This window comes from Aerosakkonema sp. BLCC-F183 (genome assembly GCF_041929145.1).
Lineage (GTDB): Bacteria > Cyanobacteriota > Cyanobacteriia > Cyanobacteriales > Aerosakkonemataceae > Aerosakkonema.
In genome coordinates this window covers 1-57,671 of sequence record NZ_JBHFNU010000017.1, presented here as the reverse complement: position 1 = coordinate 57,671, position 57,671 = coordinate 1, and the positions used below count along the sequence as shown (strand labels likewise).

Genomic DNA, 57,671 nt, shown 5'->3' with positions numbered 1-57,671 from the left:
TTTAAGATGGCAAATAGAATTTCAATCTGAAATCCGAAATCTGAAATCCGAAATCTGAAATCCCCTAATTGCAGATGTTTTTATTTTTATCAAAGCTACTGCCTATTTTCATCTACCCGTTGGGGCTAGCCTGCGTACTGATAATTGTCGCTTTGGTGATGCTGTGGAAACGGCCAAAATGGGCAGCCGTACCGATGTTTCTGGCACTTTTCGTGTTGCTGTTGGCAAGCAATACCTGGATATCTCGCAGTTTGGTACGATCGCTCGAAGGACAGTATATCCCAACGGTGGAACTGCCGTCAGCACCTGCGATCGTCGTCTTGGGAGGTGGTATTCTGCCGAAAAAGCCGCCCCGACCTTGGGTAGAAGTAGCTCAAGAAGGCGATCGCATCCTCTACGGTGCTAAGTTATATCGAGAAGGTAAAGCACCGATCCTGATTCTCAGCGGCGGTCGCATCGATTGGAAAAACGGCGGGCCACCAGAATCGCAAGATATGGCAGAAATTGCAGAGGCAATGGGCGTTCCCAAGTCAGCTATTTTACAAGATCCCACATCGCTCAACACCCACGAAAATGCCGTGAATGTCCGCAAAATCCTGGCAGCTAAAAATATCGAACGCCGTGTCCTCCTAGTTACCTCTGCTTTCCATATGCCACGCTCTCTCGCCATCTTCAAACGTCAGGGCATCGAAGCTATCCCAGCTCCGACTGACTTTCTCGTCTTAGAAGAAGAACTCAAGGAGGAACGCACTTGGCAAGCAACGCTGCTAAATCTCCTGCCGGACACCACCCGACTGGGAGACACAACTCGCGCTCTGAAAGAATACATTGGGATAGGGATCTATCGCCTCCGAGGTTGGCTCTAGGCGATGAGAGGATTTTGGATTTTAGATTTTAGATTTTGGATTCAACTTCGATCTAAAATCTGCAATCTCAAATTTGCAATCCTTATATCCCGACGCTTTTCCCCTCTTCCCTCTTCCCGACGCCCTTTTTTGACTTTTGACTTTTGACTTTCTAGCCCTCAATCTCTCACACTAATGTCAGAAGAATTAAGACGAATTATCCCACTGTCGCCGGTGGCAGGCGATGAAATCTTTGCTGCCTACCAAGCGACCAGTGAGTTTTACCAAGAAGTTCGGTATCGTGAAGAATTTGAGCGTTACTGTCAGTGGTACTACACGACAGCACAACGACACCGACAAGAGTTACAAAAGATGAAGAGCGAGGTCAACATCCTGGGTTGGTTTCGTTGGGGTCGTCGCTAGGATATGACCTCCACCTCGTTTTCGCGGAAGTGACCTTTAAATTTTTTGTCAAACTTAACTAGGACAGGAAGGTTAGCGCTCACAGGTCTACCTTGCCACTCATGAATAATCGCCATAACTTCTCCTTCCAAACCCTTGACATCAAAGGGTTTACTGCGATGTTCGGGATGATGGTAAACAACGACAGACTCTTTAACGCGCACGCGATCGCCAACTTTCATAAACTCTAGCGTTTCCTTTTGGGGCACCTTCAGGTTGCTTCCAGACAACCTTTTTATCTTTGCACAGAACTGTCCCCAAAACTTATACTAATTTTCCTCCTCATCAGGGAGAGGGAGCTTATGGAATGGGGGAGCGGGGGGGCAGGGGGGCAGGGGGCAGGGGGCAGGGGTGCAGGGGGGCAGGGGGGCAGGGGGGCAGGGGTGCAGGGGGGCAGGAAGAAATTCTTAATGAGTGACTTTTGACTTTTGACTTTTGACTTTTGACTTTTGCCTTTTGACTTTTGACTTTTGACTTTTGACTTTTGCCTTTTTTAGAGAGATTCCTCTTGAGTCGGTGCTTGGGGCTGGGAATTTTGTGAGTTTAGGGTTCGCCAAGCGCCATATGCTGCCAAACCAAAGATGAGCAGTGCAACAACCCCCAATACAGCCACCCAGGTTTGCGGCTGTCGAGTGCCAATAGTAACAGGTTCGTCGTCAGGAGCGGTTGCCGAATCAGCGTACAGAAGCGCTTTGGAAGCCTCTGTCAATTCCCATTCCATAGGGGCTGTATCATCCAGTCCGGAAGTATCTGGTTCTGCCTTTCTGGGGTCGAAGAGTACTGGTGCTTCTGGAGAAAGGAGACAGCAAGTAATTACTACTGATGTATTATCGTGACCGTTCTTTTCGTTAGCCAGATCGATCAAAAATTCCACACCGGCTTCCAGGGAAAGCCTACCTTTAAGAATTGGCTTTGCATAATCCTTCCAGGATTTTTCCACCCAGCTGCGATCGCTCAAACCGTCAGAACACAGCAGCAGCAGACCATCTTCTTCCACAATAAATCGCCGCACTGTGGGGCGGAGAACTTCGGCATCTCGCATACCCAGCGCCTGAGTCAAAGCACCGCCATCGACTCGCTTGAGCGCTTCGCGGTAGAGACTGCGACCCATACGAACTTCGCGGGTAGCCACATCATCATCCACAGTCAGTTGCTGGCAATAATCAGCCGATATCCAGTAGACGCGGCTATCACCAACGCTAGCAATGTAGAGTTCGTGGGCATTTCCCAACTCTTTTCCATCTGCTGTCACAATCTTTTGCGGCAACTGGAGGGCCATCACCAAAGTTGTCCCCATTCGTTGCCGCAACTCCCGTCCTTGAGCGTCATTCTGGCTGGAAATCATGTTATTCACCACCCGGACAATTGCCGTTAGTTGGTCTAGGACTAACTTTGGTGGCACGATTTCCGTTTGTTCGCTCACTTCCATTAGTAGGGCCCGCACTTGCAGTTTGAGGGTTTGCAGTGCCATATCGCTGGCTACCTCACCGCCTTCATGACCGCCAATGCCATCGCAAACTAGAGTTAAGTAAGGAATCAGCCGATCGTTGGGTGGATTGTGGCGATTTTCGATATCTACATTTGTGGGATAGCAGCTGTCTTCATTGCTTTTACGCATGGGCCCCACATCGGTTGCTCCAGCCACTTGCAACCGTAAGGGAAGCTGGGCGGCTTCCTCTAGAAGCAGGCGATTGATTTGAGCGGCAATTTCCTCCAACTCTACTTCGCCGCTACGCATTTGCTGGCCGATTTCTCGCAGTCGATCGGATACTGGATCTGTTGCTGTCCCAATCCAATCGATCCAGCACTCTCCCAGATCCTGTAAAGACGCTGCTTCTTGTAAATGCGATGTATCCGCATACAATTCCAGCAACCATACACGCCAACCTTGCACGCGCACATTTTCTGGCATTAGCAGGCTGGAAACTACTCCGAATTCCGATAATGGCGTCCACAATTCTAGAATTTGCGACAGCCAGTAAACTCGTCGCACTGGATTAACCCGCTCCCAAGCTTCCACAATATGCGGATAAAGATTTCCGTCCTCGTCTATGGGCGCGTTTTCTAGCAGTGTTACCTTAGTTGTGTCTGGGGGTTCTCCCATCACAACCAAACCGTAAACTTCCGGTATGTGCAGGCGCAAAGGGAATAGGCGCAGGTAAGGGAAAATCTCTTCAGGTAATTCCTGGGGAACTTCAGGCGGCAGTTCCGGTTGTGTATCTAACCAAATTTGGGGTGCAACAACCTGATATCTGCCTTGTACTAGCTCTCCGGTTCCTAAAAGCGCTGATGCTGGGTCAGATGCCCAAAGATAGCGATGAAACGGCGGCTCGGAACTGCTCATAATTGAGAAATTTTATAAAAAAAACCTTAAATCAGAGCGGGGAAAGAGAAATTGCAACCACATCAAGGGAAATCTAGCTGTTAAATGTTGTAGTAAACCAATGTAGAACACCCTCTCCATCGTACCTGGCTCTCGTCTAGTAGTTCACCCTACCTTTTGTAAATTTACAGGCCGGAATATGAATATCTTGTTAAGTCTGTCAATGATTCGGTTTCTGGCTCCTATAGCTGCAAATATGGTATTGTCACTGGGGTTCAGCCCCACTTTGTTGTGGTTGGTGGTGGGGGCGGCGCTTTGCTCGGTGGAATTATTTATCCCGACGGCTTTTACGTCTTTCGCGATGGGACTGAGCGCCCTGATGGTAGCTCTGCTTTCGATGGCTGTGCGATCGCCTCAATGGCAGGTACTCATTTGGTTGGGACTTTCTACGGCTTTGATTTTTGTCTCCCGTCGCTTCCTACCTAAGCGTAAAGTACGCTCTCTTCAGGATGCGAGCGAGGCGCAGACAATTACGGAAATTCCGGCGGGAGAGACGGGACGGGTGCTATATGAAGGCAATTCTTGGCGAGCGCGTTGTGGGGATGAACAACAGGCGATCGCTCCTAACCAAAAAGTTTATGTGGTCGGACGGCAAGGCACAACCTTGATTGTTCTGCCAGAAAACCTTTTGAATTCATAAGTTTCCACATATCTAAGATCGGGAGTTTCAAAATGGATGTATTTGGTTTGCTTGTATCGATATGTGTGTTTCTGGGCGTACCGGGACTCACGGGTATCAGAATTATTAAGCAAGGAGAGGAAGCTTTAGTCGAAACATTAGGTAGATATAACGGTAAAAAATTAACGCCCGGTCTCAATTACCTTATCCCCGTTTACGAAAGAATTGCTTACCAACAAACTATCCGGGAAAGAGTTCTCGATATTCCACCTCAACAATGTATTACTCGCGACAACGTGGCCATCACCGTCGATGCGGTCGTCTACTGGCGCATTCTCGACCTGGAGAAAGCTTACTACAAAGTGGAAAATCTCCAGTCGGCGATGGTGAATTTGGTGTTGACTCAAATTCGGTCTGAAATGGGTAAACTGGAACTCGACCAAACTTTTACAGCCCGATCGGAAATTAATGAAATTTTGCTGAGAGATTTGGATGAAGCTACCGATCCTTGGGGAGTGAAGGTAACGCGGGTGGAACTGCGAGATATTATTCCTTCTAGGGCGGTGCAGGAATCGATGGAATTGCAGATGTCTGCGGAACGTAAAAAACGGGCGGCAATTCTCACGTCTGAAGGCGAACGGGAATCTGCGATCAACTCTGCTAGAGGTAAGGCAGAAGCGCAAGTGTTGGATGCGGAAGCTCGTCAAAAAGCTGCTATTTTGGAGGCGGAAGCGCAACAAAAGGCGATCGTTCTGAAAGCGCAAGCAGAACGCCAGCAGCAAGTCCTCAAAGCGCAAGCTACCGCTGAGGCGCTACAAATTGTTGCCAAAACGCTTACCTCTGACCCCCACGCCCACGAAGCGCTTCAGTTTTTACTGGCTCAGAATTATCTGGAGATGGGTCAAAAAATTGGCACCAGCGACAGCAGCAAGGTGATGTTCCTCGACCCCCGCAGTATTCCAGCTACTATCGAAGGAATGCGATCGATTGTGGGAGATATTGGTAAAAACGATTACAAGTAGATTTCCAGGTAAAGTCAAAAGTCAAAAGTCAAAAAGAAGAGGGAAAGGAAGAGCGGGGGGCCAGGGGAGCAGGGGGCAGGGGGGCTTTCGGAGCGGGAAGAAATTCTTGATGAGTGACTTTTGACTTTTGACTTTTGACTTTTGACTTTACCTAGTCCCGACGCCATCATCTTGATGTGCTACTTGACATTGGTTACAAAGTCCAAAAAATTCCAGTGTGTGATAGAAAATTTTAAACTGGTGCGATCGGTGCAGTTGGGTTTCTAGTTCCTGGACGGGACATTTATCCAGGGAAACGGATCTGCCACACTCAAGACAGGTCAAGTGATGTTTGTCTTGGTGTGCCAAACTGTAAAGGGATTCGCCGTTGGGTAACATCCGCACCTGCACCGCACCTTCCCGTTTTAATGATTCTAAGGCACGGTAAACTGTCGCCAAACCCATTCCCTGGTTCTGGTTCCGCAGTTCCATATATATATCCTGAGCTGAAATGCCTTGGTTGAGGTTCTTCAGCAGATTCAAAATTCGTCTTTGACTGCGAGTGTGTTGTGGTTTCATCCTTGATTCTGGTTACGATCGCAACCCGTGCCTTTTTCTACGCTAGCTCAGTTAGGTTCACAACCATAACCCTATGCAACATTAAAATAGGGAGGCTGCACCCTCTAGATCTTTATTGGTGAGAAAACAGTTGTGTTGAAATATCAGGCTCGAATCTATGTTACTCTGCGGCCTTCGGTTTTAGACCCGGCTGGTGTGGCAGTACAGTCTGGACTGAAACACATGGGCTATGACAATGTGGAACAGGTGAGAATTGGTAAGTATGTCGAAGTGACGCTGGATGCTGAGTCGGAAGATGCGGCGCGGCAGCAATTAGATATTATCTGCGATCGCCTCCTGGCAAATCCAGTTATTGAAAATTATTGCTTTGAATTGACTCAGGTGTCCGAAGCTGCGGGGGTAAAGGGATGAAGTTTGGGGTGATAGTTTTTCCGGGTTCAAATTGCGATCGCGATGTTGCTTATGTCACCCGCGATTTGCTCAATCAACCGACGCGGATGGTTTGGCACGAGGAAACTGATATCTCGGATTTAGATGCGATCGTGATTCCGGGCGGTTTCAGCTATGGGGATTATTTGCGTTGCGGTGCGATCGCTCGTTTCTCTCCGGTGATGAAAGCTACAGTAGAACACGCAAGTAAAGGTAAGTTGGTGCTGGGAATTTGCAATGGTTTCCAGGTGCTGACGGAGGCGGGTTTATTGCCAGGGGCGTTGGTGCGAAATCGGGATTTGCATTTTATTTGCGATCGCGTTTCCCTGCGTGTCGAACGGACTAATCTGCCTTGGACGCAACTTTATCAAACTGGGCAGGTAATTACTTTGCCGATCGCTCACGGCGAGGGCAATTACTACGCCGATGCCGATACTTTGGCACAGTTGGAAGATAACCATCAAGTGCTGTTTCGCTACGAAGGCGAAAATCCCAACGGTTCGTTAAATAATATTGCAGGTATTTGCAATATTAAAGGAAATGTGCTGGGAATGATGCCTCACCCAGAGAGAGCGTCAGATCCGATGTTGGGCGGAACAGATGGGATGAAGTTGTTTGAAGGTTTGTTGAAAGTTGCTGTAGGAGCATTAGCTTAGCAGAAACCGGGTTTCTGAACTAAGAAACCCGGTTTCTCTAAGAAACCGGGTTTCTGAATGAGAAACCGGGTTTCTGAATGAGAAACCGAGTTTCTGAATGAGAAAAAGTCAATTGTGAAAAAGTCATAAAATAATAGTCCCTAAAATATAAATCAGTGACGCACAAAAGTGACAATTTAGTTTGTCTGCTGTCAGAAAAGGTAACTAACAAAGATAAGAAATAGCTTGTTAAAGATTGCTAATCGCTTATGATGGTAGAAACCTCCCCGTCACAGAGAATAAAAATATGTATAATCAAAAACTTATTCCAGAGAATGAAACCGAGCGCCTAAAAGCCTTGCAACGTTATGAAATTCTGGATACGCGCCCGGAGGGTACCTTTGACAGAGTGACAGCGATTGTGGCTCGACTTCTGCAAGTCCCTATCGCAGTCGTTAGCTTAGTGGATAACGATCGCATTTGGTTTAAGTCGCGTCATGGTTTAGATGTTCAGCAAATTGACCGTTCCCCAGGGCTGTGCGCGACAGCAATTCTTTCTCCCGACATCTACGTTGTTACAGACGCCAGTAAAGATGTACGATCGGCGACAAACCCCCTTGTAACTAGCGATTTCGGATTGCGCTTCTATGTGGGAGCGCCACTACAAACGCACGACGGCTATAGCTTGGGGACTTTGTGCGCGATCGACAAACAACCGCGCCTTATTTCCCCACAAGAGATGTCAGTCTTGAATGACTTAGCTGGGATAGTCATGGATGAGATCGAGCTGCGTCTGGCGGCGAGGAAAGTAGATGAATTAAACTCAGAACTGGCTAAAGCGAAAGAAAAAGCCGAAGTTGCCAATCAAGCCAAAAGTATCTTTCTGGCAAACATGAGTCACGAATTGCGATCGCCCCTCAACGCCATTCTCGGTTTTTCCCAACTGATGACTCGCTCTCAAAGCTTACCCTCAGAACACATAGAAAATGTCGGCATTATTAACCGCAGCGGGGAACACCTCCTCACCTTGATCAACAACGTCCTCGATTTATCTAAAATTGAAGCAGGGCGCACCAATATCAACGAAAAAAACTTCGACCTATATCGAATGTTGGATGACTTGGAAGATATGTTCCAACTGAAGGCTGATGACAAGCAGTTGGACTTGCTTTTCGAGCGCATTGGCGATGTGCCTCAATATGTGCGAACCGATGAAGTAAAATTGCGCCAAGTATTGATTAATCTGCTAAATAACGCCCTCAAATTTACCCAAGAAGGAGGCGTATCTTTAAAAGTTAAAAGTCAAAAATCAAAATTCAAAACAGAAGGAAAAGAAGCCGATCTGACTCTATTATTTGAAGTAGAAGACACGGGTGCAGGCATTGCCCCTGACGAAATAGATAGCATCTTTGAAGCCTTCGTGCAAAGCAAAACAGGCAAAGAAGCGCAAGAAGGAACTGGTTTGGGATTGCCAATCAGCCGCAAATTTGTACAACTGATGGGCGGTGAAATGAGCGTCAGTTCTCAGGTAGGTCAGGGCACTCTGTTCAAATTTAATATTGAAGTCAGAGTCGTTGACGAGAGCGAAATAGAAAGCAAACAACCGAAACGGCGAGTTATTGCCCTCGAACCCAATCAACCTCGCTATCGGATTTTAATAGTTGATGATAAACAGAGCAATCGTCAATTATTAATTAAGTTGCTTAACCCCTTCGGTTTTGAAATCAAGGAAGCCAGTAACGGCAAAGAAGCTATTGAAATGTGGGATATTTGGGAGCCTCATTTAATCTGGATGGATATGAGAATGCCAGTAATGGACGGTTATGAAGCTACGAAACATATTAAAGGAAGTACCAAAGGTCAAGCGACAGCTGTGATTGCTTTAACTGCTAGCGTTTTAGAAGAAGAACGTGCAGTTGTGCTATCAGCCGGTTGCGATGGCTTTATGCGAAAACCATTCCGCGAGGCAGAAATATTTGATGCTATGCACAAGCATATCGGCGTGCGTTATGTTTATGAAGACTCATCTAAAAGAGATTCATCTCTAACCAAAAATGAAGAGGCAAATATACTGACTGCTGCGGCGATAGCAGCGCTACCTGCGGAATGGGTAGCTAACCTGCAAGAGGCAATTCCTCAAGGCGATTTGGATTTAATTGCTACAATAATATCACAAATTCGTACCCAAAACGCTCCTCTTGCCAATGCCATTGAAAGTTGTATTGACAATTTTCAATATGACAAGGTTTTAACATTAATTATTGATGCTAATAGTTTTCGTAGGTTGGGTTGACGCCAGGAAACCCAACAAAGTGTTGGGTTTCGCTATCGCTCAACCGAACCTACAATTCCTTAATTAGGGAAAACTGACCCTGACCAATGACCAATGACCAATTTTAAAGCCAATATTTTAGCGATCGACGATACACCAGCGAACTTGCGCCTGTTAGTTGGTATCTTGAACGAACAGGGTTACAAAGTTCGAGCCGTACCCAGTGGAAAGTTGGCACTTGCGGGTATTCGCCAATCTATTCCCGATTTGATTTTGCTCGATATTATGATGCCAGAAATGGATGGCTATGAAGTTTGCCAACAGCTAAAATCAGATGAACTAACTCGCGATATTCCGGTAATATTTATCAGCGCTATTAATGACGTGCTAGATAAGGTGAAAGCTTTTATGATTGGCGGAGTAGATTATATCACTAAACCCTTTCAAGTGGAAGAAGTTTTGGCGCGTGTAGAAACGCATTTGGCTTTACGTTCTCTGCAAAAGAGTCTCGAACAGAAAAATGAGCAGTTAGCTAAAACTAATGAGGAATTGGCAATAACATTACAACAATTGAAAGCTACCCAAGAAGAACTGATTCAATCGGAAAAAATGGCAGCTTTGGGACAATTGATTGCAGGTATTGCCCATGAAGTCAATACTCCCTTGGGCGCAATTCGTTCCTCCGCCGGAAATATTTCCAAATTGTTGGATCGAACCCTAGAACAGTTACCGCCGCTGTTTCAATCCCTTTCGCCAGAAGAAGTCCAGGATTTTGTGGCGTTATTGCAGCGATCGCTCCAACAAGAGATCGCATTATCTACCAAAGAGGAACGCCAATACAGAAGAAGCTTACAACGGCAATTGGAAGAATTAGCGCTCGACAACGCCGATATAATAGCCGATCGCCTTGTCATCATGGGCGTTTATCAAGAAATTGAAACATTTATCCCTTTGTTAAAAAAACCAGACAGTTTGCCAATCCTAGAAATCGCTTATAAACTTTCCGAATTAAAAAGAGGTACAGATACCATCAACACCGCTACAGAACGCGCCTCAAAAGTAGTATTTGCTCTGAAAACCTATGCCCGTTACGACAATTCTGCAAAAATGGTTCCTGCTAACCTGAGTGAGGGAATCGAAACTATTTTAACCCTCTATCAGAATCAAATCAAACAGGGTATAGAAGTAATTAGAAATTATGCAGAATTACCGCCTGTACTCTGTTATTCAGACGAACTCAATCAAGTTTGGACAAATCTCATCCACAATGCCCTACAAGCAATGAATTATCGAGGCACTTTAACGATCGATATAAATCAGTTTCAACAGCAAGCTATGATTAGCATTACCGATAGCGGCAAAGGTATACCAGAAGATATAAAATCAAAAATATTCGAGCCATTTTTTACTACCAAACCACCAGGCGAAGGTAGCGGTTTGGGGCTAGATATTGTCAAAAAAATTGTCGAAAAGCATTCTGGTAAAATCGAGGTTGAAAGTCAACCTGGCCGGACTACATTTACTGTTTTTCTTCCTATACAATTAATTGAGGAGTGAGAGAATGTCTAAACCAGTTATTTTGTGCGTTGATGATGAGAGAGTCATATTGCAGAGTCTGAGAACGCAACTAAAAGCTGCTTTTGGGGATGACTGCATATATGAAATGGCTGAAGACCCCGATGAAGCTTTAGAGGTGATTAAAGAACTTACTGAAGAGGGAATCAACATTACTATGATTGTCTCAGACTGGTTAATGCCTGGAATGAGGGGAGATGAGTTTCTTATCCGCGTCCATAAACAATTTCCTAATATTGTTAAAGTGATGCTGACCGGTCAAGCTGATGAGTCAGCAATTGAACGAGCAAAAACAGAAGCAAACCTGCATAGCTGCTTATTGAAACCTTGGTCTGAAGCTGAATTAGTACAAATAGTTAAATCGACTTTAGCCGCTCTCTGACTAAAGAGGTAATTATTTGCCTTAATTAGGATAACTTAGCGAGAAAAGTATTTTTTGGGAGTGGTAATTATCAATTCTCCAACTAGCCTAAAGTTTTGGTTGAGTAACCACTCTTGAGAAAGATGAGAAATCTGCCTACAGAAAGTTATAAAGATTGGGGGTACATCTGTCAAGCTAGAAATTGTAGCCAAAATCCTAAGCTCGATAATGTGGAATGATATTTTTCTAAAAGTTGAGGCTGATGGCTCAGAAGCTACCTTTTATGAGCTTCAAGAGCAGACACCAGACCTTCACGTATTAATAGTGGATGACGATGAGGAATTGCGAGCAATACTATCTTTTGCTTTAGTGCAAGCAGGTTATAAGGTGACAATGGCCAAAGATGGCCCGACAGCACTAAATTTAGTCAAAGAAAAGCAACCGGATATCGTTCTTTTAGACTTGATATTGCCGGGAATGGAGGGGATTGAAATTTGCTGGCGCATCCGACAATTCTCGGATGTACCCATTTTGATCATGACAGTGATTAACCACGATTCGGAAAAAGTTTGGGGGTTAAAAGCCGGTGCAGATGACTATATCATCAAACCGTTCAGCATTCGCGAACTGTTGGCGCGGATAGAAGCGATTCGACGCCGTTATGAGGCTATTCCGCGTGCTTTAGGGGAGCGATCGAATATCAAGTAATCGATCGATATCCTACTTTCGGTAGATGTAATCTCAGATAAATTTCCAAAGAAACTAGGTGGCCATAATACTTGTAGGGGCGATGTTTGACGAGAAACCCGGTTTCTTAAAGAAACCGGGTTTCTGATATCCGAAATTACGACATAATTGCATTGAGATTCAAAACAAAACCAGGTAACACATCTTCACCAGAAAGAGTTGCGGCATTTTCGAGTATTTCTACATCTTGATTTGGGCGATAAATTTCAACTTGTCCTGTTTCCAAATCAATTAACCAACCCAACCTTGCACCGTTATCGATATATTCTTGCATTTTGGCGCGTAGCCTGTTTAAAGAATCATCGAGTGTAAGAAACTCCACCACAAAATCAGGACAAACAGGGGCGAAACTTTCCTTTTCTTCCGGTGTTAAAGCATCCCATTTTTCCCGTTTTAACCAAGAAGCATTAGGCGAACGAATTGCACCGTTTGGAAGCGTGAAACCTGCGGAAGAAGCAAAGGCAACTCCCAAAGCTTCGTCACGGTTCCACATTCCCAGTTGATAAGTTAAATTAGCATTGCGGTTGCTGTTTATACCGCCTAAAAGTGGCCTCAGTACGATGGTTTTGTCGGCATTGCGTTCAAATCTGATTAGTTCGTGGCGTTGACAGAGTTGAAAGAATTGTTCCTCTGTTAATTCGGCGATGCCGTTTAGGTTTAGGGTGAAAGTGTAGATATTTTCGAGAACTACTTGTTACTATATATATTAATTTTATCATCAACCTCTCAAGGTAGCATAGCGTAATTCTGGTTAACGGCTACTTCGCCCAACTTTTCAGTTACTTTGTTGAGGATTACTTTGACCGCAGCTAGCCAGATACTATGTCTATCTTTCGGAAGCAGAAATTTATCGATAATCTCCATATCTTCAAATAAAGTAAGCTCGATATTAGCATCTACCCATCTCGCTTTCCAAATGGAATTTTCAAATTGGTATTCTTCAGTAATTTCTGGTTGAGAAAGAACGGAAATCAAAAAATTGAGGATAGCGGGAGAGGATTCTAAAGGTAACTCGAATGTTGCCAGCAAGTTGAAATCTTTTAGTTGATAGCTATTCAAAGCGGCTACCCAAAATACGATTAATTCATCTGCTTCAAACTCGATTTTGAAAGAAGGATTTTGATTTTCTGCTTTTTTTGCTAAATCAAATGCTGCATGGGCATAAAATTTGGCATTTTCCCATGTATTCCAGCAGTCGCGATGGACAAAATTTCTGGCTAACTGTGAAAGCCAACTAGAAGCGGCGGGGTCTATATAAGGAAGTTCAGCGGCTTCAAAACGATTTTCGATAGGCTGATGACAAATTGCACATTTGGTTCTGTTGGGGATAAAAAATGGCATATTGATATTCTCCTAACTTTGAGGGTTTATCCATCCACTATAACTAAGTTCTCTGACAACTTCTCCTACCGTATTGGGAATTGTATTTTGGGTGAAACGGTAGATTGTTCCATCAACTGTTACCATATAGCTGTAGCGTTGATTTAGGAAAACTAAAGCATCTACATCTGGTTCGCTGATAAACTTTGCCATACCGCTACCATAATCATCAGGATGGGAGTGCATAATTAGAATTCTAGTGTTAGGCGGTAAGCTTCCTCCTTTGTAAGAACCGACATCAACTAAAACTCTTCTATTATCTTTGAGGATAACAATTGCATATTCGCGTCCGGTGATGAAAGTAAGTACCGCTAAATCTGTTGCTGTAACTTCCCGCTTACCAATTTCAGCTAAACCCTTGCCAAGATTATCTTTTGCCGCCAGTCGGTTTAAAAATTCTTGATGACGTTCGCTAATATCGCCGCTGCGTCGAATTAGTGTGAATTCAAGGGGATTTTCAGCAACACCAGAAGCAATGCAAGCGGTTTTAGCATTCGCCATGTTCGTACATGATTATTTTTAACCCAGTTGCCATCTTAATCTTTGACTTTTATTTGCTTTGGCTGAGTAATTTCTAAGACGAGTGTTCCGCTTACTTCCTTTGGTTTTACATCTATCACTTGGATAATTTTACCGTTCAATTCTAGAGGCGCTCCTACATAGCTATTCGGCAAGATAACTTTATAAGTATCTTTTTCTGTTTGTAATGTTAGCTCGTGTTTATCATTGGCGACAGGAAATACACCATCTACTTTTCCTTGGATTATGTTTTGTGGCCGATCGCAGTAGAGATTAACAGGGTTTTGATCGAATTTTGTACAGGATAAAATCTCAATTACTCGGTTATTAATACCGATAAAGTTACTATAATCTGGTTCTTCACCTTGTTCGTAGTTGGTTTGATTTCGCACATTTGGGGCAGCATTTAAAAGCGTTTCTTTAATTAAATTTTGTTCTTTTTCAGAAATATTAGGAGAAAGATATACTCCCGATAAAGGAATCGATCGGCTAAAACCAAATAATCGCAATTTCGGCTCTTCTTTGATTCGATTTAGATAGCCTGCCCCTATGTCTGCTTGTCCTGATTTTACCTTTTCGATAATATCATTAACAGAGTTTCTTTTGTCTATTGTTAAGGTCTTACCATATAAATTGTAAAGTGGCAGAGAGTAAGTAACGGCATCGCCAGGTTGTCCTAAAGCAATAATTTTGTCGGGGGTTAAATCAGCAATATTTTTAATAGAACTGTCACCACGAACAAACAGCACTGATTGGATTTGCTCAATTCCTGGCCACATTCTGGCGGCAAAGGTATAACCGTTTTTTTTGGCCTCAACAGAAAGCATAGGATTTACGGTAAAGGCAATATCCCATTTTTTGTCAGCAATACGATTTTTGGCATCCAATAAAGATGTTGTGCTTTGGGTATCAATTGCATCAACTATAATTGTGAGTTTATCAGTTTTTAACTTATTGCCTAACTCGGTTTTGAGGTAATCTGCTAAAAGTTCGTATTTTTGGTTAGGAAAATTGGGAATAGCGAGAAATCCTAATGTTAAATTACGCTGAGGCTGTGGTTTGAAAACGGGGAAAAAAGCGATCGCACCTACTGCCGCTAGTGCTGTTACTCCCACTCCTGCGAAGAAGAATACCAAATTTCTGCTCATATTTGACTGTACTATTGTTTTATTATCTAATAATCGTAGCACTTCTTCTGCTGACTGAAAACGCTGTTCCGGCGCTGCTGCGAGCATTTTATTTAGAGCTTCTTTTAGTGGAGAACGAAGAGTTAATTTTTTTTGTTTTATCCATTTTGCTGCTGGTACATCCCAAAGGTCTTTAGGCTCTTTGCCAGTCATTAAATATAGTGCCGAAGCTGCTAGAGCATACAAATCGCTATCGGGAGCAAATCTTCCTTTTTTTAGTTGATCGTCCGGAGCGTAGGTAGTTTTAGCGTTGTGATTACCTTGAGAAGCCAATGATTCTACACCTAGTATTTCAGTGGCAACTTGCTTGACACCAAAATCTATTAATACTGGTAAATTATCTTTATTACTGCGGATGATATTTTCTGGAGAAATATTTCCATGAATAACTCCTTTTTTGTGTAGATAACTGAGTACTGGTAAAATTTGTCGAAATAGTTCTAGAATTTCATTTTTGGTAAAATATCCAGTAACCGTATGTTTTGATTTTAATAATGTAGCATAACTTTTTCCTACGATATAGTCTCGGACTAAAAATAAATTTTGCTGATAGTAAACAAGTTCAAATTTGGCAATCCTGGGATGATTAAGGTTGGAAAGCTTTTGCAGTGTTGGCGACGCATCTGTACCTTGTACGGCAAGAGTAAATTCTTTCAGAATTACTTTTTTGTTACCTTCCTTGAGATCTTCTGCTAGATAAACTCTACCAAAGCTTCCCGGTTGCCGCTCGCTCAGGATGCGATAACGATCGTCTAATACTGTCCCTATATCCAACATAGCTTTTTTATTTATGGTATCATTTTAGAATAAAATTTTACTAGCATATTTTTGCCTAAATTGCTAGTTTGTTATGTTTTCTTAAAATTTTTGCCTAAGATCTATGCCGAATGGCATCGCATAGATGCAATATCAGCCAGAAACGATCGTCGCACGGGAAATTAAATAGGACTTAGGCAAAGAAATCGGGTTTCTCATTTTCAAATATCGAAATTCACCCACGAATCTTTCAAATTCATTGCTCAAAACCAATCCCTAACCCTGACGCCCGACGCCCGACCCCCTGGCCCCTCAAAAAAGACGGCTACTACCCCTAGCTCATACGGTTCTCACGACTGCCGACTACAGCCACAGAGAGATACTCTTGTAATAGCAAAGTACACAAAAGTTCATATAGGCGTCAAACTAAGAGAAAGCGCTTATCGAACAGCTCGGTGAGGAAACCCACTATGTTTGAATACTTTACAGACAAAGCAGTTAAAGCGGTGATGCTAGCCCAGGAAGAAGCACGTCGCCTGGGACACAACCTCGTGGGAACCGAGCAAATCCTGCTGGGGTTGATTGGAGAAGGAAGCAGTGTTGCTGCGAAAGTGCTGTCCGACCTCGGCGTTACGCTACCAAATGCACGGGTAGAGGTAGAAAAGATTATCGGTCGGGGTTCTCGCTTCGTTTCGGCGCAAATTCCTTTCACCCCCAAGGTTAAGCGGGTTTTTGAGCAATCTTTTGATGAAGCTCGTCAATTAGGACATAATTACATTGCTCCAGAACACTTGCTGCTGGGATTGATCCGCGAAGAGACGGGTGTGGCGGCAAAGGTGTTGGAAAATCTGGGCGTTGACTTGACGAATGTGCGTATGCAGCTGATGGAGAAGCTGGGAGACGTGGCAGCTGTGTCTGCTGGCGGCGGTCAGGAACGAGCATTTTCTCGCGGTGGCGGTAAGACGAAGACTTTGGATGAGTTCGCCATCAATCTCACCCAACAAGCAGCTGAAGGTAAACTCGATCCAGTTGTGGGACGCGAGAAGGAGATCGAACGCGCTGTTCAAATTCTCGGTCGTCGCACGAAGAATAACCCGGTATTGATTGGAGAACCGGGTGTTGGTAAAACTGCGATCGCAGAAGGTTTGGCCCAACGCATTGCCAACAAAAGCATCCCCGACATCTTGCAAGACAAGCAAGTGTACAGCCTAGATATGGGTTTGCTGATTGCAGGTACGCGCTTCCGAGGTGAGTTTGAAGAACGCCTCAAGGCAATCCTGGATGAAGTGCGTCAAGCTGGCAATATCATCTTAGTAATTGACGAAGTTCATAACCTGATTGGCACTGGCGCAATTCAAGGTAGCATGGATGCTGCTAATATGCTCAAACCGGCTTTGGCGAGAGGCGAATTGCAGTGCATGGGAATGACGACGTTGGATGAGTACCGCAAGCACATCGAACGGGATGCTGCTTTGGAACGTCGCTTTCAACCGATTATGGTAGGCGAACCGTCTGTAGAAGAGACGATCGAGATATTATATGGTTTGCGTTCTGCTTACGAGCAACACCACAAAGTTAAAATCTCCGATCATGCTCTGGTAACGGCAGCTAAGCTTTCAGACCGCTATATTAGCGATCGATTCTTGCCGGATAAAGCAATCGACTTGATCGATGAAGCTGGTTCTCGCGTTCGTTTGAGCAATACTAATTCTTCTGCAACTAAGGAACTCAAGCAAGAACTGCGTCAGGTAACTAAACAAAAAGAAGAAGCGGTCAAGGTTCAAAACTTTGAGAAAGCGGGAGAATGGCGCGATCGCGAATTGGAGATTGAAGGTAAACTGAAGGCGATCGCAAACAACAAACAAACCGATAACGCCATTTTACCAGTTGTCGATGAAGAAGACATCGCCCAAATCGTTTCATCTTGGACTGGCGTCCCCGTCAACAAAATCGCCGCATCGGAAACCGAGTTGCTGCTGCACTTGGAAGATACCCTGCACCAGCGCCTCATCGGTCAACATGAAGCGGTGACAGCAGTTGCGCGTGCGATTCGTCGCGCCAGAGTGGGATTGAAGAATCCGAATCGTCCGATCGCCAGCTTTATTTTCTCAGGCCCTACCGGAGTTGGCAAGACCGAATTAGCAAAAGCCTTAGCTGCTTATATGTTCGGTTCCGAAGAAGCGATGATTCGCGTCGATATGTCCGAATACATGGAAGCGCACAACGTCTCCAAACTCATCGGTTCCCCTCCCGGTTTCGTCGGTTACGATGAAGGCGGTCAACTAACAGAAGCAGTGCGTCGTCGTCCCTACTCCGTGGTGCTATTCGACGAAATCGAAAAAGCTCACCCCGATGTCTTCAATGCACTATTGCAACTGTTAGACGACGGTCGCTTAACTGATGCCAAAGGTCGCACTGTGGACTTCAAGAACACCCTGATAATTATGACCTCGAACATCGGTTCCAAGGCGATCGAAAAAGGCGGCGGCGGTATCGGTTTCGAGTTATCGGAAAATATCAGCGAGTCAAATTATAACCGCGTTCGTTCTCTAGTGAATGACGAACTTAAGCAATACTTCCGTCCCGAATTTCTGAATCGCCTCGATGAAATTATCGTCTTCCGTCAGTTGACGAAAGATGAAGTCAAGGATATTTCTGGCATTATGTTGCGCGAAGTTTCCAGTCGCTTAATCGAACAGGGAATTACCTTAAAAGCTACCGAAAAGTTCACACAACGTTTGGTGAAAGAAGGTTACAATCCTGCTTACGGTGCGCGGGAACTGCGCCGCGTAATTATGCGACTCTTAGAAGATAGCTTAGCCGAAGCAATGCTATCCGGTCGTATCCAAAATGGAGACACCGCCATTATCGATATTGGCGATGATGGTGAAGTGCAGGTACGACAAGCCGAGCAACGAGAATTGGTGCTTCAAACAGTTGGCTAAATCCCAGAAACCGGGTTTCTTTGGGTTGCTGTCAGGAAATATCGAAAACCAATGCAAGAAACCCGGTTTCTCATCCCCACTTTCTCCCCTGGTAGCGATACCGGGGGATTTTTTTATATTGAGTGATATCATGTCCGCTAGCTTCAGTTGTGTATATTTGTAGGGGCGAAGCATTCGGGCGACAATCTATCGCTCAAAACCCTAGATTTTACAGCGGTTTGCGCTCTTATGAGGTACAGTAGCAATTAGTAAACCAATTCATTCTAAACCGCTACAGAAAATTTAGTGTACCTCATGACAGCGCAAACCGCTGTATATCCGAATGCTTCGCCCGCCCCTTACGCAACCGATGCAACCGGACACGATATGAATTCCCCGTGAAAATTGTTCGAGAGGTATCGCTGATTAGTAACTGGAGTTTAGACTATCGCACCTGCGGTGCGATATTGCTTTGATTTAACTTTTTTCTTACCCCTTGCCGATTCCCACAGATAATATGAAAGCATCACTCATATACTAACGATGCCACCGGACAATTAATAGTTTTGCCTCCTACTCTCCCTTCCATCCTAGCTCATCGACCTTTCAAATACTTTCTAAGCTAACAATAAATAGCTCAATTTTGATTAGCCTCAACCCGCTCCAAAAACTCACCCAAAACTTGTAAAAAGCGCTCTGTTTCCTCCAGATGAGGCATATGTGAACTGTTTTCAAACAGTACCCATTCAGAGCCTGAAATACCTTTGTTAACTGTTTCGACACAAGCGGGTGTAACCTCATCGTAGCGACCTGAAAGTAGTAGTGTAGGTGCAACAATTTCACCCAAGCGATTTTCAATATTCCAGTCTATAATCTTGCCTGCACCGCGAAACACTGTGCCAACTTTACTATAGGCTTTAGTTAAGCAGCTAGGCCAAGGATCTAACCGACAAAGAAAGGAATGATTGAACAATTCCATTGCCTGTTTGTATTCAGGAGATTGGGTTGTACCATCAGCTTCGTGCTTGCGGATAATTTCTTGTACTTCCGCTGGTAAATCATTCATCAAATTATAGGCTTCAGTTACAAATTGTTGAATGTTCGCAGGTGTATTTGCCAAGATCAGGCTGACTAGCCCAGTAGGTTGAGAAAGAGCGTGTTCCAGTGCCAAACAGCCGCCCCATGATTGCCCGAAAAGGTGAATTTGCTCTAAATTTAGGGCTTGGCGGACGGTGACGAGTTCCTCCTTAAACAAATCGATAGAATAAAGATTGGGATCGTTGGGACGATCGCTATTACCACAACCTAATTGATCGTAAAATATGACACGCCGTCCAGTTACAGCGATCGCTTCTAGTGGTTCTAAGTAGTCGTGTGGGACTCCTGGCCCTCCATGAAGACATAGCAGCGGTAATTTGCCAAATTCTTCCTGTTCTGGTTTGATTATGCGATACCAAACTTGGTGGCCACGGAATGAGATAAAGCCTTCAATTGCAGATGTTACCGTCATAAAGTCAAGTTTTTCAATTAAAAGCAAGTATACCTCACTGGAGTTTTGGTAAATCAGCAAACGCTTCCCCAACACTTAGATAAGGCTGAAGTCCGAAAAGTTCTGTTTCAAAACTATGAGTAGGCATGGGGAAATTAATACTTCCAATCTCTTTTCGGCAACCGATAAAAAACAATCGACGCCGTAACTGAGGAGTGCCAAAATCAGCGGCAAGAAGGATACTCACAGAAACGTTATAACCCAAATTATTCATATTTTCCAAAATTTGATGATAGAGAGTGCCACCTTGAATACCCTTCAAGTTAGAAACGTTTTCCATCACAAAAAATGGAGGCTTTAAAGACTCAACAAAACGCAAAAACTCAAAAATCATTCCCCCTCGACTATCTTGGAAGCCTTTTTGCTTACCTGCTTGGCTAAAAGATTGGCAGGGAGGCCCACCAAAAACAAGGTCAGGTGGAGCGACTTCCCTTGAAGCATCTTGCCATAAACTTAAAGGATTTTTTACCGAGGAAATATCTTTTTCGATAACGCAAATACGCTCTCCAAAAAAGCCGCGCAATGTGGCACAAGCATCTGACCAAAAATCCAGAGCTATCCGAGTATTTATCCGACCTGTATATTCAGCTGCAATGTCCATTCCTCCTGCGCCGCTAAATAAACTAAAGGCTTTAAGAGGACTATTACTAAATCCAAGTAAATTTGCTTGTTTAATTACTTCATCAAAGACAGCTTTGGCAAGTGCTACGGGTACGGCATTACCTACCTGAAGCTGCGTACTTGTTAGCGTTCCTTCAAATTTTAAATTATCGGGTAAACCCTGCAAACGCGCCGCCTCTCGCACGGTAATAAATCGGTTTTCATAAGGGTGAACGAATTTATTAAAAATGTATCCCGTAACAGTTAACGAGGGTTTATTGGGATCGAGCCGAATCATTCTGAGGTTTGGCCCACCCTGTCGGTTGGGGTCGTGCTTGACGTAAAATTTAAAGCTATCGTGCCAAAGTTCTTCCGGCAAATCCTGCATCTTTTGCCCTATTTTTAGAGCATCTATGCGTCTTTGCACGTCAGCACCAACGCGCCTAGCAACATGATTTTTTACAAATTTAACCTGCCTGTCAGAACTGGAAATTGCGTTCAATCCATTCATCTCGCACATAACTACGGGTGAAGGTAATTATACCATCAAAAAGATTGTATAGCTCTTTTTCCGGCGGCAAATCACCCGCTCGCTTAGCTTTTTCTGTTTCATCTATCGTCCACACTATATCTTGAAGTTCAAGCAAGTATTCATCATAGTGACGAACAGCGTGGATGTTAGACAGGAGAGCCGTTTTTACAGCCATTCTACTTTCTTTTGGCTTTCCGGTGGCACCAATCTTTAATACTTGATAAATGCCCTTCTTAATATCATCAGTTCTGTCCATTCCAACGCTAGATTTAGCATCAGAAACAGATTCATAGCCCTTTTCAGTTTTCCTAATAGGCCAATTCAAAGGTCTAGGAATGGGTTGTCCGCAAGCGTTTGTCAGCCAGTAAATAGGTTCTGCTAAACTCCCTCTACCTCTTGCATTCTTATTATATGCCGAAAAAGCGACAACCCACGATTTAAAATAACGATTAAACAATTGATTATCGGCAAATATCCTGCAAATTTGCTCATAAGCCCAAGTGGAAGAACTACTACTTCCTTTTATTCCTAAAGAAATAAGCTCATTATGCCAATGTTCTTCTTGTAACTCAGGAAGAAGAATATGTAAGTTAGATGATGTAAGAAAGGTATTATCTGTGGCAGAGTGGGAACAAGGAATTGGTTCGCCATCTTCTCCTAACTGGGTTTGTACTTCGATGGGAACTGCTACCGTCAGTGTCATCAGGGGTGCAGCTTTTACTTCTGCAAGTAAAACTACGCTTTCCGTTTCATCATAAATTATTACGTCAACAGGCTCAACTCCACTATATATTTTGAGAGAGCGGCAATTAATTTTAAACAATTGCTTTAAAAATACACAAAGCAATCGGCTCGTTGTTTTCCCAATAGTGCCAGATGGCGGTTTATTGGCTTGATGGAAGTGAAAATTTCCTTGGATAACGCATCTAGGACAGGTATTGGTGTACGGGTATACTAAAAGAGGACGATCGTCTACTGGACAATAAAGCCATCCTTTATTAGTTAATTTAGTGTAGTATTCAGCAGCAACAATAAGGTCAAAAGCGGCTGCAAGCGAAAGACCGGGAGAAGTAGAAGTTTGTCTGGCATTTTCAAGAGCCTGTTCTACAAGAATTTCTGTTAATGCTTCTTCGTGAGGATATACTTCTAAAGCTTTGACTCTTCCTAGAAGGTTAACAACCCAATCGAGATTAACAGCATCTGAGGTGTTGTTGTCACTGGTATTCAATGGATCGCGCCCTCTGATAGTCTTTATATGCTAAATTATATACTTGCCGATCGCACCCCACCACCCCACACCTCCTCACCCCAAACTCGCCCTTTCCAAGTCAAAATCAAATTACAACTACCAAGCAAGGAAAGGTACACATGGCTGAAGTAGAAATTTACAGCGCCAGCGTTTGTCCATTCGCACATCGGACGCGGTTGACTTTGCTGGAAAAAGGAGTGGACTTCAAACTCACGGAAATTGATTTGAAAAATAAGCCGGATTGGTTTATTTCGATATCGCCTTATGGTAAAGTACCAGTGATCGAACACGGCGATAATACTGTCTGGGAATCTACTATCATCAACGAATATCTGGATGAAGTTTTTCCCGAACCGCCGTTGCTGCCAAAAGATGCGGGTAAAAAAGCTTTAGCACGCATCTGGATTGATTTTGCCAACACGAAATTTGTGACGGCTTTCTACAATTTACGGATAAACGAGGAACGAGAAAAGCAACAAGAATCCGCACAAACTTTACACAGTCATCTGCTATTTATGGAAAAAGAGGGGATTGCTAAATTATCTGGTAATGGCCCCTATTGGTTTGGGGAATCGCTGAGTTTGGTCGATTTATGCTTCTACCCTTGGTTTGAACGTTTCCCCATACTGGAACATTACCGTAGTTTTGCGCTGCCTTCGGAATGCGTGCGTCTTCGGCAATGGTGGGAAGCGATGAGTAACCGCGAGTCTGTGCGAGCCATCAAAAATACGCCAGACTTCTATATCCAGCAATATGTACAACAGACATCTCCAGAAAAGAACCTCAAAGGCAGGCAGGATGCCTAGCCCACAAGAATTTTTGGAGAGGTCTGGTAAGCGAACAATACAGCCACGGGGATTACCGCCCAGGAAATGCGGTTGGCTTGAGGCTTCTTTTGGCTTTTGAGGGGGAATGGGAGGATGTGGGGGAGGGGGAGCCCTAAAAAACTTTCTGTGCATTTGTGCCGCCAGCAGGGGGCAGTCTGGATGGATGACCTCTCAAAAAAATAGCCCCGATCTTGTCGGGGCTTTCATTATAAGTTCCAGGGTAATCCACCTTAAGTTCCCATTATTTCTATATGAATTCCTCTATCTAAAGATAGAAATAGGCGAAAACACGGCTGCAAGCACCAGTGACGATCGCCTGAGGCTAAGGCCCTAGTGCCGATCGGCCATGATTTCAAATTTGGGGCGGGCATTAAAAAATCAAGCGATCGCAGCAATTCCTATGAAGTTATTTTACGTATTGATAAAAATAAATAATCAGATTACTTAAACTTATTTCTATGTTGTATTTTTATTTATTCATCAATGCGAATTTTTATAGATATATAACAAAATGAGCATATGCAGAGGATCGATAGTTAAATCTCACTAGGATAGAATAATCTCATCAATGGTCGGACATTGTTTGTGGTTCATACTTTGGAGTTGACCGTCCCGAACAACAAACAAAGTTACTATCCTAGAGCCATTGAATTAAGAGTCTTCAAAAGCAAACTCTTCATTAAAAATTTCGATCGGTAAGCCGACAATGTTTTACCGCCATACGTTCAAAAAACTGCCAAATTTAACATCAACACCAGGATTTTGGCGTTGGATGAGAATGTCGATCGCTATTGGCTTGGGCATTCTCATGTTGGGCTGGACAGCGACAGCCCAGCAACCAGTCGTCCTCACCATGTTGATGCAGGGTCAAGACATTGCTAATTGGAGGCCATTTGTCAGAGAATTTGAATCGAAAAATCCCGACATTCGGATCGACATGGTAGAAGGGCCCTTCGATACAAACTTAATCGAAGGTCTCTATACTTCTGCCTTTTTATTGGGAGAATCGCCCTACGATATCATCAACATGGATATTGTTTGGGTGCCTAAATTTGCCGCTGCTGGATGGGTGATGGATCTCACAAATCGAGTTAGCAAAGCACAATTATCAAAATTTATTCAAGGTAATGTTGAAGGTGGACGCTATCAAGGCAGATTGTATCGCATACCTCATGCTTCCGATGCAGGTGTACTTTACTATCGCAGCGATTTGTTAAAAAAAATTAGAGCTAAACCACCCGAAACATTTCAAGAAATGATCGAAATTTCGCAACGTTTAAAGAAAGAAGAAAAAATACCTTGGGGTTATCTCTGGCAAGGCAAGCAGTACGAAGGTGTATCGGCAATGTTTGTCGAGGTGCTGGAAGGTTTTGGCGGTTTCTGGGTTAACCCGGAAACTTTAGAAGTGGGACTCGATCGACCGCAGGCAATCCAAGCAGTTGAGTTTCTCCGCAGCACAATTACTAACAGTATTTCTCCCCCTGGCGTCACTACTTACGGGGAAGAAGAAACGCGCCTGCTATTTCAAAATGGTGGTGCGGTTTTCTTACGCAACTGGCCTTATGTTTGGAAATTGGTGAATCAGGAAGGATCGAAAGTCAAGGGTAAGATTGCCATCAAACCGATGATTCACGCAGCTGGTTATCGGGGTGGTTCCTGCTTGGGTGGATGGGGTTGGGGAATATCTAAAACATCAAAACATCCAGAGGAAGCATGGCTATTGATTCAGTACCTTACCAGCGAAGCAATCCAAAAAAGATTGATTCTCAATACCGGGTTAGTTCCCAGTTATAAATCGTTGTTTACAGATCCGCAAGTTGTTGCCAAATATCCCCATTATCCGCAACTTTTATCTGTTGTGCAACAACCCGCCTTACGTCCGCCTTTGGCTCAGTATGCCCAAGCTTCGGATATTTTGCAACGTTATCTGAGTGCGGCTTTTACCGGACGTATGAGTGCAGAACAAGCAATGCAAGCGGCATCTGGCGAAACCCGCAATCTGCTAGGACAAATTAAAAAAATCCAAAATTCACAGATGCAAACAGAAACCAAAAGTTAAATATTCAGTCATGATTCATCAGTCATCCTCATATCATATCCGTTAGCATCAGTTGCAGAAAAAATCGCTTTCTTATCTGCGTTAATCTGCGTTAATCTGCTTACATCTGCGGTAAAAATTTAACCCCCGATTCCCACAGATAACATGAGAACATCACTCATATACTACCGATGCCAGCCGACATGATATCATTTGTAATTTAGGGATTACCAATTACGAATCAGCATGAAATTAGATTCTATACAACAACGAGAACAAAGAACTGGATGGATATTGGTACTACCAGCATTAATCCTGTTATCGCTAGTGTTTGCTTACCCGATTTTGAGGGCTTTTTGGTTGAGTTTATATACCCAAAATCTTGGCTCTCAGCTACAGCGAATTTTTTCCGGTTTGAGCAATTATGAGCGGATGTTAGGCGATGGGCGCTTCTGGCAGAGTATGTGGAACACGACGGTGTTTACTGCGGGTTCTGTGCTGCTGGAATTAATTTTGGGAATTGCGATCGCACTGGTACTAAATCAAGCTTTTAAAGGACGCGGTATCGTGCGGACAATAACCTTGATGCCTTGGGCTTTGCCAACTGCTTTGATGGGCGTTGCTTGGGCGTGGATTTTTAACGATCGCTACGGCATCATCAACGATATTTTGCGACGTTTGGGCATAATTGAAACTGGGATTACCTGGTTGGGAGATCCTGTGCTGGCAATGGTAGCAGTAATTGCAGCCGATGTGTGGAAAACAACACCGTTTATCGCGCTTTTGTTGCTAGCAGGATTGCAATCAATTCCCAACGATCTCTACGAAGCTCACGCCCTTGATGGCGCTACTGCTTGGCAAAGTTTTCGGAGAATTACGCTACCTTTGTTGATGCCTCAAATTGTGATTGCTTTGTTGTTTAGATTTGCCCAAGCTTTTGCCATATTTGATTTGATTCAGGTGATGACTGGCGGTGGCCCTGCGGGGGCAACAGAAACGGTTTCTGTTTATATCTACAGTACGGTGATGCGTTACCTGGATTTTGGCTATGGGGCAGCGCTGGTTGTGGTGACGTTTTTGTTGTTAGTAACTGCTGTGGCGATCGCCAGTTTTTTGTTGTCCAAAGCACGCTCTAACATTGCAGGAGTATCTTAAACTATGGCTATTGCACAAGAGCGATCGACATCTGCTTCAACTTTCAATTGGCGACAAATTATTTTGCCAGTTGCTGTCTTCGCAGTTGTGGCTTTTTTCCTGGGGCCGATCGTCTGGCAAGTATTAACTTCCATCAAATTAAATAGAGATATTTCTGCGGTTCCTGTTGTCTACATTCCCACACAAATCACGCTGGAACATTACCTATCTCTATTCCTGCGCCGTCCGTTTGCCCTTTACATTTTTAATAGCGCTTTTGTTTCCATTACTACAACGCTGCTGTGTTTGGCATTAGGCGCACCCGCAGCTTATGCCTTGGCGCGGATGCGATTTATGGGCAGAAAAATTATCCTCGCCAGCATTTTGATTGTGACTTTATTTCCGGCAGTGCTGCTATTTCTGGGATTGTTAGAAGTTGTGAAAGCTACGCACTTGGGCAATAACTATCTGGCACTCATAATTCCTTATACCGCGATCAATTTGCCTCTGACAATTTTGGTGATGCGGAGTTTCTTCCAACAACTGCCTAAAGATTTAGAAGATGCTGCTAGGGTAGACGGTTACAATACGTTGCAAATGCTTTGGCATATTCTGCTGCCGATGACTGTTCCAGCACTGGTGACAACGGGAATTCTCACCTTTATTTCTGCTTGGAATGAGTTCATTTTTGCGCTTACTTTTATGACTCGCGAATCGATGAAAACGATTCCGGTGGCAACTGCACAGTTAAGCGGTGCTTCGGTGTTTGAAATTCCTTACGGGCCGATCGCAGCTGCTACTGTGTTGGGAACGTTACCTCTGGTTTTATTGGTTTTGTTCTTCCAGCGCAAGATTGTGCAAGGTTTGACTGCTGGTGCGGTCAAAGGATAGGGGCAAAAGTCAAAAGTCAAAAGTCAAAAGTCAAAAGTCAAAAGTCAAAAGTCAAAAGAAATAAGGGAATATGAGCTTGGTTAAAAAGTTTATTAACGCGATGATTCAAATTATTGAATTACAGTTTATTTCGCGATAGAAGTTAGCATAAATTCATCCTTCATCTGTTCATAAAATCATGGCAAAACTCGAAATCAAAAATTTAAATAAGACTTATACTGCCAAAGTTATCCCGGTTAAAGATGTTAGTTTAACCGTGGAAGATGATGAGTTTCTCACGTTACTTGGGCCTTCCGGTTGCGGTAAATCTACTATACTGCGACTGATCGCGGGTTTGGAAGCACCTACTCGCGGTCGGATAACGATCGGCAATCGGGATGTGACAAATTTGCAACCGGGCGATCGCAACATCGCGATGGTGTTTCAAAGTTACGCGCTATATCCTCATATGACGGTGTACGACAATATCGCTTCGGGATTAAAACTGAAGAAAACACCAACGGAAGAAATTAAAGGGCGAGTGGCAGAAGCAGCGCGATCGCTAGGTTTAGAAGAGTTAATGAATCGCAAACCCGGTCAAATGTCTGGCGGACAAAGACAGCGGGTTGCCCTCGCACGCGCCTTAGTCCGGAATCCGGATGTATTCTTATTAGATGAACCGCTGAGTAACCTAGATGCGCTATTGCGAGAAAAAGTTAGGGCGGAAATTAAACAACTATTTGCAGAACAAAGAGTTCCAGTTGTTTATGTCACTCACGACCAAACAGAAGCGATGACTCTCTCTACAAAAGTTGCTGTACTCAACAAAGGTTTAGTTCAACAACTTGACGCGCCCAGTCGCATTTATAACAATCCTGCTAATTTATTTGTCGCAGGTTTTGTTGGCAGTCCGCAAATGAATTTATTGACGCTGAATTGCGAGGGACGTTACGCAATGCTCGGTGATTTTAGAGTGCATCTCCCGAATCTCCCAACTCCTCCATCTCAGATTGTATTTGGCATTCGTCCGGAAAATGTTCGCGTTGCAGCAGCGGAATATCCACACACAATTAAGGGGCGAGTTATCTTGACAGAAAATTTGGGAATGAATTATTTAATTAGCGTGCGCGTGCGCGGATCGCAGGCAGAACCGATTATTTTGCGTGCTTTGTTACCGACAGACCAAAGTTGGAATGAGGAAGATATTACGTTGGCACTACCTCCCCAATTTATTCATTGGTTTGATGTTCAGACGGGGGATGATATTGTCAGCAGACAAAAGCTTGCTGTTGGGGGTTAGTAAGGTTTATTGAATTTGCGATCGAGTCGCCCGGTTTGTGGTGGGTAATGCCCACCCTACAAATGACCGACTCTGAGGGAAAGCGGCCAGGAAATTAGCTTGGTTGCTTGTGAATCACCCCAGACGTTTGTGAGCCGATCGCACATTTTTGCAATCTGCTCGATACCGTGTTGAGCGATAAATCGCTGGGTGGCAGACCAAGTTTGCAAATACCCGATAACTTGTGCGACATTCCACTCGATCGACATTGCGAAAGAGGGTGGTGTTAGTTCGACAAAAGGAAAAGAAATAGTTTCATACTTTTGCTCTACTAACTGTCTTTCGGAAGGCCAAAAAGCTTCCACTGCTTGATAGTATTGTGCTAGGGCTTGATTTAGTTGTTCGTCGGCAGAATGAATAGTAAAAAAACCGTAACACCAAACCGCAATTACCCCGTTCGGTTTGAGAACGCGGCGCACTTCTTGATAGAATAGATCGAAGTTGAACCAGTGCAGAGCTTGAGCGACAGTAATTAAATCGATCGCACTATTAGGTATTTCGGTGCGTTCGGCAGTGGTGACCCAATAACGAATGCGATCGTGCCCAAAAGCTTCGGCAATTTGCTTTTCACTGGCATCAGTCCCATAAACCTGCTGAAAGTAGGCAGTCAGACTCAAAGCAACTTGACCGTTCCCCGTACCGCAATCCCAAGCAAGTTTGTGTTCTGGTGTGATGGCAGCTAAGTACTCAAACAGCGCCTCTGGGTAGCGGGGTCGATATTTGGCGTATTCGCTTGCGTGCGAAGAGAAATGATCTGAAAAGTTCATGCGCGATCGTTTAGGCTTTTATTATGAATATATTAAATCATTCCTAATAGGATAAAACAAATGAGCGAAACAAAAAAAGTAGCTGTTGTTACTGGTGCCAATCGCGGATTGGGTTGGGAAACTTGTCGCCAACTGGCAAAACAAGGAATCCAAGTTATTCTCACCAGTCGCGATGAAGAAAAAGGTAACGCTGCGGCTGAAAAATTGCAAACTGAAGGATTAGAAGTGAAATTTTACCCGCTTGATGTCACCAGTGCGGACAGTATTGAGCATCTTGCCCAGTTTGTGAGAAATGAATTTGGTAAATTAGATATCTTGGTGAACAATGCCGGAATATTACCAGATCCTGTCGAATATCCAGCAGCGAGTGTGTTCAACGCTAAAATTAGTACTTTGCAGCAAACAATGGAGACGAATGTATACGGGCCATTGTTACTTTGTCAGGCGTTGATTCCGCTGATGAAACAGCTTAATTATGGGCGGGTAGTAAATGTATCTTCTGGCATAGGACAAGTGTCTGGAATGGATAGAATGAGCGGCACATATCCAGCATATCGGATTTCCAAAACTGCTTTAAATGTATTAACGCGGATGCTTGCCTACGAGTTGAAAGAGACGAATATTTTAGTAAATTCAGTTTGTCCTGGCTGGGTAAAAACCGATATGGGCGGCCCAAATGCGACAAGGACGATCGAGCAAGGGGCCGATACAATTGTCTGGTTGGCTACTTTGCCCGACGATGGGCCAACAAACGGATTTTTCCGCGATCGCCAACCGCTGGACTGGTAAATGAGAGCGTGCAGCGATCGGTCTTTTTTTATTAACATCCAGATAGAACAGTAAAAACCGACGAAAGCCTAAAATTACTAAATCGGGTTTTCGTCGGCATAGTAAACCGATACCTAAGTTAAATTTATGAACTTTTGTAGCGATAACGCAACGGGAGTCGCACCGGAAATTATAGCAGCAATTATTGCTGCCAATGAAGGTGCAGCTATGCCCTACGGTAACGATGAATTAACCAAGCGATTGTCAGCTAAATTTGCGGAATTATTCGAGACTGAAGTTACGATTTTTCCAGTTGCAACCGGTTCGGCTGCCAATGCGATCGCTTTATCAGTTATGACACCACCTTTTGGTGCTATTTACTGCCATACCGAATCTCATATCAATCTTGATGAGTGCGGTGCGCCAGAATTTTATACAAGCGGTGCAAAACTGGTAACGCTGACCGGTTCTCACGGCAAAATTTCTGCCGATAACTTGGCAAAAACACTCAAAAAAGCAGGCGCAGGCGTTGTTCATCACGTACAGCCAGCCGCAGTCAGTATCACCCAGTCAACGGAAGCGGGAACAGTTTATCAACCCGATGAAATTCAGCAAATTGCTGAGGTTACTCGCGCACACAATCTCAGCTTACATATGGATGGTGCTAGGTTTGCCAATGCGGTAGTTAGTTTGGGTTGTACACCCGCAGAAATTACCTGGCGTGCTGGTGTGGATGTGCTGTCATTTGGCGCTACCAAAAATGGCGCTATGGCAGCTGAAGCCGTGGTGTTTTTCAAACGCGAATTAGCGGAAATGTTCGGCTATCGTCGCAAACGGGGCGGGCATTTATTCTCGAAAATGCGATTTTTGTCGGCACAGCTTGAAGCGTACATTACAGATAATTTGTGGCTGAAAAACGCTACTCGCGCTAATGAAATGGCGGCAAGACTGGCAGCAGGACTTACATCTTTACCGGGAGTAAAGCTTTGTCATCCAGTGTTAGCAAATGAAATCTTTATTCAACTGCCAGAACCAGTTATACAAGGACTTTTAGCGGCAGGTTTTCTGTTCTATCGTTGGGAGGGTGAAGATGCGACAACTTTGCGTTTGGTGACGGCATTTAATACTAAGGAAGAGGATGTCAATGCTTTTATTAAAACGGCGGCGTCCTACGCTGCTGTTGATTCTAATACGGCAATAGGCGAACTTACTGGAGTTTGAAGTTAACAAAGGAATTTGCAATGAAGCTGTTTCGTATACCGATCGCTTTAATTCTCGCTTTGCTTGCCTTCATTTGCTTTGCCCCCAAAGCAGCGGCGTTTTGCGGTTTTTATGTTGCCAAAGCAGATACTAAGCTTTACAACCAAGCTTCGCAAGTAATTATCGCCCGCGATGGTAGTCGTACTATATTAACGATGGCGAATGATTATCAAGGCGATGTGAAAGATTTTGCCTTGGTTGTTCCCGTTCCTGTGGTTTTGCAACAAGAACAGGTGCGGGTAGGCGACTCCAAAATTATGGAAAGGTTGGATGCTTTTAGTGCGCCGAGATTGGTGGAATATTTCGATCCCAATCCTTGTGCAATTCCTCCATTTGCGCCTAGTTCTGAAGCTGTACCAAGGGGAGATATTCGGCGATTAGAATCAAATCAAGGTAGACGCGATCGCGCTTTAGGGGTCACGGTAGAATCGCGGTTTAGTGTCGGAGAATACGACATTTTAATTCTCAGCGCCAGAGAATCAAACGGGTTGCAAATTTGGTTACAACGTAACGGTTATAAAATTCCTGTCGGTGCGAGTCAATTACTGCAACCATACATCCGCCAAAACATGAAATTCTTTGTGGCGAAAGTCAACTTAGCAGCATTTCAAAAATCCGGTTATCAATACTTAAGACCGTTACAAATTGCCTACGAATCGAGCAAATTTATGTTACCGATTCGTCTGGGTATGGTCAACGCCAACACTGCTCAAGATTTAATTGTTTATATCTTATCGCCAAAAGGTCAAGCTGAAATTACCAATTACCGCACAGTCAAAGTACCATCAGATGCAGAAATACCAGTCTTTGTCAAGAATCAATTTGGCGATTTTTATAAAGCAATGTTCCAAACAGCGTATACTCAAGAAGGCAAAAAAGTCGCCTTTCTCGAATATGCTTGGGATATGAGTAGTTGCGATCCTTGTTCCGCCGAACCTCTCAATCAAGAAGAACTGGGTAAAGCCGGAGTTTTTTGGTTAACTCCTAACCAAGCAAGCAATGTTTTTATCACTCGTCTGCACGTGCGATATACCCGCGATAAGTTTCCGGAAGATTTGATATTTCAAGAAACGTCAAATCGGCAAAATTTCCAAGGCAGATATATCTTGCGCCATGCTTTTGAAGGAGAGACAAACTGTGCAGCGGGACAACAATATAAAAGAGCTTTGGCGACAAGATTTGAACAGGAGGCGCAGACTTTAGCTAAACTGACCGGGTGGAATATTAATGAGATCCGCAAAAAACTGCCTGTAACTCAAACTCAGCAGACACCTTTTTGGCGAAATATTTGGCAGTGAAATATAGAGAGGGACAATTTGTAATGAAACTATTCCGGATTTCGATAACCTTACTTTTGGCTTTTGTTGGATTTATTTGTTTTACCCCTGACGCTGAGGCGTTTTGCGGTTTTTATGTCGCTAAAGCAGATACTAAACTGTACAATCAAGCTTCGCAAGTAATTATCGCCCGCGATGGAAGTCGCACGATTTTAACGATGGCGAATGATTATCAAGGCGATGTGAAAGATTTTGCCTTGGTTGTTCCCGTTCCTGTGGTTTTGCAAAAAGAACAGGTGCGGGTAGGCGACCCCAAAATTATGGAAAGGTTGGATGCTTTTAGTGCGCCGAGATTGGTGGAATATTTCGATCCAAATCCTTGTGCGGTTTACAATAACAGACAATTTGAGGATGCAGTCCCAGCAGCACCGCCGCGCCCATTAGCAAGCGCTAGAGAACGCGATCGCGCTTTAGGGGTCACGGTAGAATCGCGGTTTAGTGTCGGAGAATACGACATTTTAATTCTCAGCGCCAGAGAATCAAACGGATTGCAAATTTGGTTACAACGCAACGGTTATAAAATGCCTGCGGGTGCGAGTCAATTACTGCAACCATACATTCGCCAAAACATGAAATTCTTTGTGGCGAAAGTCAACTTAGCAGCATTTCAAAAATCCGGTTATCAATACTTAAGACCGTTACAAATTGCCTACGAATCGAGCAAATTTATGTTACCGATTCGTTTGGGTATGGTCAACGCCAACACTGCTCAAGATTTAATTGTTTATATCTTATCGCCAAAAGGTCAAGCTGAAGTTACCAATTACCGCACAGTCAAAGTGCCATCAGATGCAGAAATACCAGTCTTTGTCAAGAATCAATTTGGCGATTTTTATAAAGCAATGTTCCAAACAGCGTATACTCAAGAAGACAAAAAAGTCGCTTTTCTGGAATACGCTTGGGACATGAGTAACTGCGATCCTTGTTCCGCCGAACCACTTAATCCAGAAGAATTGCGTAAGGCGGGAGTTTTTTGGCTAACGCCATCTCAACCAAGCAATGTCTTCATCACCCGACTTCATGTGCGGTATACTCGCGATAAGTTTCCCGAAGACTTGATGTTCCAAGAAACGTCAAATCGCCAAAATTTCCAGGGCAGATATATTCTGCGTCATGCTTTTGAAGGAGAGACAAACTGCTCAGCGGGACAACAATATAAAAGAGCTTTGGCAACGCGATTTGAACAGGAGGCGCAGACTTTAGCTAAATTGACCGGGTGGAATATTAATGAGATTCGCAAAAAACTGCCTGTAACTCAAACTCAGCAGACACCTTTTTGGCGAAATATTTGGCCTTGAAAAACGATATTATGTAGGGTAGGCATTTTCCACCAATTACCGTTTGTGTGGGCGATGCCCTCCCGACAATTCGCTCCCCAGTCCCATTTAAATTACCATGAATGAATCATCTATAAATAAGTTGCTGGAAGATTTGAAAAAACCGGATGAAGAAGTGCGCGATCGGGCCACATCAGAACTCTGGCGCATCTGGTTCCACCAAAAGGGAGCGATCGGGTTTGAACTGCTGCGTCGCGCTCAGATTTTGATTGAAGCAGGAGAATTTAGCCAAGCTGAAAACGAACTCACACAAGTCATTTCTGACTTGCCTGATTTTGCAGAAGCATGGAATCGACGAGCAGTTCTCTATTACACAATGGGAGAATATAAAAAGGCGATCGAAGATTGTGAAATTGCCATCAAGCTTAACCCAGTTCATTTTGGCGCACTGCACGGTTTGGGGTTGTGCTATGCCGGACTGGGAGAGTACCGCACTGCTATCCAAGCTTTTCGAGAAGCACTTTCTATTCAACCTTATGCTTTAATAAATCAAAGGTTGATTCTGGAATGTACAGCCCGGTTAAGTTAGCAGAGCGAAAATGATCGGAATTGTTATCGTATCTCACAGTGCCAAACTGGCAGCCGGGGTGCAAGAATTGGCAAGTCAAATGGTGCAAGGCGAGGTGAAAATAGCCGTTGCCGCCGGAATTGACGATCCGGAAAATCCTTTCGGCACCGATCCTATACAAGTACATCAGGCGATCGAATCAGTTTACAGCGATGATGGCGTTATCGTATTGATGGACTTGGGTAGCGCGGTTTTGAGTGCAGAAATGGCTTTGGAATTTCTGTCAGAAGAACAGCAAAATAAAGTCAAACTCTGCGAAGCACCGTTGGTAGAAGGCGCTATTGCCGCCGTTGTTCAAGCAGCTAACGGTGCCGATATCGAGCAAGTTTTAACAGAAGCGCGAGGCGCATTGGCAGCAAAAGCATCTCAATTGGGGAACCCCCCCCTTTCATCCCCCCCCGTCCACGGAGGGGGAAACAGGAAGGAATTCTCCCCCGCAGACAGTGTGCAAAACCTTTTTCTTTCATCCCCCCCCGTGGACGGGGGGGGACAGAGGGGGGGGTCAAAAGAAATATATCTCACTATCAAAAATCGGATGGGTTTGCACGCTCGTCCCGCTGCTAAATTCGTTGCCACTGCTGGCAAATTTAAATGTGAAATAACGGTGCGGAATGTTTCTGCAAACAGCGATGCGGTCAATGCAAAAAGTATAAATCAGTTAGTGACGCTGGCAGTTTGTCGAGGGGATGAAATTGCGATCGCAGCTTCAGGAAGCGATGCAGATGAAGCTTTGGCAGCATTGCAGCAATTAGTAGAAAATAACTTTGGCGAATCTCTGAAAGATTCCGCCACTCCCCCCCTCTTCTCCTCTCCCACTCCCCCCCTCTCCCGCTCTTCTTTATCTGCCATTCCTGCATCTCCAGGCATTGCGATCGGACGGGTGTTTTTGTATCAACAAACATTTGCAGAAATAGAAGATATACAAGTAGATAATCCCCAGACAGAATGGCAGAAATTGCACGCAGCAATTGCCACCGCTCATGGCGAAATTGAAATGCTCCGCCAAAATGCAGCTACGGAAGCGGGAGAACAAGAAGCGGCTATTTTCGATGCACATTTGTTATGTTTGGAAGATCCAACTGTGCTAGAGGCGGCGCGTCAGCGGATTTTTGAATATGGATTACCTGGCACCACAGCTTGGAAGGTGGTAATAGATAAAACAGCGCGTACTTACGAAGCTTTGGCAGACCCTTTTTTGCAGGCGCGATCGGCTGATGTGCGGGACGTGGGACAGCGAGTGCTGCGATTGCTGACAGGCTTAGCAACAGCACCTCTGAATTTGCCAGAGCCAGCCATTCTGGTAGCTAACGATTTAAGTCCTTCGGAAACGGCGCAGTTAGACAAAACCAAGGTGTTGGGTATTTGTACGGTAAGCGGAAGTGCTAATTCTCACAGCGGTATTCTGGCGCGATCGCTCGGCATTCCCGCCGTGATGGGAGTGAGTGAGGAGTTGTTGCACTTGGAAAATGGCACTCTCATTGTTTTGGATGGGGAAACGGGTGAGGTGTGGGTGCAACCAGATGAAGCGCAGTTGAGAGAATTACAAGCCAAACGAGATAGTCGTTTGGCTGCACAAATAGCATTAAAAGAAGTAGCGCAAAAACCTGCTATCACTAGCGATAAACGCGAAATCAAAGTGATGGCAAATATTGGCTCGATCGCAGATGCCAAAGTAGCTGTGAATGCGGGTGCAGCAGGGGTAGGATTGCTGCGAAGCGAGTTCTTATATTTCCATCGCCACACGCCGCCAACTGAAGCAGAACAGTTGCAGATTTATGAGGCGATCGCTGCTACTATATCACCTCATCCTTTAATTATTCGCACTTTGGATATCGGCGGAGACAAACCAATTTCTTATCTGCATTCCGCACGAGAAACCAATCCTTTCCTGGGATGGCGAGGCATTCGCTTTTCGTTGGATTACCCCGATTTACTGAAAATACAATTAAGAGCAATTTTGCGAACGACGCATCAATATAAGATTAAAGTAATGTTTCCGATGGTGGCGTCAGTTACGGAAATTCGCGCCGCTAAAAAAATTCTCGCGACTGCACAAGCAGAGTTACGCCAAGCCGGAATTCTCTTCGATGAAACTATGGCAGTGGGAGTTATGGTAGAAGTGCCGGCAGCTGTAATTTGTGCCGATAAACTAGCAGCAGAAGTTGACTTTTTCAGCATCGGTACTAACGATTTAAGCCAATATATAATGGCAAGCGATCGCACCAATCCCAAAGTAGCAAATCTTGCCGATGCCTTTGCACCTGCGGTGTTGCGATCGATCGCCCAAACCGTGCAAATTGCCCATAATGCTGGGATTTGGGTAGGCGTGTGCGGTGAGTTGGCTTCCCACTCAAACGCTGTACCTATCTTAGTAGGTTTGGGTGTAGATGAATTGAGCGTAAATACAGCAGCAATTCCCGCCATCAAGACAGCAATTTCCCAATTAACGATGGCAGAAGCAGAAGCGATCGCCACCGCCGTGTTACAATTAGATTCAGCCGCAGCAGTCAGAGAATACCTTGAAATTCAAAAAATTAAACCTAAAGTTTAGTGAGGGTAACATGACTACCGATATATTATATCCACAAGTTTCAGCCTAGAAGTATACAACATTGCTGTCTGAGTATCACCGGATTTTGAAACCAACTAAAAACACTTATGAATAGCCCAGAACAAAATTGGACAAATTTATTTGGAGAAATCACCTCTGAGGGCATTGCTTGGCACGGAATATGGACTAGATATTCTCCTGAAAAAGAAGCTCTCGAATCTTTTCAAGGTGTGAGAAATTTTCGATCAAACGAAGATAAAACAGTTATTACTCACACCAATAACTATACCTATGCCGACGGAAGTACGGGAGAAAAAAGTTGGCAAATTGAGAAAGAAACTTGTAACCAACCTGATGGAATAATCCACCCCGCTCTGTTGTCTATGAGGGCGCTGTCTTTTGGCCAAGGTGTCAATGCTGCGGTATCTAAAATACTTGAAAAAGAAGAATATTTCGGCGTTGAGTTATTTTTACAACATGAAAATTTCCGAACTAGCTTAACTCCCATCTATGGAAAGACTGGCGATTTAGAGAGAATGACGTTAATTCGCGAAAAACTAGGTAGCTTCCCCGATGAAAAGCCTGAGTTAGAGGTAGATAATATCTCCGGTAATTGGATAGGAAAAAGAGAATATATGACACCCGATTTGAAGGTTTCTGCTGCGAGCGAAACTCAACAACTGGTGTTAGATGCAAACGCTGGTAAAAACAAAACCTTCTTCCTTCCAGATGGAGTCGTTGTCAATGCTCCTAAAAAGGTTGAATTTGGTGAAGAATTTGAGATAGCAGCAGGTAAATTTGTCTCGAAAAACGAGTACAAACGACTCACCGCCAAATATGACGAATCTGGTAAATTTTCCCTATTGATATCAGAAGTCTTCCAGCGAAAAGAGTAAATGGCAAAAGACTGATTAGATTCAGCTAAAGCAGTCACATAGTATGTTGCACAAAAATTTGGAAGCTAAACTTATCTTCTACTCAAACTGCTGGGTGACACTTTTTCCCAAAACTGTCTCGGCTGATTTCCACAAGTTAGACAAGCTTCCATCAGTGGAATCAAGGGTTTGCGGCAATAGACACACACGCCGCTTAAAGATAGGCTAAGAGCGTCTTTAGGTAAGTCCCGGCATTGCAGGCATCCCCAAAACTCATCAATACTTTTGACAGCTAAAGTGTTGCATTTATCGCATTGCTCGACTTTCCAAAACAGATTTTTCATTGCTTTAACACATAAAATAAGCAAAAACAGCAATCTTTACTGCAAAGCGGCTTTACAGCAAATGAGTGAATCGATCGCTGCATCAAAAGTTTATCATCAATTTATGTCATCTGTCTCTAGGTAGATGTTTGATATTTTTCACTAATTTTTGCGCTCAAATACGCAACAATACTTAGAAAAGACAGATAAGGTTAAAAAAAGCTTTCCTTGGTTTTTTTCCGCCTAATTAGACTATAAACATAAAGATATAGGCTTAAAACAATCAAGAGGTAGCTGTGGCTCGCAAACGCTTTATCATCGAAATGGGCATGGGAATTGACCAGCACGGACAGGAACCGACCGTCGCCGCCGCTCGAGCTGTACGCAATGCCATTGCCAACAATGCCTTACCCGGTATTTGGGAAGTCGCCGGTTTGAGCAATCCAAATGAAATGATAGTGGAAGTCCAGGTAGCAGTTCCTTACCCAGAACAAGTCCGTCAAGAAGAAGTATTAGCGGTGCTACCTTTTGGGCGCAAATCTCTCACTGTTGAAAAAGGCGGTATGGTAGTTCAAGGGCGGGCAATTTCCTCACTTAATGATAAAAATGATGAAATGCTAATTGCTGTTGCTGCTGTTACAGTTTTCGTTGATATTGAGTAGTTTAAGCTATATATCATTAAGGCTTTTGCAGTAGGTACGTTGTTGTGCTTCAGCACTCTTTGATTGCTAAAGTACAATAACGTACTCATTATCTATTCCGAACAAGAGCCAATGGAACTAACTAGCAACTTAAGTTATTTAAAATACATTCACATACTTTCATATTTCTTTAGAAGCTAGATTATTGTCTAGCTTAACCCTTCCATGTAAAATGATTAATACTGGCCTAAAAAATCAGAACTAACACTTGATGAAATCACGCATATTTACCAAAATGACAATGTATGGAGAAAACGATCGATGCTCGAAATTCATAAAATAACCGGACTCAGGGCGCAACACTTTGCCGACCTAATCAGGACTGCACAATTAGTTTTCGATCCAGCTAGGGGTGTTTCAGGCCGCTATGTAAAAGTTGACTGGGAAAAATTCGGAATTCCTTTGGAAGTTGTAGACAATTTGCACAGCCTGGGCAAGCAGTATCAATTTGCCTCTCCTCACATTCCTGTAGAAGATATTTGGGAAAAATTGACTCCAGAAACTCGTAGATGGTTTGTCGAAAAGAAAGATTCTTTATGGCAATTTGAGGAATCTTTCCCGGCTTTCGATGAAGACTAAAAAATATCCTTTTTCATCTATTGATTAATTAAATAAAAACTCTGCTGCCGGTTTTTATCTGTCTTTCCTCCTAAACGCCCCCACCACAACCCGCTGCGGGTGTGGTGGGTTTTTGAGATAAACCAATTAGCCTTCTGGCTGTATCGCAGAGCTAGTTGATGTGTCCGGGTACAATCCTAATTGCTTAGCTAATTCGCGGGCAATATGAAATAAAAATTTAGCACCATCTTGGTTATCTTCATGGGCCATTACCGTTCCTATTTGTACCATTGTTTGCACCAAACCAGCATCGAGCAAGTCTAAGTGGGCATCTAAAACCTCTGGTTCCTGACCGTTCGGACACTTAAACAATTGTTCGATCAAATTGATATAAAGCTCTTGCCGTTGTACTGTCATAACTTTATTTTTGGAAAATTTTAGAGTTTTCGCGCTTAAAGATAAGCATAAAATCATCAAACTATATTTACCCAAAATAAAAAGTATTATTTGATACCTGTCGCTAAATTACGAAATGTTACTTTCTTCCTGCCAGAAGATTATTTATCATTGTTTTTCTCCTCTGCCCCTCATCTCTTGCTCCCCTCCCCGTAGACGGGGAGGGGTTGGGGGTGGGGTTTTCGTCTGTGGTCTCATAGATATTCTTTAAAGGGGAAAGGAGTAAGTGTTTTCTCAGTTTCTGCTCTTATAATCGAATAGGTAAAATAGCGGATATTGAAACAGCAGCAAACGATATGCAATACTTAATCTACGGATTAGCCATCTATGGATTGTTAGTAGGAGCCGGCTACTTTCTGATTTTTCAAAGACTTTTAAACGTAACTCTTCAGTACTCTAAAATAACGATCGATCGCGACAACAAGACACCAGATTATGTAAAAGAATTGTTCAAAATGCCTGTGAATGAAATTAAAAAACTAGGCTTTCAATTCTGTTGTTACTGCCAAGAAGAAACCATCTTTGCGGAAAAACGCTGGCAAGTTCTACTATTCAACAAAAATTGCCAGACATTTGCACACGCAGTCATGTCGGCTTTGCCAGACCGTGGCAACCAAGCTAATATTTCCTTCTACACATACTTTGAAGATGGCGTTGTACTGCTAACCATGAACGGACTCGTTCACTCTATCATCGGAGAAATGCCTGCCACAATTATACAAGATCCTTATGCGGTCACAACTGAGGAGCAGTGGCAAGCTCATCAAGAAAAACTCGATGAATTAACAAGTGACAAAGAGCCCCGAAATCTATCATTGGAAGCTTTTGTTGAATTTATCGACTCCCACCAAGCTGCATATATCAACCATCTTTTAGTTTCCAAACAAATTACCCGTCAAAAAGGCCAAGACTTGTTCGATATCACCGTCCTAACAGCCCTGAAAACAGCTATCAAGATCAAACGGGGTACATCCAAGTACACGAAATTGCTCAAGCAACGCGCAGCTAGGGCAAAAATGTCCCCGCTTGAGAATGTAGAAATTCCTGTTGAAGTTGAAGTTGAAGCATTCTGTATTCTTGATAAATGGGAACAAAGACGCGCCAAGAAAAATTTCAAGTTCTGGTTTTTGATAGTAAGTTTAGTGTTATTTGTTCTTTCCTTTACAGCATTTTTTCAGGCTGAAACTCTCTTAATTCTGATTGCTGTTCTCTTTCTCCACGAGTTAGGGCATTGGCTCGCAATGAAACTGTACGGTTATGAAAACACATCGATTTTTTTCCTACCATTTTTTGGGGCGGCGGCGACCGGACGCAAAGACAATGCCACACTCAGCGAAAAAGTTATAGTTTTGCTTGCGGGGCCACTTCCAGGGTTACTTCTGGGCGCTGGTATTGGCATTACCATGCAGGCTAATGGTAATATCCATGACTCTAAAGTTTTGTTTATGGCAATCAGTTTGCTAGTAGTTATCAACTACTTAAATTTATTACCCATCATGCCTCTGGATGGAGGGCGTATCCTTAATATACTCCTGTTTTCTCGCCATCCTTATACAGATGTTCTCTTCAAAATTATTACGGTGAGCATTTTTATATTTGCAGGTTTTGGACTGGGAGAAGCACCTTTGCTACCGGTGGGATTTTTAGTTGCTATTACTATACCTTCCAGCTTTCGTAGCGCCAAAGTTTTGCAGAAACTACAGCAGATGCGTCTCCACCAAAATGAGGATGCCGAAAATTTGCTGGCTTCCATTTTCCACACTATCAAAAAATCTGGGTACGGTTCGCTGAATTTTGCCCAAAAATATAGACTTGCTAAAGATATTAGCCAACGTCACCAGGAATCTTATGCTAGCCTGACAACAAGGTTGTCCTTATTAGCTTTATATTTGCTAAGTTTAGTGGCAGGTTTGGTGCTTGTAGTTCTCACGTTTGTGCCGTTGCGCTATTTGTCAATAATTTTTATGAACTTGGTAAGGTAGTTTCGTTGAATATAGGTACACTTGGCACAGATACATCATAAAATTTTTTCAAAAATACGAAAAAATAATATGTCCATTCCTGAAGCACATCATTCGTTTTTAGAACATATTATTGCGAATTTGAAGCAAGATAAACGCTTGTTGGGAGTCGCTATCGGTGGTTCCTATTTGACTGGGGAAATGGATGAATATTCGGATATCGATTTGGTGCTTGTCGTAGATGATATTCACTACGAACAAGTTCTCCAAGAGAGACAGGAAATTGCTAGGAATATTGGTTCCCTACTGGCGGCATTTACTGGCGAACACGTTGGCGAACCGCGACTCCTAATTTGTCTTTATGAAAATCCGCTCATCCACGTCGATTTGAAGTTTGTTTTGTGGGAGAGCTTTAAAAGCGATCGCATCGAAAATCCCCTTATTTTGTGGGAGCGCGAAAATTTACTCACCCAAACTATTTTAGATAATCCACGCGACTATCCAAAACCGGATTTACAGTGGATTGAAGACCGATTTTGGGTGTGGATTCACTACTGTGCGGGCAAATTAGGCAGAGGCGAACTTTTTGATGTTATCGATGTTATTTCTTATATGCGTGCGATGGTTCTTGCCCCATTAGCGAAAGTACAAGCGGGATTAAAACCTCGCGGCGTGCGTAATTTGGAGAAGGAACTTCCCCATTTGTTACCCGATTTTTGTCAGACTATTCCGGCGAAACACGATGCTGATGAGATTGCGCGATCGCTCCAACACACGATAAACTTTTATCGGCAGTTGAGGGATGCACTAAAAACACCCGAATTTGTGGTGCGATCGCAAGCCGAAATCGCCTCCACAAACTATCTGCAAACAGTAATCAAAAAACCTAAAATTTAAAAATGTCAAAACCAAAAGTATTTGTCTCCCGCATTATACCAGATATCGGCATGGAAATGCTGCACCAAATTGCCGAAATCGAAGTTTGGCCCGATCGCTTACCGCCAACCTACGAAATCTTATTAGAAAAAGTCAAAGGTAAAGATGGATTACTCTGCCTATTAACAGACAAAATCGATCGAAATTTGGTTGAAACAGCAGCTTCTTCCCTCAAAGTAATCAGCCAAATGGCAGTCGGCTACGATAACATTGACATCGCCGCAGCCACCGCCAAACGCATCCCCGTCGGACACACTCCCGGCGTGCTAACTGATGCCACAGCCGACTTAACTTGGGCGTTATTAATGACAGCATCGCGGCGCATATTAGAAGCAGATAAATTTACTCGTTCCGGCGAATGGAAAACTTGGGAACCCACCTTATTATTAGGCGCAGATCTCAGCGGCGCAACCCTGGGAATCGTTGGTTGCGGACGCATCGGACAAGCAGTTGCGCGTCGGGCGGCTGGTTTCGGAATGCGGATTTTGTATTATAACAGACAGCGTTTAGAAGCTTCTTTGGAAGAATCATTAGGTTTGGAATACAGAGAATTTAATACTTTATTGGCAGAGTCAGACTTTGTAACTATCCACACCTCCCTTTCTCAAGATACCTATCACCTATTTAGCGATGCCCAGTTTCAAATAATGAAACAAAATGCAATTTTAATTAACACTGCACGCGGCTCGATCGTCGATGCCGATGCTTTATATCGAGCCTTGACAAGTGGTAAAATAGCTAGTGCTGCTTTAGATGTAACAGATCCAGAACCAATTCCTTTAGACAGCCCGTTACTAACTTTAGATAACATTATTATTACGCCGCATATTGGCAGCGCCAGTCGCCAAACGCGAGATAAAATGGCAATGATGGCAGCATCCAATTTAGCAGCGGGATTGCAAGGCGAAAAGTTGCCTTATTGCGTGAATCCTCAAGTCTACAGCTAACCATCATCCAATTTAGATAAAACAAAGGACTAACACCCATGAACATCGTATTTCCCAAAACTGGTAGAGAAATAAAAGCAGCTATCCAAAAGCGATGCGAACAACTCCAACAACGCTTGGAAAAACGCAACCAAGTTTTAGATGAATTCCTCAACGACAAAGATAGAGCAAGTTTTTGAGTTAGATTTCAATGATTTGATTGCCTACGGTTTTGAAGCGAATTTGGAAAGCGACGTGGAATAAAGGGGAGTGCGATCGCATACCCAAAAACTGAGTTAGAGTATACTCAATCAATTACAGGAGAATAAATTCTCATGCCAAAGCAACCTCTGGCAGAGGTATTTGGATTCCCGCCAGACAACCTTTCGCCAGAAGCAGAACGTTATCGCCGAAATCGCCTTTGTCCTTATAATAATAAAGTTCCTTCTTGCACCAAAGATAAAGCCAACGATCCGTTAGGAGTTTGCAGTGTATTTGAAGGGAATGAGATAGCAATTACCTGTCCGATTCGCTTCCGCCAAGATTGGCTGATTGCAGAGGATGCAGCTTTTTTCTTTTTCCCAGAAAACACAACTTGGACTTCCCTAACGGAAATTAGACTCAATGATAAAAATGGAATGTCGGCTGGCAATATTGATGTGGTTTTGGTTGCATATAATGACCGAGGTCGCATAATTGATTTTGGAGCATTGGAAATTCAAGCAGTCTACATTTCTGGGAACGTGCGTCAGCCATTTGAGTATTATATGGAAGACCCTAGTAATCGCTCGAATATGGATTGGGCAGGACAAAAAAACTATCCTCGTCCTGATTATCTATCTTCTTCGCGTAAACGGCTGGCACCGCAGTTAATTTATAAAGGTGGAATATTGAAAAATTGGAATAAAAAGCAGGCTGTAGCATTGCATAAAGGCTTTTTCAATAGGCTACCAACTTTGCCAGAAGTTGACAAGGCAGAAGCAGATATCGCGTGGCTGATTTACGACCTCAAGCATAATCCTGAGACAAACTCGTATCACTTATCTCGCTCTCGTACTGTGTATACTCAATTTTACCCAGCACTGGAAATGATTACAATTCCTGAAACTGGTGCGATCGAGGATTTTATCGGTCATTTACAATCAAAGTTAGATGAAAGATTGGATAATCCTCCAGACGCCCCCAGCTTATTAGATATCCTGTGATAATTTTTGAATGGAACAACTATACCTGTTTGATAATAGCCAACTCGATTCCATTACCAATGTTGCTTCAGTTCCCCAGCGCAGTCCTTTTCGATATCCAGGTGGAAAAACTTGGTTAGTACCCCGAATTAGACAATGGCTAGATAGTTTAGAAAAGCAACCATCTGAGTTTATTGAACCTTTTGCTGGTGGTGGTATCGTCAGTCTAACCGTTGCTTTTGAAAATTTGGCAAATCATGTGACAATGGTGGAAATAGATGACGAAGTGGCGGCTGTTTGGCATACCATTATCAACGGTGATGCCGAATGGTTAGCCGCTCAAATTGTTAACTTTAATCTATCGCAGACCTCGGTAAATACAGTGCTAAATGAAAAAAATATTTTAATTCAAGAAAAAGCATTTAAAACTATTTTGAAAAACCGTGTTAATCGGGGTGGTATTTTAGCAGCGGGTGCGGGGATGCTCAAAAGTGGTGAAAATGGCAAAGGGCTAAAATCGCGCTGGTATCCTGAGACCCTGAAAAAGAGAATTATAGAAATTATGAAAAGGCGCGATCGCATCACTTTTATTGAAGGCGATGGGATGGAAGTTTTAAAGGCAAATGCTTATCTTACTGACGCGGTATTTTTTATCGATCCGCCGTATACAGCAGCGGGTAAAAAGGCTGGCAGTCGCTTATATAATTATTCCGAGATTGGCCATGAAGAACTGTTTAGGTTGGCAAGTGCGATCGCAGGCGATTTCCTAATGACTTACGATAATACTGAAGAGGTGCGGCAACTGGCACAAAAACACGGATTTGATACGCAGGCTGTGGCGATGAAAAATACCCATCATGCGAAGATGACAGAGTTGCTAATTGGGCGCAATTTAGATTGGTGTAGATGGGAATAGTAAGGTTGTTTATTTTTGGAGTATGATGGGTGCGATCGCAGCCAGCTTATTTCCTAGATTTGGCCTTTCAAATATCTCTCTACTATTTCATTTACTAATAAATCTGGGCTAACTCCTTTTTTAACAGCAATATCCCTCAACCTTTGAATGTTAGATGCAGAAATTTTCAGGGGAGCAAACATTTCAGGAAATGCCCAGGCGCACTCATTGCACTGAAGGTCACATCCTCGGCAGGCAGTGCTTTTAAAGTTATTGCATTCTCTACACAAAGGTTGCCAGTTGTCTTCTTCGTTACCACCACCCCTAAGACGCGGAATCTTGTGGTCTTGTTCTAGACTTACCACTGGTGGTTGCCTGCCACAGACGGCACAACGATGTTGATATTTAGTTATAATTTTTTCCCAAAAAGCGTTACTTAGTTTGATTCTTTGTTCTCGTTGAGGGCCGATTTCTAAACTGGCTAGCTGATACCTTGTTTTCTTGCCACTACCTAACCTAACTATTCCTAAAAAGCCTTCTTCCCCTTGCAATTCTCGTATCCGTCTGGGTACATCTTGGTAAGGTTCGCCTGTGCCTCTAAAATCATCTATTACTTGACGTATACGCGATAAGGGAACTACTGGGCCTGGTATATCATGTCCTGGAGGCCAGAGGGTTTCTAGTATTAATCTGTAATAATTTCTATTAGCTGGTTTAGTGCTAACAAACCCCGCGCAGGCATTTGTGAGCCATTCCTCACGGTTGACCTCCATATCACTCATGGGAGGAAGCCTCCTCTCCGCGCAAAAGCCAGACAGGACTTACTCCCAGCAGCCGAGAAATGGCATCTAACTCGAAGTCTTTGACACCGCGTTTTTGCCGCTCTATCTCAGAGATGTCAGATTGATCCAGCTTGATGTTAAAGTCTACTTCCAGCGCAGCAGCTAGTTCACTCTGCTGCCACCCCAACCTTTCACGAGCCTGCCTGATTCTTGGGCCGCTAATGTTAGCCTCGCCCATTTGAGAACTATATTTTTCAACTACGATCGAGGATGATATCTTGAGGCGTGGTGACTTGGTAGACGATTTTCGTCTATAAAGTTACTAAAACCTACAAGCTGTTATGAAACTGTTTAAGCAAAGAAGTACAATAATGCGAGTTGCGTCATTTTTTTCTGGAATTGGAGGTTTCGATCTTGGCTTTGAAAGAGCAGGAATGCAAGTAGTATTTCAATGTGAAATTGATGAATTTTGTCAAAAAATTTTGAAACGGCACTGGCCTAAAATACCCATTCATGGAGACATCACAACCCTCGTTTATTCAACTATCCCTGCCGCTGACTTATGGTGTGCAGGATGGCCTTGTCAAGACCTCAGCAATGCCAACACAGAACGAAAAGGACTTGCAGGAGAAAGAAGCGGACTTTTCTACAAATTTATGGAACTTGTTGCAGAAGTTCAGCCAGCGTGGTTGGTCTTGGAAAATGTGCCGGGGGTACTCTCGGCAGAGCAAGGAACCGCTCTTGAGGTCGTTATCGACACGCTGGAAACGCACGGGTATTTGGGGGGATGGCTATCGTGTAACGCTCTCCATACGGGCATACCTCACGACCGAGATAGAGTGTTCTTTATTGCCAGTTTTAGATCGAAACGTGCCTATCGAATCTTTACTGACAGCAGCGAATTGTCTGGGGATTCTGCGACGCGAAAATCGAGCCGGACGCAAACTCGATCGAGTATTCGTGAAAGCGCTATCGGAGACACTCCGCTTGTGGTACAACGTCGCGGTGGCTTCGGGTATACCTTGGCAAAAAGCGTCTGCCCCACGCTACGCGCCCAAACTGGAGGACATCAAGGAGGTCATTCAGACCGACCAATACTCTGTGGCGAGAAACTTGACTTGGACAGAGTGGGAAAGATTGATGGGGTTTCCTCCCGGATGGACGGTCGCCGAGGGAGACTCCTTGGCAACGCAGTCGTCCCCGGAATTGCCGAATGGATTGGCAGAAAGATATTACAAATAGAGGGTGATAGTTAGAAATATTCTTGATAGGAGATTATCGAGTTAGAGTACACTTTTAGTTGATGTCTACATACATTTCAGAAAGTTTACGAAATCAAATTTCACAAACAGATCGCGCACGTTGCTGCTATTGTTTAACCAGTGAAGCCAATAGCTACTTGCCAGAAGTAGACGAGCTTTAAATACTTAGTTAAAAACTAATTTACTCGAATATGAAAAAACTCATCAACAACCCCAACGACGTAGTACGCGAAAGTCTGGAAGGCATGGCACTCGCCCATCCCGACCTCATCAAAGTCCACTTTGACCCCCACTTTATCTACCGCGCTGATGCACCAATTCACAACAAAGTTGCCATTATCTCCGGCGGGGGTAGCGGACACGAACCGATGCACGGCGGTTTTGTCGGTTTTGGAATGTTGGATGCTGCTTGTCCGGGAGAAGTTTTCACCTCACCTACGCCCGACCAAATGTTAGAAGCTGCCAAAATGATAAACGGTGGTGCTGGTGTTTTGAATATTGTCAAAAACTATAGCGGCGATATCATGAATTTCGAGATGGCGGCGGAACTCGCACATTCAGAAAATATCCAAGTTGCCAATATTTTAATTGATGATGATGTCGCTGTTAAAGATAGTTTGTACACGCAAGGTCGGCGGGGTGTTGGCACTACTGTGTTGGCTGAAAAAATTTGCGGCGCTGCTGCACAAGCGGGATATAATTTGAAGCAACTTGCCAATCTTTGTCGCCAAGTTAATATCAACGGACGCAGCATGGGAATGGCGCTGACTTCCTGCACTGTACCCGCGAAAGGTTCGCCCACTTTTGAACTCGGTGATGATGAAATGGAAGTGGGTATCGGTATTCATGGAGAACCGGGACGGCAAAGAATGTCGCTGAAATCGGCGGATGAAATTACGGAAATGTTGGCTATTTCGATTATCGAAGATGCAGCTTATACGCGCACGGTACGCGAATGGGATGCGGATACAGGAGAATGGGTAGAGGTGGAATTGACTGACCCACCGTTCCAAAGTGGCGATTCGGTTCTCGCTTTTGTCAATGGGATGGGCGGTACTCCTCTGTCTGAGTTGTATATTGTTTATCGGAAATTGGCACAAATCTGTGAGAAGAAGGGATTGAAGATTGTGCGAAATTCGATCAATTCTTACATCACTTCGTTGGAAATGCAAGGTTGTTCTATCACTTTGCTTAAAATGGATGATGAAATTATTAAACTTTGGGATGCGCCAGTCAAAACACCTGCTTTCCGTTGGGGGATGTAATATTATGACCGCAGCTATCAATTCTAAATTTGTCAATACTCAGGGTGCAAACATTCATTATCTCGAATCGGGAGAAACGAATACTAAATCGGTGCTGTTTCTCCACGGCGCTAGTTTTAGTTCCCAAACATGGAAAGATATCGGTACTCTGAATCTATTAGCTGAGAAAGGATACAGGGCAGTTGCTGTGGATGTTCCCGGATATGGAAGTTCGGAGAGAATATCTGGTTCGCCTGGAGAGTTTTTGCTGGAATTGATTGAGGTATTAAAGTTAAATAAACCAGTTTTAATATCTCCATCCATGAGTGGAAATTATAGCCTTCCTTTTGTTGTCAATCATTCAGAAAAGTTGAGCGGGTTTGTGCCTGTTGCACCTGTGGGAATTATGATGTTTACTCAGCAATTGCAAGGCATCCAATTGCCGACGCTGGCAATTTGGGGAAGTAATGATACGATCGTTCCCGTGGCAATTGCTGACGAGTTGCTGAAAGCGATGCCAAATGCCGATAAGATAGTATTGGAAAATGCCGGTCACGCCTGCTATATGCGGGCAACTGATGAGTTTCACCAACACTTAATTAAGTTTTGCGATCGCTGTTCATCACAAAGTTAAAAATATGCTTACAAAACAGCACATTTTAGACTGGTTGCAGTCTGTTGCGATAGTTTTAGAACAGAATAAAGATTACCTAACCGAACTCGATGCCGCGATTGGCGATGCGGATCACGGTATCAATATGAATCGCGGTTTCCAAAAAGTAATTACTCAATTACCCGGTGTCGCCGATAAAGATATCGGTACTATTCTCAAGACAGTTAGCATGACTCTAATTTCCTCTGTCGGTGGTGCTAGCGGCCCACTTTACGGTACTCTATTTTTGAGGGCGAGTACGGCAGTTGCGGGAAAGCAGGAATTAAACAAAGAAGATACGATCGCTTTTTTTGAAGCTGCTATAGATGGTGTTGTACAGAGGGGGAAAGCGAACTTGGGCGATCAAACAATGTTGGATGCACTTTCACCAGCTAAAGATGCTTTTAAGCAAGCAGTTGCTGATGGTGCCAATATCCCAGAAGCGTTACAAAAAGCGGTAGCTGCTGCTGAGGAAGGAGTGAAAAATACGATACCTTTGGTGGCAAAGAAAGGAAGAGCGAGTTATTTGGGCGATCGCAGCATCGGTCACCAAGACCCAGGTGCTACTTCATCTTATCTTATCCTCAGAACTCTGTTAGAAACTATCACCCCTGCATGACATTCGATCGCCCCCCATAAACCGGGTTTCTTTCGCTTAAAAAGCTAGAATTTTGTTGAATCCACCTTGAGAAACCCGGTTTCTTACCAATGACATACGATCGCCGTCAATTTCTCACTACTTTTGGCATGGCAGCATTAGCTACCCAATTGCCACAAATCGCGCAAGCTGAATCTTTTTCACCATCACAAATTATTAAACCGCCCCAATTGAAAGTAGGCGATACAGTTGGTTTAATTAACCCTGCTGGCGTTACTTCTGCGGAAGATATCGAAGATGCCAAGAAAACGCTAGAATCGCTGGGATTAAAAATTAAATTGGGCAATCATTTGCTCGATCGCTACGGTTATCTCGCAGGTAAAGATAGCGATCGCGCTGCCGATGTCAACGCTATGTTTGCCGATTCATCAGTGCAGGCAATCATCGCCGGACGAGGCGGTTGGGGTTGCAATCGCATTTTACCATTATTGGATTACAAACTCATCCGCAACAATCCAAAAATTATTATGGGCTACAGCGATATTACCTCGTTGCTGTTAGCAATTTATGTCAAAAGTGGTGTGGTAACTTTTCATGGGCCAGTGGGAACATCCACTTGGAATGAGTTTACAACAAATTACGCCAAGCGGATTTTGTTTAATGGTGAAAATGTGGTAATGCAAAATCCCGCTAGCAGCGGCGAAACTACCACTACTCCTATTTGTCCGCAAACAATTACCCCCGGAAAAGCTAAGGGTAAATTGGTGGGTGGCAATTTATCTGTGTTGGCAGCAATGGTAGGATCTGCTTATCTGCCTGACTGGAAACAAACTATTTTATTTGTGGAAGAAGTGGAAGAGGAAGTTTACCGAGTTGACCGAATGCTGACGCAACTGAAACTGGCAGGAATTCTCAACCAAATTGCTGGTTTTATTTTTGGACAATGTACTAATTGCGATCCAAAGGATCGGGAAAAATCGCTCACACTGATGCAAGTTTTAAGGGAACACATACAACCATTGGCAATTCCCGCTTGGTACGGTGCGGCGATCGGTCATATTAAAGATAAGTTTACTTTGCCAATTGGCGTGCAAGTACAAATCGATGCGCTCTCCGGCACTATTGAGATGCTAGAGAGCGCTACAATTAGTCGATCGCACTAATTACGATAGCTGCCCACAAGCTGAGATTCTTGTTGTTTGAGGCGATAACCTACACCGTGAACCGTTTCGATCAAGTCATTAGGGGCTCCTACCGATCTGAGTTTGTTGCGTAAACTTTTGATGTGAACTTTTACAGTACTTTCTTCTGGGGGAGATTCCAGCGACCAAATTCTTTCGATGATCACACTGCGGGGCAATACCCGCCGACCGTTACGGAGAAAAAGTTCCAGCAAACAGTATTCTTTGGGGGTTAAATGCAGACATCGATCTTGATAAGCGACTTCATAAGTACTTGGATCGAGGCGCAAATTTCCCCACCCCAAAACTGGCGGTAAAGAAAAAATTCCTCGTCGCAGTAAGGCGCGAATCCGCGCAAATAGTTCTTGTAGATCGATCGGTTTGACGATATAATCATCTGCTCCGGCATCCAATCCGTTGACTTTATCCGTGCTGGTGTCGAGGGCTGTAATTATGATTACAGGTAGGCTGTAACCGTGCGATCGCAATCGTTTGCAAAGCGTCAGCCCATCCAGTTCCGGAAGCATCACATCTAACAGAATCAAGTCGTAGCAAAGGGTTTTGATTTGTTGCCAAGCAGATTCCCCATCGTGGACGACATCAACTACATAACGCTGATCGGTCAGGGCTTCTGATAGGGCTTCAGCAACCAACAAATCATCTTCGACTAGGAGAATCCTCATAGTGGAGATATCTTTCAAATTTAAAGGTGAACGGATGCAAAAACTACAAAACTGTATACCTGCTTTAGGGAGAATGATTTAAAACAAATTGGTTTGAGATTAAACAATGTTTGGACAAAAAACAGCCGACTTCAGCCCTCTTTATTGAGGGTGATGCCAATAAAAAGTCTGTCATTTTAGGCCGATCCCCGTATGGTTAGCCCCGATCTTTCTCAGGGTAAGCAGGAGAATTCTGCCCTTTCATTAAATTATTACAGGATTTGACAAACATTAATAATATAGATGGCAACTAATTAGGCATTTCCACGGGACAACGAGGGATCTAGAAGTGATGGGGTGAGGGGGGAAAAGCAGGAAAGCTTCTTAATTCAAAGCTTTTAGCAGCTGACTCCTGAAAGTTAAGGAAAATGAAGCGATCGAAACTTAACAAGAGCTTGCACAACACGGCCTTACTTACGGGATCGCTCTGCATTCATACCACATAAAGATGAAAAATATACTTTACTTAAAAAAAATATAAACTAGCTTTTAGATTGGGGGATTTGAAGGGCGTTGCAAAAGTTACAAGATAGAAGTAGCACTCTATTTGGTAAAATGGAGAAGGAAGTAAAGATGTCCGCGATTCCTAAAAACATCGAGCCTTACGAAACAGCCTGCGAGCAATGTGAGAACACCTTGGCACTAGAGGTTGGCCAAGAAAAACTCTGCATTTTAAAAGAGGAACTAGCGGCTTGTCAAGCAGCACAAGCCAAAGGCCAGCACTACAAGGATTTGTTCGATTTGGCACCGGATGGTTACCTGGTTACGGACTCGCAAGGGGTAATTCAGGAAGCCAACCGCGCCGCTGCAACTCTACTCAACGTGTCCCAGGAATTTTTGGCGGGTAAACCCTTGGTAATTTTTGTCGCCGAACAACAGCGTCGGTTGTTTCACGCCAAACTGACGAGGCGGATGCGCCTGAGCAATTCCGTGCAAGAATGGGACGTGCTGCTTGTGCCGTGCGATCGCGAACCAATTAACGCCAGTGCTAGGGTGACTCTGATGCGCGATCGCGAAGGCAAACCAGTCGCCTTGGGTTGGTTGCTGCGGGACATCAGCGATCGCAAGCAAGCAGAGTTGGCGCTGCGGAAAAGAAAGCGTTTAATTCAGCAAATTGCGAACACAACTCCCAACTTAATTTATATCTTCGATCTCAAGCAAAAACGTAATATCTACATAAATCGCCAAGCTTATCCCTGTTTTGGTTACACGCCATCACAAATTCAAGCAATGGGATCGACATTTTTTACAGAAATTTTTCACCCAGACTGCTTGCCGAAACTTGCCGAAATCAAAAACCGATTTGCCACAGTTAAGGATGGTGAAGTACTCGAACACGAATTTTTCATCAAAAATATCTACGGAGAATGGCGCTGGTTTCACTCCTGGGATATCATCTTTACCAGAAATGCCGACGGTACGCCAGAACAAATACTCGGTACAGCGATAGATATAACCGATCGCAAGCAGGCAGAAGAGATCAGTCTGGATCTGGAAAGAGATAAAGAAATCAGCCAATTACAGAACCGCTTTTTTACTATGGCATCTCACGATTTTCGCAGTCCCCTCAGCGCTATTTTAGCTTCGGCTCAATTACTGGAAAATGCCAACGAAGAATTAACAAAAGAGAAAAGGCTCAGGAATATCCAGCGCATTCAAGCCTCTGCGAAAACCATGACGCAATTATTAGATGATATTTTGACAATCAATAGAGCCGACACCGGAAAGCTAGAGTTCGATCCCAAACTAATCGATCTCAAAAATATTTGCCGCGCTCTAGTCAAAAAAGCAGAGATTGCCGCCGCCAGCAACTACAGAATTAATTTTCGCAGTGAAGGTAAATGTAAAATTGCTTATATGGACGACAAACTGCTGCAAAAAATTCTCGAAAATTTGCTCGCCAATGCGATTAAGTATTCGCCGCAGGGAGGTAATATTGATTTTACCATAGTTTGCGAACCGGCAGAGGGAAGCGTAGCGGGAATGGCTACTTTCCGAATTAGCGATCGCGGCATTGGCATCCCACCCAAAGATCGAAAATATTTGTTTGAAGCATTCCATCGCGGCAAAAATGTTGGCACTATTCCAGGTTCGGGACTGGGACTTACCGTTGTCAAAAAATGCTTAGAATTACACGGCGGCAGCATCGCAGTAGAAAGTGAAGAAGGAATAGGTACAACCTTCACAGTTACTATTCCTTCTTCTCCTGCATCTTTCTAACTGTTTGCGTTATCAACTTTCTCGGTAAAAATATTACAGATTGAGCAAGAATCTGATTTTATTAAATTCTAGGGTATCTGAGCTTACAGATATCTTCAAAAGGCAACAAAATCTTGCCGATCGATCAGATTGGCAGAGATACCTTTGAGGGTAACTAAAATTTCTCCAGTTTTGGTAATGCTGATGAAAGTTTCTCCACTGCCTTCCTTAATTGTCAGTTCAGAATAACTGAGATTACCGCCTAATTCCAGCAAGTCGATATTATCTTCAAAATCGAGAATCGTGTCAGTGCCATAACCGGGTGAGAAGAAGAAGCGATCGCTTTCACTGCCACCCCTGAGCATATCATTACCTAAATCTCCACTCAACCAATCTTTCCCAGCACCACCTGTGAGAGAGTCGTTATGTTTACCCCCGTAGAGAGTGTCATCACCTTCATCGCCGTTGAGTTTATCCTCACCTCCATTACCAAACAGCAAATCGTTGCCTTCTCCGCCGCACAAACAATCTTTTTCAGCAACATCACCAACGGGAGTATCGCTACCATTACCTGCATAGATAGTATCGTCCCCATCCTCACCGCAGAGACTGTCACTACCGAAATCGCCAAAAATTAGATCGTTCCCAGCATCCCCAAAAACGATATCATCGTTTCTGCCACCGCGTACCGTATCGTTGCCATCATCACCGCAAACGGTGTCGTTTCCTTCATTCCCATTGAGGAAATCATCACCCTCGCCACCTAATAATAAGTCGCTTCCGTTGGCATCGCCTATTTCCAAATTGCTCACACCACCGCAGATAGTATCGTTACCTTTGTCACCCATCAGGGTATCATTGCCACTATCGCCCCACATATGGTCATTGTCTTGACCGCCGCGTACAATATCCTCGCCTTTACCACCTCTAACGATATCGTTGCCTTCATTGCCATTGATGATATCGCCGTCCTGATTGCCGTTGAGTACATCATCGCCTTCATGACCAGAAATCCAGTCGCGATCGCTTCCTCCAAAAATAGTATCCTTACCGTTGTGGCCGTAAAAATTGTCACTGCCTGCTTTCCCCACCAGAAAATCATCGCCACCCAAGCCATAAATCTCATCATTAATATCAGTACCGATCGGATTATCGTCGCTTTCTGTACCCGAAATGGTATTGCTAGTTTGATTGGGTTGTGCTAATAAATAACCTTCTCCTCCCTCATCGAAGAAAGTATCCAAATTAGGATGGACAAGTTGTTCGCAAAAGCAATCTTCCTCGGTATCATCGTTGATGATAGTTCCCACGCCTTGCCGATCTGCAATATTCGCGTTGGCAACACCAATTAAGTTAACAAAGAAGTTTTCGTTCCCTTCTACTTTAATGTCGCCTTTGACAGCAACGCTGATGATTTTGTTAGTTTCACCTGGATTGAATGTAATGCTTTCAGAAGCAACAGCATTGTAATCATTATCCGCCGTTGTCGCCGTACCGTCAGCAGTAGCGTATTGAACGACAACGCTTTGATTAGATGGCGCACTCAAAGTTAGAGTAAAATTAGCTGGGGTAGTGCCGCTGTTACCTTCTGCGATCGTGATGTCGCCGATCGAAATAGTAGGTAAATTACCATTATCGGGTGGTTGACTGTCGTTCTCGATAATTTCTAGAGTCGCTGTTTTCTGAGTACCAATGTTTGTACCTGCACTGGGATTAACTAATTCTATATTGAGGGTTTCTTTCCCTTCAAATAAACTATCATCAGTGATAGGAACGGTGACTGTTTTAGTGGTTTCGTTGGCAGCAAAACTAATAGTTTGAGTGGCATTATTAAAATCTGCACCACCTGTAGCTGTACCATTTGTTAGTTGTACTTGAACGCTCGATGTACTGCTGGTGTCGCCAGTACGGTTAATTGCGATCGCCACTCCTACAACTGTACCATTTTCATTAACTTGATAATTTGCTTGCGAGAAAGCAACCGTAGGTGGAATGTCGTTATCAACAATTGTGATATTTGCCGTACTTTGACTGCCAATCGTTGTATTAACACTCGGATTAACTAACGTGAGTGTAAGATTTTCGTTTCCTTCAAATAAACTATCGTCAGTGATAGGAACGGTGACAATTTTGCTCGTTTCGTTGGCAGCAAAGGTAATAGTTTGAGTGGCATTGTTAAAATCTGCACCACCTGTAGCTGTACCATTTGTTAGTTGTACTTGAACGCTCGATGTACTGCTGGTGTCGCCAGTACGGTTAATTGCGATCGCCACTCCTACAACTGTACCATTTTCATTGACTTGATAATTTGCTTGCGAGAAAGCAACCGTAGGTGGACTATCATTATCAAGTATTTCTAGAATGGCAGTATTTTGAGTGCCGATGCTGGTGTTAGCCGTGGGATTCGCTAAGGTTAATGTAAGGTTTTCATTTCCTTCAAATAAACTATCTTCTGTGATGGAAACGACGACATTTTTAGTTGTTTCATTAGCAGCAAACGTGATAGTTTTAGTGGCGCTATCGAAGTCTGTACCACCACCTGTTGCTGTCCCGTTACTTAGTTGTACGTCTACGCTGGATGTACCTGTGGTAACTCCGGTTCGGTTTAAAGTTATGGCGACACCAACTACTGTGCCATCTTCGTTAACTTGATAGTTTGCTCGATCGAATTCAACGCTGCTGTCGTTATCGATAATTTCTAATGTGGCAGTATTTTGTGTGCCTATTGCTGTATTTGCACTGGGATTAGCTAAGGTAAGGGTAAGGTTTTCGTTGCCTTCTACTAAATTGTCTTCTGTGATGGGAACGACAACAGT

At 43.8% G+C, this 57,671-nt stretch carries 54 protein-coding genes; 37 read left to right on the top strand and 17 right to left on the bottom strand.

Annotated features, from left to right (window positions below; translation table 11 throughout):
* Window positions 1-74 precede the first annotated feature (74 nt).
* Both ACE1CD_RS04660 and ACE1CD_RS04655 read left to right on the top strand, forming a co-directional pair.
* Window positions 75-866, top strand: coding sequence for a YdcF family protein (locus ACE1CD_RS04660; protein ID WP_374800898.1), 792 nt, complete (start codon window positions 75-77; stop codon window positions 864-866).
* 174 nt (window positions 867-1,040) lie between these two features.
* Window positions 1,041-1,268: a hypothetical protein gene (locus tag ACE1CD_RS04655; protein ID WP_374821925.1), complete on the top strand. Its 228-nt coding sequence runs from the start codon at window positions 1,041-1,043 to the stop codon at window positions 1,266-1,268.
* Here the strand turns inward: ACE1CD_RS04655 and ACE1CD_RS04650 are convergent.
* Both ACE1CD_RS04650 and ACE1CD_RS04645 read right to left on the bottom strand, forming a co-directional pair.
* Window positions 1,265-1,489, bottom strand: coding sequence for a ferredoxin-thioredoxin reductase variable chain (locus ACE1CD_RS04650; RefSeq protein WP_190467849.1), 225 nt, complete (start codon window positions 1,487-1,489; stop codon window positions 1,265-1,267). The genes ACE1CD_RS04655 and ACE1CD_RS04650 overlap by 4 nt on opposite strands.
* Before the next feature lie 311 nt (window positions 1,490-1,800).
* A complete protein-coding gene (locus ACE1CD_RS04645; RefSeq protein WP_374800894.1) occupies window positions 1,801-3,651 on the bottom strand; it encodes a protein phosphatase 2C domain-containing protein in 1,851 nt (616 codons plus the stop codon).
* Between the two features lie 178 nt (window positions 3,652-3,829).
* On the opposite strand from ACE1CD_RS04645, the gene ACE1CD_RS04640 reads away from it, so the two are divergent.
* Both ACE1CD_RS04640 and ACE1CD_RS04635 read left to right on the top strand, forming a co-directional pair.
* Complete coding sequence (locus ACE1CD_RS04640; protein WP_374800892.1) at window positions 3,830-4,330, top strand: NfeD family protein; 501 nt, start codon at window positions 3,830-3,832, stop codon at window positions 4,328-4,330.
* 32 nt (window positions 4,331-4,362) lie between these two features.
* On the top strand, window positions 4,363-5,331 hold the full coding sequence (locus tag ACE1CD_RS04635) for an SPFH domain-containing protein (protein ID WP_374800890.1): 969 nt from the start codon (window positions 4,363-4,365) through the stop codon (window positions 5,329-5,331).
* 147 nt (window positions 5,332-5,478) lie between these two features.
* On the opposite strand, the gene ACE1CD_RS04630 is transcribed toward ACE1CD_RS04635, so the two are convergent.
* Window positions 5,479-5,889 (bottom strand): Fur family transcriptional regulator, encoded by a 411-nt coding sequence (locus ACE1CD_RS04630; RefSeq protein ID WP_374800888.1) that lies wholly within the window; start codon window positions 5,887-5,889, stop codon window positions 5,479-5,481.
* A 132-nt stretch (window positions 5,890-6,021) separates the two neighbouring features.
* Between ACE1CD_RS04630 and purS the strand changes: the two genes are divergently transcribed.
* The 6 genes from purS to ACE1CD_RS04600 all read left to right on the top strand — a co-directional run bounded on the left by purS (window position 6,022) and on the right by ACE1CD_RS04600 (window position 11,869).
* Window positions 6,022-6,300, top strand: a complete 279-nt coding sequence (gene purS / locus ACE1CD_RS04625; RefSeq protein ID WP_374800886.1) for a phosphoribosylformylglycinamidine synthase subunit PurS — start codon at window positions 6,022-6,024, stop codon at window positions 6,298-6,300.
* Entirely contained in the window at window positions 6,297-6,974 is a 678-nt protein-coding gene (purQ, locus tag ACE1CD_RS04620; RefSeq protein ID WP_374800884.1) for a phosphoribosylformylglycinamidine synthase subunit PurQ, read from the top strand. The genes purS and purQ overlap by 4 nt, the downstream gene beginning before the upstream one ends.
* A gap of 286 nt (window positions 6,975-7,260) precedes the next feature.
* Window positions 7,261-9,246 carry an ATP-binding protein gene (locus tag ACE1CD_RS04615; protein WP_374800882.1) on the top strand — a complete coding sequence of 662 codons (1,986 nt, stop codon included), beginning with the start codon at window positions 7,261-7,263 and terminating at the stop codon, window positions 9,244-9,246.
* Between the two features lie 93 nt (window positions 9,247-9,339).
* Window positions 9,340-10,782: a response regulator gene (locus ACE1CD_RS04610; RefSeq protein ID WP_374800880.1), complete on the top strand. Its 1,443-nt coding sequence runs from the start codon at window positions 9,340-9,342 to the stop codon at window positions 10,780-10,782.
* Between the two features lie 4 nt (window positions 10,783-10,786).
* The gene (locus ACE1CD_RS04605) at window positions 10,787-11,182 is read left to right on the top strand and encodes a response regulator (protein WP_374800878.1); all 396 of its coding nucleotides are present in this window, start codon (window positions 10,787-10,789) and stop codon (window positions 11,180-11,182) included.
* 207 nt (window positions 11,183-11,389) lie between these two features.
* Entirely contained in the window at window positions 11,390-11,869 is a 480-nt protein-coding gene (locus tag ACE1CD_RS04600) for a response regulator transcription factor (RefSeq protein ID WP_374800876.1), read from the top strand.
* A 136-nt stretch (window positions 11,870-12,005) separates the two neighbouring features.
* Here ACE1CD_RS04600 and ACE1CD_RS04595 read toward each other — a convergent pair whose 3' ends face one another.
* The 4 genes from ACE1CD_RS04595 to ACE1CD_RS04580 all read right to left on the bottom strand — a co-directional run bounded on the left by ACE1CD_RS04595 (window position 12,006) and on the right by ACE1CD_RS04580 (window position 15,771).
* The gene (locus tag ACE1CD_RS04595; protein ID WP_374801105.1) at window positions 12,006-12,554 is read right to left on the bottom strand and encodes a Uma2 family endonuclease; all 549 of its coding nucleotides are present in this window, start codon (window positions 12,552-12,554) and stop codon (window positions 12,006-12,008) included.
* A gap of 80 nt (window positions 12,555-12,634) precedes the next feature.
* Window positions 12,635-13,249, bottom strand: coding sequence for a hypothetical protein (locus ACE1CD_RS04590; RefSeq protein ID WP_374821922.1), 615 nt, complete (start codon window positions 13,247-13,249; stop codon window positions 12,635-12,637).
* Between the two features lie 12 nt (window positions 13,250-13,261).
* Entirely contained in the window at window positions 13,262-13,789 is a 528-nt protein-coding gene (locus tag ACE1CD_RS04585; protein WP_374821920.1) for a hypothetical protein, read from the bottom strand.
* 35 nt (window positions 13,790-13,824) lie between these two features.
* Window positions 13,825-15,771: a PhnD/SsuA/transferrin family substrate-binding protein gene (locus ACE1CD_RS04580; RefSeq protein ID WP_374821917.1), complete on the bottom strand. Its 1,947-nt coding sequence runs from the start codon at window positions 15,769-15,771 to the stop codon at window positions 13,825-13,827.
* Between the two features lie 449 nt (window positions 15,772-16,220).
* Here ACE1CD_RS04580 and ACE1CD_RS04575 point away from each other — a divergent pair, with 449 nt between their 5' ends.
* On the top strand, window positions 16,221-18,695 hold the full coding sequence (locus ACE1CD_RS04575) for an ATP-dependent Clp protease ATP-binding subunit (RefSeq protein WP_374821914.1): 2,475 nt from the start codon (window positions 16,221-16,223) through the stop codon (window positions 18,693-18,695).
* 616 nt (window positions 18,696-19,311) lie between these two features.
* Here the strand turns inward: ACE1CD_RS04575 and ACE1CD_RS04570 are convergent.
* From ACE1CD_RS04570 to ACE1CD_RS04560, 3 genes are read right to left on the bottom strand one after another with little or no spacing between them, the layout of a single operon-like run.
* The gene (locus ACE1CD_RS04570; RefSeq protein WP_374800862.1) at window positions 19,312-20,184 is read right to left on the bottom strand and encodes a proline iminopeptidase-family hydrolase; all 873 of its coding nucleotides are present in this window, start codon (window positions 20,182-20,184) and stop codon (window positions 19,312-19,314) included.
* 34 nt (window positions 20,185-20,218) lie between these two features.
* Window positions 20,219-21,334, bottom strand: coding sequence for a DNA (cytosine-5-)-methyltransferase (gene dcm, locus ACE1CD_RS04565; RefSeq protein ID WP_374800860.1), 1,116 nt, complete (start codon window positions 21,332-21,334; stop codon window positions 20,219-20,221).
* Window positions 21,303-22,583, bottom strand: a complete 1,281-nt coding sequence (locus tag ACE1CD_RS04560) for a hypothetical protein (RefSeq protein WP_374800858.1) — start codon at window positions 22,581-22,583, stop codon at window positions 21,303-21,305. The genes dcm and ACE1CD_RS04560 overlap by 32 nt, the downstream gene beginning before the upstream one ends.
* A gap of 140 nt (window positions 22,584-22,723) precedes the next feature.
* Here ACE1CD_RS04560 and ACE1CD_RS04555 point away from each other — a divergent pair, with 140 nt between their 5' ends.
* The 5 genes from ACE1CD_RS04555 (at window position 22,724) to ACE1CD_RS04535 (ending at window position 28,773) form a co-directional block, all read left to right on the top strand.
* Window positions 22,724-23,410 (top strand): glutathione S-transferase family protein, encoded by a 687-nt coding sequence (locus ACE1CD_RS04555; protein WP_374800856.1) that lies wholly within the window; start codon window positions 22,724-22,726, stop codon window positions 23,408-23,410.
* A gap of 727 nt (window positions 23,411-24,137) precedes the next feature.
* Window positions 24,138-25,490, top strand: coding sequence for an ABC transporter substrate-binding protein (locus ACE1CD_RS04550; RefSeq protein WP_374800854.1), 1,353 nt, complete (start codon window positions 24,138-24,140; stop codon window positions 25,488-25,490).
* Window positions 25,491-25,715: 225 nt separating this feature from the next.
* Window positions 25,716-26,624, top strand: coding sequence for a carbohydrate ABC transporter permease (locus tag ACE1CD_RS04545; protein ID WP_374800852.1), 909 nt, complete (start codon window positions 25,716-25,718; stop codon window positions 26,622-26,624).
* A 3-nt stretch (window positions 26,625-26,627) separates the two neighbouring features.
* Window positions 26,628-27,494 carry a carbohydrate ABC transporter permease gene (locus ACE1CD_RS04540; RefSeq protein ID WP_374800850.1) on the top strand — a complete coding sequence of 289 codons (867 nt, stop codon included), beginning with the start codon at window positions 26,628-26,630 and terminating at the stop codon, window positions 27,492-27,494.
* Between the two features lie 178 nt (window positions 27,495-27,672).
* Entirely contained in the window at window positions 27,673-28,773 is a 1,101-nt protein-coding gene (locus ACE1CD_RS04535) for an ABC transporter ATP-binding protein (RefSeq protein WP_374800848.1), read from the top strand.
* Window positions 28,774-28,829: 56 nt separating this feature from the next.
* On the opposite strand, the gene ACE1CD_RS04530 is transcribed toward ACE1CD_RS04535, so the two are convergent.
* The gene (locus tag ACE1CD_RS04530; RefSeq protein WP_374821911.1) at window positions 28,830-29,579 is read right to left on the bottom strand and encodes a class I SAM-dependent methyltransferase; all 750 of its coding nucleotides are present in this window, start codon (window positions 29,577-29,579) and stop codon (window positions 28,830-28,832) included.
* A 60-nt stretch (window positions 29,580-29,639) separates the two neighbouring features.
* Here ACE1CD_RS04530 and ACE1CD_RS04525 point away from each other — a divergent pair, with 60 nt between their 5' ends.
* From ACE1CD_RS04525 to ACE1CD_RS04495, 7 genes are all read left to right on the top strand, one after another.
* Complete coding sequence (locus ACE1CD_RS04525) at window positions 29,640-30,368, top strand: SDR family oxidoreductase (protein ID WP_374821908.1); 729 nt, start codon at window positions 29,640-29,642, stop codon at window positions 30,366-30,368.
* Between the two features lie 126 nt (window positions 30,369-30,494).
* Window positions 30,495-31,568, top strand: a complete 1,074-nt coding sequence (locus ACE1CD_RS04520) for a threonine aldolase family protein (RefSeq protein WP_374821905.1) — start codon at window positions 30,495-30,497, stop codon at window positions 31,566-31,568.
* A 20-nt stretch (window positions 31,569-31,588) separates the two neighbouring features.
* Window positions 31,589-32,905, top strand: coding sequence for a DUF2330 domain-containing protein (locus tag ACE1CD_RS04515; RefSeq protein ID WP_374821902.1), 1,317 nt, complete (start codon window positions 31,589-31,591; stop codon window positions 32,903-32,905).
* 23 nt (window positions 32,906-32,928) lie between these two features.
* The gene (locus tag ACE1CD_RS04510) at window positions 32,929-34,242 is read left to right on the top strand and encodes a DUF2330 domain-containing protein (protein WP_374821901.1); all 1,314 of its coding nucleotides are present in this window, start codon (window positions 32,929-32,931) and stop codon (window positions 34,240-34,242) included.
* 97 nt (window positions 34,243-34,339) lie between these two features.
* Window positions 34,340-34,810: a tetratricopeptide repeat protein gene (locus tag ACE1CD_RS04505; protein WP_190473801.1), complete on the top strand. Its 471-nt coding sequence runs from the start codon at window positions 34,340-34,342 to the stop codon at window positions 34,808-34,810.
* Window positions 34,811-34,820: 10 nt separating this feature from the next.
* A complete protein-coding gene (gene ptsP, locus ACE1CD_RS04500; protein ID WP_374821898.1) occupies window positions 34,821-37,400 on the top strand; it encodes a phosphoenolpyruvate--protein phosphotransferase in 2,580 nt (859 codons plus the stop codon).
* Between the two features lie 107 nt (window positions 37,401-37,507).
* On the top strand, window positions 37,508-38,296 hold the full coding sequence (locus ACE1CD_RS04495) for a DUF3598 family protein (protein ID WP_374821895.1): 789 nt from the start codon (window positions 37,508-37,510) through the stop codon (window positions 38,294-38,296).
* A 71-nt stretch (window positions 38,297-38,367) separates the two neighbouring features.
* Here ACE1CD_RS04495 and ACE1CD_RS04490 read toward each other — a convergent pair whose 3' ends face one another.
* On the bottom strand, window positions 38,368-38,619 hold the full coding sequence (locus tag ACE1CD_RS04490; RefSeq protein WP_374821892.1) for a hypothetical protein: 252 nt from the start codon (window positions 38,617-38,619) through the stop codon (window positions 38,368-38,370).
* A 275-nt stretch (window positions 38,620-38,894) separates the two neighbouring features.
* Here ACE1CD_RS04490 and ACE1CD_RS04485 point away from each other — a divergent pair, with 275 nt between their 5' ends.
* Window positions 38,895-39,260, top strand: a complete 366-nt coding sequence (locus tag ACE1CD_RS04485; protein ID WP_374800832.1) for a Lin0512 family protein — start codon at window positions 38,895-38,897, stop codon at window positions 39,258-39,260.
* Window positions 39,261-39,560: 300 nt separating this feature from the next.
* Window positions 39,561-39,878: a hypothetical protein gene (locus ACE1CD_RS04480; protein WP_374800830.1), complete on the top strand. Its 318-nt coding sequence runs from the start codon at window positions 39,561-39,563 to the stop codon at window positions 39,876-39,878.
* A gap of 126 nt (window positions 39,879-40,004) precedes the next feature.
* Here ACE1CD_RS04480 and ACE1CD_RS04475 read toward each other — a convergent pair whose 3' ends face one another.
* Window positions 40,005-40,274, bottom strand: coding sequence for a hypothetical protein (locus ACE1CD_RS04475; protein WP_374800828.1), 270 nt, complete (start codon window positions 40,272-40,274; stop codon window positions 40,005-40,007).
* 335 nt (window positions 40,275-40,609) lie between these two features.
* Here ACE1CD_RS04475 and ACE1CD_RS04470 point away from each other — a divergent pair, with 335 nt between their 5' ends.
* The 6 genes from ACE1CD_RS04470 (at window position 40,610) to ACE1CD_RS04445 (ending at window position 46,236) form a co-directional block, all read left to right on the top strand.
* Window positions 40,610-42,295 carry a site-2 protease family protein gene (locus ACE1CD_RS04470; protein WP_374800826.1) on the top strand — a complete coding sequence of 562 codons (1,686 nt, stop codon included), beginning with the start codon at window positions 40,610-40,612 and terminating at the stop codon, window positions 42,293-42,295.
* Window positions 42,296-42,364: 69 nt separating this feature from the next.
* Entirely contained in the window at window positions 42,365-43,171 is an 807-nt protein-coding gene (locus tag ACE1CD_RS04465) for a nucleotidyltransferase domain-containing protein (protein ID WP_374800824.1), read from the top strand.
* A gap of 2 nt (window positions 43,172-43,173) precedes the next feature.
* A complete protein-coding gene (locus ACE1CD_RS04460; RefSeq protein WP_374821889.1) occupies window positions 43,174-44,157 on the top strand; it encodes a 2-hydroxyacid dehydrogenase in 984 nt (327 codons plus the stop codon).
* Between the two features lie 38 nt (window positions 44,158-44,195).
* Window positions 44,196-44,336, top strand: a complete 141-nt coding sequence (locus tag ACE1CD_RS04455) for a hypothetical protein (RefSeq protein ID WP_374821887.1) — start codon at window positions 44,196-44,198, stop codon at window positions 44,334-44,336.
* A gap of 135 nt (window positions 44,337-44,471) precedes the next feature.
* Window positions 44,472-45,341 (top strand): NotI family restriction endonuclease, encoded by an 870-nt coding sequence (locus ACE1CD_RS04450; protein WP_374821884.1) that lies wholly within the window; start codon window positions 44,472-44,474, stop codon window positions 45,339-45,341.
* 10 nt (window positions 45,342-45,351) lie between these two features.
* Complete coding sequence (locus tag ACE1CD_RS04445) at window positions 45,352-46,236, top strand: DNA adenine methylase (protein WP_374800816.1); 885 nt, start codon at window positions 45,352-45,354, stop codon at window positions 46,234-46,236.
* 53 nt (window positions 46,237-46,289) lie between these two features.
* Here ACE1CD_RS04445 and ACE1CD_RS04440 read toward each other — a convergent pair whose 3' ends face one another.
* Window positions 46,290-46,997 (bottom strand): HNH endonuclease, encoded by a 708-nt coding sequence (locus ACE1CD_RS04440; RefSeq protein WP_374821881.1) that lies wholly within the window; start codon window positions 46,995-46,997, stop codon window positions 46,290-46,292.
* A complete protein-coding gene (locus ACE1CD_RS04435; RefSeq protein ID WP_374821879.1) occupies window positions 46,990-47,235 on the bottom strand; it encodes a helix-turn-helix domain-containing protein in 246 nt (81 codons plus the stop codon). Before ACE1CD_RS04435 ends, ACE1CD_RS04440 begins: the two co-directional genes overlap by 8 nt.
* 103 nt (window positions 47,236-47,338) lie before the next feature.
* Here ACE1CD_RS04435 and ACE1CD_RS04430 point away from each other — a divergent pair, with 103 nt between their 5' ends.
* The 5 genes from ACE1CD_RS04430 to ACE1CD_RS04410 all read left to right on the top strand — a co-directional run bounded on the left by ACE1CD_RS04430 (window position 47,339) and on the right by ACE1CD_RS04410 (window position 51,916).
* Entirely contained in the window at window positions 47,339-48,253 is a 915-nt protein-coding gene (locus tag ACE1CD_RS04430) for a DNA cytosine methyltransferase (RefSeq protein WP_374821876.1), read from the top strand.
* 197 nt (window positions 48,254-48,450) lie between these two features.
* Complete coding sequence (gene dhaK / locus ACE1CD_RS04425; RefSeq protein WP_374821874.1) at window positions 48,451-49,524, top strand: dihydroxyacetone kinase subunit DhaK; 1,074 nt, start codon at window positions 48,451-48,453, stop codon at window positions 49,522-49,524.
* A 4-nt stretch (window positions 49,525-49,528) separates the two neighbouring features.
* On the top strand, window positions 49,529-50,137 hold the full coding sequence (locus ACE1CD_RS04420) for an alpha/beta fold hydrolase (protein WP_374821871.1): 609 nt from the start codon (window positions 49,529-49,531) through the stop codon (window positions 50,135-50,137).
* Window positions 50,138-50,141: 4 nt separating this feature from the next.
* A complete protein-coding gene (gene dhaL / locus ACE1CD_RS04415; RefSeq protein WP_374821868.1) occupies window positions 50,142-50,774 on the top strand; it encodes a dihydroxyacetone kinase subunit DhaL in 633 nt (210 codons plus the stop codon).
* An 89-nt stretch (window positions 50,775-50,863) separates the two neighbouring features.
* Window positions 50,864-51,916 carry an LD-carboxypeptidase gene (locus ACE1CD_RS04410; RefSeq protein WP_374821865.1) on the top strand — a complete coding sequence of 351 codons (1,053 nt, stop codon included), beginning with the start codon at window positions 50,864-50,866 and terminating at the stop codon, window positions 51,914-51,916.
* Here ACE1CD_RS04410 and ACE1CD_RS04405 read toward each other — a convergent pair.
* Window positions 51,913-52,617: a response regulator transcription factor gene (locus tag ACE1CD_RS04405; protein WP_374789720.1), complete on the bottom strand. Its 705-nt coding sequence runs from the start codon at window positions 52,615-52,617 to the stop codon at window positions 51,913-51,915. The genes ACE1CD_RS04410 and ACE1CD_RS04405 overlap by 4 nt on opposite strands.
* 612 nt (window positions 52,618-53,229) lie before the next feature.
* Here ACE1CD_RS04405 and ACE1CD_RS04400 point away from each other — a divergent pair.
* Window positions 53,230-54,876 carry an ATP-binding protein gene (locus ACE1CD_RS04400; RefSeq protein ID WP_374821862.1) on the top strand — a complete coding sequence of 549 codons (1,647 nt, stop codon included), beginning with the start codon at window positions 53,230-53,232 and terminating at the stop codon, window positions 54,874-54,876.
* Between the two features lie 95 nt (window positions 54,877-54,971).
* Here the strand turns inward: ACE1CD_RS04400 and ACE1CD_RS04395 are convergent.
* Window positions 54,972-57,671, bottom strand: a 2,700-nt coding sequence (locus ACE1CD_RS04395) for a Calx-beta domain-containing protein (RefSeq protein ID WP_374821859.1), incomplete at its 5' end; no start/stop codon positions are given.

Excerpts from the sequence above, each read along its gene's own strand:
- ACE1CD_RS04660 (WP_374800898.1), top strand. The coding sequence starts at position 75 with ATGTTTTTATTTTTATCAAAGCTACTGCCTATTTTCATCTACCCGTTG.
- ACE1CD_RS04655 (WP_374821925.1), top strand. The coding sequence starts at position 1,041 with ATGTCAGAAGAATTAAGACGAATTATCCCACTGTCGCCGGTGGCAGGC.
- ACE1CD_RS04650 (WP_190467849.1), bottom strand. The coding sequence starts at position 1,489 with ATGAAAGTTGGCGATCGCGTGCGCGTTAAAGAGTCTGTCGTTGTTTAC.
- ACE1CD_RS04645 (WP_374800894.1), bottom strand. The coding sequence starts at position 3,651 with ATGAGCAGTTCCGAGCCGCCGTTTCATCGCTATCTTTGGGCATCTGAC.
- ACE1CD_RS04640 (WP_374800892.1), top strand. The coding sequence starts at position 3,830 with ATGAATATCTTGTTAAGTCTGTCAATGATTCGGTTTCTGGCTCCTATA.
- ACE1CD_RS04635 (WP_374800890.1), top strand. The coding sequence starts at position 4,363 with ATGGATGTATTTGGTTTGCTTGTATCGATATGTGTGTTTCTGGGCGTA.
- ACE1CD_RS04630 (WP_374800888.1), bottom strand. The coding sequence starts at position 5,889 with ATGAAACCACAACACACTCGCAGTCAAAGACGAATTTTGAATCTGCTG.
- purQ (WP_374800884.1), top strand. The coding sequence starts at position 6,297 with ATGAAGTTTGGGGTGATAGTTTTTCCGGGTTCAAATTGCGATCGCGAT.
- ACE1CD_RS04615 (WP_374800882.1), top strand. The coding sequence starts at position 7,261 with ATGTATAATCAAAAACTTATTCCAGAGAATGAAACCGAGCGCCTAAAA.
- ACE1CD_RS04610 (WP_374800880.1), top strand. The coding sequence starts at position 9,340 with ATGACCAATTTTAAAGCCAATATTTTAGCGATCGACGATACACCAGCG.
- ACE1CD_RS04605 (WP_374800878.1), top strand. The coding sequence starts at position 10,787 with ATGTCTAAACCAGTTATTTTGTGCGTTGATGATGAGAGAGTCATATTG.
- ACE1CD_RS04600 (WP_374800876.1), top strand. The coding sequence starts at position 11,390 with ATGTGGAATGATATTTTTCTAAAAGTTGAGGCTGATGGCTCAGAAGCT.
- ACE1CD_RS04590 (WP_374821922.1), bottom strand. The coding sequence starts at position 13,249 with ATGCCATTTTTTATCCCCAACAGAACCAAATGTGCAATTTGTCATCAG.
- ACE1CD_RS04585 (WP_374821920.1), bottom strand. The coding sequence starts at position 13,789 with ATGGCGAATGCTAAAACCGCTTGCATTGCTTCTGGTGTTGCTGAAAAT.
- ACE1CD_RS04580 (WP_374821917.1), bottom strand. The coding sequence starts at position 15,771 with ATGTTGGATATAGGGACAGTATTAGACGATCGTTATCGCATCCTGAGC.
- ACE1CD_RS04575 (WP_374821914.1), top strand. The coding sequence starts at position 16,221 with ATGTTTGAATACTTTACAGACAAAGCAGTTAAAGCGGTGATGCTAGCC.
- ACE1CD_RS04570 (WP_374800862.1), bottom strand. The coding sequence starts at position 20,184 with ATGACGGTAACATCTGCAATTGAAGGCTTTATCTCATTCCGTGGCCAC.
- dcm (WP_374800860.1), bottom strand. The coding sequence starts at position 21,334 with ATGAATGGATTGAACGCAATTTCCAGTTCTGACAGGCAGGTTAAATTT.
- ACE1CD_RS04555 (WP_374800856.1), top strand. The coding sequence starts at position 22,724 with ATGGCTGAAGTAGAAATTTACAGCGCCAGCGTTTGTCCATTCGCACAT.
- ACE1CD_RS04550 (WP_374800854.1), top strand. The coding sequence starts at position 24,138 with ATGTTTTACCGCCATACGTTCAAAAAACTGCCAAATTTAACATCAACA.
- ACE1CD_RS04545 (WP_374800852.1), top strand. The coding sequence starts at position 25,716 with ATGAAATTAGATTCTATACAACAACGAGAACAAAGAACTGGATGGATA.
- ACE1CD_RS04540 (WP_374800850.1), top strand. The coding sequence starts at position 26,628 with ATGGCTATTGCACAAGAGCGATCGACATCTGCTTCAACTTTCAATTGG.
- ACE1CD_RS04535 (WP_374800848.1), top strand. The coding sequence starts at position 27,673 with ATGGCAAAACTCGAAATCAAAAATTTAAATAAGACTTATACTGCCAAA.
- ACE1CD_RS04530 (WP_374821911.1), bottom strand. The coding sequence starts at position 29,579 with ATGAACTTTTCAGATCATTTCTCTTCGCACGCAAGCGAATACGCCAAA.
- ACE1CD_RS04525 (WP_374821908.1), top strand. The coding sequence starts at position 29,640 with ATGAGCGAAACAAAAAAAGTAGCTGTTGTTACTGGTGCCAATCGCGGA.
- ACE1CD_RS04520 (WP_374821905.1), top strand. The coding sequence starts at position 30,495 with ATGAACTTTTGTAGCGATAACGCAACGGGAGTCGCACCGGAAATTATA.
- ACE1CD_RS04515 (WP_374821902.1), top strand. The coding sequence starts at position 31,589 with ATGAAGCTGTTTCGTATACCGATCGCTTTAATTCTCGCTTTGCTTGCC.
- ACE1CD_RS04510 (WP_374821901.1), top strand. The coding sequence starts at position 32,929 with ATGAAACTATTCCGGATTTCGATAACCTTACTTTTGGCTTTTGTTGGA.
- ACE1CD_RS04505 (WP_190473801.1), top strand. The coding sequence starts at position 34,340 with ATGAATGAATCATCTATAAATAAGTTGCTGGAAGATTTGAAAAAACCG.
- ptsP (WP_374821898.1), top strand. The coding sequence starts at position 34,821 with ATGATCGGAATTGTTATCGTATCTCACAGTGCCAAACTGGCAGCCGGG.
- ACE1CD_RS04495 (WP_374821895.1), top strand. The coding sequence starts at position 37,508 with ATGAATAGCCCAGAACAAAATTGGACAAATTTATTTGGAGAAATCACC.
- ACE1CD_RS04490 (WP_374821892.1), bottom strand. The coding sequence starts at position 38,619 with ATGAAAAATCTGTTTTGGAAAGTCGAGCAATGCGATAAATGCAACACT.
- ACE1CD_RS04480 (WP_374800830.1), top strand. The coding sequence starts at position 39,561 with ATGCTCGAAATTCATAAAATAACCGGACTCAGGGCGCAACACTTTGCC.
- ACE1CD_RS04475 (WP_374800828.1), bottom strand. The coding sequence starts at position 40,274 with ATGACAGTACAACGGCAAGAGCTTTATATCAATTTGATCGAACAATTG.
- ACE1CD_RS04470 (WP_374800826.1), top strand. The coding sequence starts at position 40,610 with ATGCAATACTTAATCTACGGATTAGCCATCTATGGATTGTTAGTAGGA.
- ACE1CD_RS04465 (WP_374800824.1), top strand. The coding sequence starts at position 42,365 with ATGTCCATTCCTGAAGCACATCATTCGTTTTTAGAACATATTATTGCG.
- ACE1CD_RS04460 (WP_374821889.1), top strand. The coding sequence starts at position 43,174 with ATGTCAAAACCAAAAGTATTTGTCTCCCGCATTATACCAGATATCGGC.
- ACE1CD_RS04455 (WP_374821887.1), top strand. The coding sequence starts at position 44,196 with ATGAACATCGTATTTCCCAAAACTGGTAGAGAAATAAAAGCAGCTATC.
- ACE1CD_RS04450 (WP_374821884.1), top strand. The coding sequence starts at position 44,472 with ATGCCAAAGCAACCTCTGGCAGAGGTATTTGGATTCCCGCCAGACAAC.
- ACE1CD_RS04445 (WP_374800816.1), top strand. The coding sequence starts at position 45,352 with ATGGAACAACTATACCTGTTTGATAATAGCCAACTCGATTCCATTACC.
- ACE1CD_RS04440 (WP_374821881.1), bottom strand. The coding sequence starts at position 46,997 with ATGAGTGATATGGAGGTCAACCGTGAGGAATGGCTCACAAATGCCTGC.
- ACE1CD_RS04435 (WP_374821879.1), bottom strand. The coding sequence starts at position 47,235 with ATGGGCGAGGCTAACATTAGCGGCCCAAGAATCAGGCAGGCTCGTGAA.
- ACE1CD_RS04430 (WP_374821876.1), top strand. The coding sequence starts at position 47,339 with ATGAAACTGTTTAAGCAAAGAAGTACAATAATGCGAGTTGCGTCATTT.
- dhaK (WP_374821874.1), top strand. The coding sequence starts at position 48,451 with ATGAAAAAACTCATCAACAACCCCAACGACGTAGTACGCGAAAGTCTG.
- ACE1CD_RS04420 (WP_374821871.1), top strand. The coding sequence starts at position 49,529 with ATGACCGCAGCTATCAATTCTAAATTTGTCAATACTCAGGGTGCAAAC.
- dhaL (WP_374821868.1), top strand. The coding sequence starts at position 50,142 with ATGCTTACAAAACAGCACATTTTAGACTGGTTGCAGTCTGTTGCGATA.
- ACE1CD_RS04410 (WP_374821865.1), top strand. The coding sequence starts at position 50,864 with ATGACATACGATCGCCGTCAATTTCTCACTACTTTTGGCATGGCAGCA.
- ACE1CD_RS04405 (WP_374789720.1), bottom strand. The coding sequence starts at position 52,617 with ATGAGGATTCTCCTAGTCGAAGATGATTTGTTGGTTGCTGAAGCCCTA.
- ACE1CD_RS04400 (WP_374821862.1), top strand. The coding sequence starts at position 53,230 with ATGTCCGCGATTCCTAAAAACATCGAGCCTTACGAAACAGCCTGCGAG.